Here is a 49,921-nt window from a genome sequence, read left to right as displayed (position 1 = left end):
TCGCGGCCCTGGTTCCGCCAGCGGCGACCGCATCCCCGCCGGCCTCGGCGCCGGTGCCGGTCCCCTCACCCACCGCCGCGCCCGCGTCACCCGAGGCCGCCGATTCCACTGCCATCCGGACAGAGTTCGGCGTGGACCTTGCGGGCGACCCCTCCATCGACGGCCTGCGCAGCCGCTGGCAGCAACTGCGCGCCCAGCACGGGCCGGTGCTCGAGGGCCTGAGGCCCGTCGTCGCCATCCAGGAAGGCGGCGGTTCCGGCCTCGAACTGCGGCTCGTGGCGGGCCCGCTGTCGAACGCCAACGCCGCCGCCCGGCTCTGCGCGACGCTCACCCTCGCAGGGGTCAATTGCAAACCGACCGTTTTCGACGGACAAAGGCTGGCGCTGCGCTGATAGGCGCGCGCGGCCGCCCGTTGGGCGACCTGTTGCATGGACAACCGAAGAGCGGACAGCGGCCCGGCCGTCGAAGTCTGCCGTCAGGGAGGAATCCGCATGGCATCCAGGCCTTTCGCTTGGGAAAAGTCCTATCCGGCCGGCGTGAGCTGGGACGCGCCCCTCAAGATCACGACCCTCGGCAGGCTCGTGGACGAGGCGACGGTCGCCTTCGCCGAGCGTCCCGCCTTCGAGTTCCGCGACCGCTCGATCACCTATCGTGAGCTCGGCGAGCGGGTGGCGGAGTTCGGCGCCGCGCTGCTGCGGGCCGGGCTCGGGGCAGCCGATACGGTCGGCCTCTACCTGCCGAACATGCCGACCCATCCGATCTGCTTCTTCGGTGCCGCCAAGGCGGGCGTCCGTCTGGTGCACCTGTCGCCGCTCGATGCCGAACGGGTGCTGGCCTACAAGCTGAAGGACGCCGGCGCGCGCACGCTGGTCACCTCCAACATCGCGCCGCTCTTCGGGATGGCGCTGAAGCTGCACGAGCAAGGGCTGGTGGACCGGCTGATCGTCGCCGAGGATTCGGCCTTCGGCGAGTCGGGCCTGCCGACCCTGCCGATCCCCGACAAGCCGGGCATCGTCACCTTCGCCGACTTCGTCGCCGGCGCTATTCCGCCCACCACTTGGCCTGAAGTGGACCCGGAAGACGTGGCGCTGCTGCAGTATACCGGCGGCACCACGGGCATGCCCAAGGGCGCCATGCTCAGCCACAAGAACATCACGGCGGCGGTGTCGATCTACGACGCCTGGCAGCCGGCTCTGCCCTCAGGCGATCCGGCCAAGGACAAGGTCATCCTCGTCCTGCCGCTGTTCCACATCTACGCCCTGACCAGCGTCATGCTGCGGCAGATCACCCGTGGCTCCTGCATGCTGCTGCGCATGCGCTTTGACCCGGACCAGACCTTCGACGACTTCGAGAAGCGGCGGGCGACCATCTTCCCGGGCGTGCCGACCATGTGGATCGCGCTGGTCAACCATCCGCGCTTCGCCACGGCTGATCTCTCATCGCTGATCTACGCCGCCTCGGGCGGCGCGCCGCTGCCGGTGGAAATCGCGCGGCGTTTCGAGCAGCGCGCCGGCTTCCGCCTGACCGGCGGCTGGGGCATGACCGAAACCTCGCCGTCCGGCACCAACGTGCCGAACTACGGCGTGCCGAAGCCGGGGACGATAGGCCTGCCGCTGCCGGGCCTCGAGATGGACATCTGCGCCCTCGACGATCCCCACCGCGTGCTGCCGGCGGGCGAGATCGGCGAAATCCGCATCCGCGGTCCCAACGTCACGCGGGGCTACTGGAACAAGCCGGAGGAGACGAAGGCCTCCTATGCCGACGGTTGGTTCCTGACGGGCGACATCGGCTACATGGACGAGGACGGCTTCTTCTTCATCGTCGACCGGAAGAAGGACATGATCATCTCCGGCGGATTCAACGTCTATCCGCAGATGATCGAGCAGGCGGTCTACGAGCATCCGGCCGTCGCGGAGGTGATCGTGCTCGGCGTGCCTGACGCCTACCGCGGCGAGGCGGCGAAAGCCTTCGTCACCCTCAGGGCCGGCGCCCAACCCTTCACGCTGGAGGACCTTCAGGCCTTCCTGAAGGACAAGGTCGGCCGCCACGAGATGCCGCAGGCGCTGGAGTTCCGGGACTCGCTGCCGAAGACCACGGTCGGCAAGCTGTCGCGTGCCGAATTGCGGAACGAAATCCGGGCAGTCTGACGGCGCCCGGGCAATGCGCCTCCCCTATGTTACCGCCCGGCTTGCCCGGGGGGACCTTCCGTGCTGACAGTGGACGGGCGGAGCGGCGGGCTCCGCCGGAGCAGCGAGCCATGGCGACACCGAGCGAGGCGAGACGCGCCACTCTGCTGCTGCTCGTCATGCCGCTGTTCTTCTCGTCCAACCTCGTCATCGCCCGCGCCATGGGCGATTCCGTGCCGCCCTTCACGCTCGCCCTGCTGCGCTGGGGCGTGGCGGTGCTCATCCTGTTGCCCTTCACCATCGACGGGCTCAGGCAGAGCGCGGCGCTGCTGGCCGCCCATTGGCGGCGAATCGTCCTGCTCGGCTTCCTCGGCATGTGGATCTGCGGCGCCGGCGTCTACTGGGCGCTGGGGCTGACCACGGCCACCAACGGCACGCTGATCTACACGACCTCTCCCATCCTGGTGCTGCTCATCGAGCGCATCGCCTACGGCAAGGCCCTGCCCTGGATGCGGCTCGCCGGCGTGCTTGTGGCGGTGACCGGCGTCGCGGTCATCGTGCTGAAAGGCGATCCCACGGCGCTCGCCCGCCTCGACCTCAACCTCGGCGACCTCGGCATCGCGGCGGCGGCGCTGGCCTGGGCCGTCTATTCGCTGGTGCTGCGCAACGACGGCCTGGCAAGGCTTCCCACCATGCCGCTGTTCACCGCCATCGCCATCGCCGGCGTGGCGACGCTGGCGCCGTTCTCCGCGGCCGAACTGGCGATCGAGGGTGGCTCGCCGCGCACCGTGCACGACTGGGCCGGCGTTTTCGGCCTGGCGCTGTTCTCGGCGGTGGGGGCCTTCTCGCTCTATCAGTACGGGGTGAAGATCGTCGGGCCGGCGGTGACGTCGTGCTTCCTCTATCTGCTGCCGGTCTACGGCGTGGGCATGTCGGTGCTGTTCCTCGGCGAGGCGTTGCACCTGCACCATCTCGCCGGCATGGGGCTGGTGCTCGGCGGGCTCGTCGCCGCAACGCTTCCGCAAGATCTCGTCGCCGGGGTCCGGCGATCCCTGAAGAGCAAATTTGCCGTGCCGGAGAGCCGTTCTCCCCCCTCCTCAACGCCGTAATTTGGGCTATAAGGCCGGGCATTGTTTCGGCTTGCTTCACTCACGCTCACTCCGCCCGGAACACCCGCCGATCACCCACGACATGCCGAGCCGCCGCGACCTTCTTGCATCCCTCCTGGCCGCGCCGGCAGCTTTGACGCTGACCCGATCCGCGAATGCCCAAGGCTCGCCACTGCAGGCGGCGGCCGCCGCCGTGGCCGACGGCCAGCCGATCTCGCGCGACGCGCTGCTCGCCTTCGCCCGCGAGGTGTCGCGGGTGCCCTATCAGGCGCCGCGCGCCGACGTGCCGCGCGCGCTGACGCAGCTCACCCTCGACCAGTATCGCCAGATCCGCATGAAGCCCGACCAGAGGGTCTGGGCCGGCGAGAACCGCGGCTTCACCCTCGACCTGCTGCCGACCGGCAACGTCTTCACCAATCCGGTCAGCATCCGCACGGTGGATGGCGGCATCATCCGCGACAAACGCTTTGCCGGCGACCAATATGATTTCGGCCAGGTTCCGCCGCTGCCGGCGGACGCCGCCGTGCCCTACTCCGGCTTCCGCGCCTATACGGCACTGAACGGCGAGGCACCGACCGATGAGGCCCTGATCTTCCAGGGCGCGAGCCTCTTCCGGTCGCTCGCCAAGGGTCAGGTCTTCGGGGTGATGGCGCGCGGTCTGACGCTCAACGTCGCCGAGGCGCAGGGCGAAGAGTATTCAGCGTTCCGCGCCTTCTGGATCGAACGGCCGGGACCCGGCGCCTCCAGCATCGTCGTGCATGCGCTGCTCGATTCGGACAGCGTCACCGGCCTCTACCGCTTCGCCGTCCGGCCCGGCGACGCCACGGTCTGCGACGTCGAGGTGACGCTGTTCCCGCGCGTCGACCTGCAGCATGTCGGCATCGCCCCGATGACCGCCAACTACCTCTTCGCCCCCAACGACCGGACGGGCGTCGACGACGTGCGCGGCGGCGTCCACGACGCGCAGGGCCTGCAGATCTGGAACGGCAACGGCGAATGGATCTGGCGGCCGGTGACCAACCCGGAGACGCTGCAGGTCGCCGCCTTCGTCGACCAGAACCCGCGCGGCTTCGGCCTCCTCCAGCGGGACCGCCGTTTCGAGGCCTTCAACGACCTGGACGCCCGCTTCGAGCGCCGCCCGAGCGTCTGGATCGAGCCGCTGGGCGAATGGGGCCAGGGCCAGGTGCAACTCGTCGAGATCCCGGTCAACGACGAGATGAACCGCAACATCCTCGCCTACTGGCGGCCGCGGACGCCGCTGGCGCGCGGGGCCGAGCACTTCTTCACCTACCGCATGCACTGGTGCTGGTCACCGCCGGAGCGCCCGGCCTTCGCCTTCGTCTCCTCCACCCGGACGGGGCGCGGCCAGGGCGGCGGGCGGCGGCGGCGATTCCTGGTCGACTTCTCCTCCGAGGACTTCGCCGATCCGGCCAAGGCCGCAGGCCTGAGGGCCAATCTCACGAACCAGCGCGGGCGCATCGCCAATGTCGACGGCCGGCTCGTGCCGGAACTGAGGCTCTACCGAGTCGCTTTCGATCTTGACCCGGAGACGGGCAATCAGGTGGAACTCAGGCTCGTGCTCGAGCGCGAGGGACAGGCCCAAAGCGAGACATGGCTCTATCGATGGACGCCCTGACAGACCGGCCCGTGGCCCCGCCCGCCCAGCGGGAGCGCACGGCCATGCCGGCGCAGGCCCCTCTCGCCATGCCGGCCCAGTCGCTGCGGCGGTGGACCGATGCCGAGCGGCGCCCGCTGAAAGCCCCCGGATTGTGGCGCACCCCGTGGTTCTCCCGCCTCGTCGCCTTCGGCGGCATGGCGGTGATCACGGCCGCCGGCGGCTGGCAGATGTACAAGGTGGTCGAGGCCGGCGGCGTGACGCTGCTGGAGTGGGCCTTCCTCGCCTTCTTCGTCGTCAACTTCTCCTGGATCGCGCTGGCCTTCACCACCGGCCTGCTGGGTCTCGCCGACCTGCTGGTCCACGGCCTCAACCGCAAGCCCGACCTGCCTCCGGCGCTCAAGGAGCGGACGGCGGTGGTCATGCCGATCTACAACGAGAGCCCGGCGCGGGTCTTCGGCACGGTCCAGGCGATCGCCGAGGACGTGCTCGCCACCGGCCACGGCGCCTCCTTCGACTTCTTCTTCCTCTCCGACACCACCGACCCGGACATCTGGATCGCCGAGGAGCGGTCATATGTGGCGCTGCGCGAGCGGCTGCCCGACATCGCCATCTATTACCGCCATCGGCCGAAGAACACGGCCCGCAAGGCCGGCAACATCGCCGACTTCGTCACGCAGTGGGGCGGCAACTACGCCCACATGATCGTGCTGGACGCCGACAGCCTGATGACCGGCGAGACGATCGTCGCCCTGGCCGACGCGATGGAGAAGGACCCGGACGCCGGCATCATCCAGACCCTGCCGCGCCTCATCAACCGCAACACGCTCATCGCCCGCCTGCAGCAGTTCGCGGCGCGCGTCTACGGCCCGGTCTGTGCCGCCGGCCTCGCGGTCTGGTCGGGCCGGGACAGCAACTACTGGGGCCACAACGCCATCATCCGCATGGAGGCCTTCGCCTCCTCGGCCGGCCTGCCGGACCTGCCGGGCAAGCCCCCCTTCGGCGGCCACATCCTCAGCCACGACTTCGTCGAGGCCGGCCTCATCCGCCGGCGCGGCTATGCCGTCTACATGCTGACGCGGCTCGACGGCTCCTACGAGGAGAGCCCGCCCTCGCTGATGGACCTCGCCATCCGCGACCGGCGCTGGTGCCAGGGCAACCTGCAGCACAGCCGCGTCATCGGCGCCAAGGGCCTCCACTGGGCGACGCGCCAGCACCTCGCCACCGGCATCATGAGCTATGTGTCGAGCCCGCTCTGGCTCATCCAGCTCCTCATCGGCCTGTTCCTCGCCCTGCAGGCGGCGTTCATCCGACCCGAGTATTTCACCAACCAGTTCACCCTCTTCCCTGCCTGGCCGGTGTTCGACTCCGAGCGCGCCTTCAAGCTCTTCCTCATCACCATGGGGATCTTGCTGGCGCCGAAGGTGTTCGGCTGGTTCGTGACGCTGGTGAACGGCCCTGCCCGGCGCGGCTGCGGCGGCGCCATCATGCTGACGCTCTCGACGCTGCTCGAGATCATCCTCTCGGCGCTCATCGCGCCCGTGATGATGCTGATCCAGGCGAGCTCGGTCTCGTCGATCATGTCCGGCCGCGATACCGGCTGGAAGACGCAGCGCCGCGACGACGGCTCGATTCCCTTCCGGGCGATCGTCGAGCGCCACTGGCGCCACACTGCCCTCGGCGTCATCGCCGCCATCGCCGCCTTCTCGATCTCGCCCTACATCTTTGCCTGGATGTCGCCCACCATCATCGGCCTGTGGCTCGCCATCCCGACCTCCTGGGCTTCGGCCTCGGCGACGATCGGCTGGAGCCTGCGGCGCCTGAGCCTCCTCCTCATCCCGGAGGAATATGCACCGCCCCCCATCGCGGAACGGGCCTTCCACCTCGGCAAGGAGTTTGAGGCCCTGGCGCTGGAGGACGGCAAGGCGCTCGACCTCGTCCATGGCGATGCCGGGTTCCGCGACCTGCACCAGCACATCATCCAGGTGCCGCCGCCGCGGGTGCGCGGCAAGGTGGACACCGACCGCGTCATCGCGGAGGCCAAGCTCACCGATGCCCAGTCCATCGAGGACGCGCGGCAGTGGCTCTCGGGCCGCGAGGCCATGCTCGTCCTGCACGACCGCGCGCTGATCGCGCTGCTCGCCGCCCTGCCCCATGCCCAGCAGGCGGAGCCGGAGCGGGCGGCGCAAAATTAGGCGCTTGCCCCGCGCGCGCCTAATCCGGGGGCATGCGCGAGGGCCTCATGGCCCATGATCCGTGGCCCGATACCGCTCACCGCTGCAGGGGGAATGGCACTGCCCTTGCATGATGATTGGCAGCTCGAACAGCCGCCAATGACGCCGGCTCCCTCGCCTTTCGCACGGGAAACGGATGTCACAGGACTTCAGCGCGGAACAGAAGCGCTTTCTCGAAGGATTTGTCGCAGGAGCGGCCGCCTCCCAGGTGGTTGGCGCAGCTGCGCCCGCCGCGGCGGTGCCGAGCGGCCCTGACGCGCCGCACCTCCTCGCCCAGGACGCCCAGGTGAAGGCCGGGGGCAAGCTCACTGATCCGGAGAAGTGGAAGCGCGACGAACACCCCTTCGACGCCTGGCAGCGGCTGACGACGGAGACGGCGACCGGCAAGCTGCCGGGCCCCGCCGACAACTTCCGCTGGCGCTACTTCGGCCTGTTCAACGTCGCCCCGGCGCAGGACAGTTTCATGCTGCGCATGCGCCTGCCCAACGGCATCCTGAAGGCGCATCAGCTCGCCGGCTGTGCCCGCCTTGCCGAGACCTATGGTGGCGGGTCGCTGGCAGTGACCACCCGCGCCAACCTGCAGATGCGCGAGATCCGGCCGGAGAACGCCAAGCCGCTGCTGGAAGAACTCATGGACCTCGGCATCGTCGCCCGCGGCTCGGGCGCCGACAACATCCGCAACGTGACGGGATCGCCGCTCGCCGGCATCGACCCGCAGGAACTCCTCGACACCCGGCCGCTCGCCCGCGACTGGCACTTCCACATCCTCAACAGCCGCGTACTCTACGGCCTGCCGCGCAAGTTCAACGTCTCCTTCGACGGGGCGGGCCTGTCACCGGCGCTCGAGGAGACCAACGACATCGGGTTCCAGGCGGTGCGGGTGCCGGACGGCGGGGCCGCGCCGGCCGGCATCTGGCTGCGCATCGTCCTCGGCGGTATTTCCGGCCACCGCGACCTCGCCCGGCCTACCGGCGCCTTCTGCCGCCCGGAGGAAGCGACCGCCATCGCCGACGCCATCATCCGCGTCTTCATCGACCATGGCGACCGCACCAACCGCAACCGCGCGCGGCTGAAATACGTGCTGGACGCCTGGGGCTTCGACCGCTTCGTCGCCGCCGTCGAGGAGAAGCTCGGCCGCTCCCTCGTGCGCATCGCCGAACAGTACGTGGCACCGCGGCTCCCGACGGACCGCTACGCCCATGTCGGGGTGCATCCCCAGAAGCAACCGGGCCTCAACTGGGTCGGCGTCGTCATGCCGGTCGGCAAGCTGACGCGCCTCCAGGCGGAGGGGCTCGCGGCCATCGCCGCCGAATGCGGTGACAGCGACGTCAGGCTGACCGTCTGGCAGAACCTGATCCTCTCCGGCGTTGCGGACGCGCGTGTCGCCGAGGTCGAGGCGCGCATCGCCGCGCTCGGGCTCTCGACCACGGTCACGCCGATACGGGCCGGGCTCGTCGCCTGCACCGGCAATGCCGGCTGCAAGTTCGCCGCGGCCGACACCAAGCGGCACGCCATGGAGATCGCGGCCCACGTGGAGGCGCGGGTCGCCATCGACGTGCCGGTGAACATCCACCTGACCGGCTGCCACCATTCCTGCGCCCAGCACTATATCGGCGACATCGGCCTCATCGGGGCGCGCGTACCGGTCAATGCCGATGGCGACACGGTGGAGGGATACGACGTCGCGGTCGGCGGGGGCTTCGCGGAGAATGCCCGCATCGGCCGCATGCTGTGGAAGGGCGTCAAGGCAGAGGACGCGCCCCGTCATGTGGAAGCGCTGCTGAGGGCCTATCTCGCCCATCGCGCGGGGCCCGCGGAAGGGTTCCAGGCCTTCACCATCCGGCAGGAGACCGAAGCGCTCGAAGGCCTGGTGGCGCCCTACCTCTCCCCCCTCAAGGAGGCGGCGGAATGAGCGTCGTGCCCCCACCTGCCGCCTTCTCCCTGATCCCGGAAACCGCGCCCTTCAGCCCGGAGCAGCGGCAATGGCTCTCAGGCTTTTTCGCCGCCGCCCTCGCACCGCTCGTGCCGGCGGGAGGCGCCCTGCCCGCCCCGACGGCAGCCGCGCCGGCGGGAGACCTCGCCTGCAACGACGACGCACCATGGCATGACCCTGCCATGGCTCTCGCCGACCGGATGGCGCTCGCCGACGGCAAGCCCATCGCGCCGCGGCTCATGGCGGCCATGGCGCAGCAGGACTGCGGCCAGTGCGGCTACAACTGCGCGGACTACGCCAACGCCCTGGCGGTCAAGACGGAGGAAAGGCTCAATCTCTGCGTCCCCGGCGGCAAGGAAACGCTCCGCATGCTGAAGGCGCTGGCGGCGGAGATCGGCTCGGCCGCTCCGGCGGGTGCGCCGGAACCCTCCGCATCTGCGCCCGCTCCGGCGGCCCTCCCCGGCAGGTCGCGGGAGGCGCCGGTGGCCGTGCCCTTCCTGTCACGCCGCCGGCTCACTGGCGTCAGGTCGGAGAAGGAGACCTACCACGTCGAGTTCAACCTTGCGGAAGCGGGCCTCGACTACGTCGCGGGCGACGCGCTCGGTGTCTTCCCCACCAACGAACTCGGCCTCGTCGACCAGATCATCGCCATGCTCGGCGCCTCGCCCCTCGCCCCGGTCCGCGGCCGCACGCTGCGCGCCGTGCTCGCCGAGGATGTCTCGCTGTCGCCGGCCCCCGACAGCCTGTTCGAACTCGTGTCCTTCCTCACCGGCGGCGCGCAGCGCGAGAAGGCGCGGGCGCTGGCCCGCGGGGAGGATCCGGACGGTGATGCAGCCCACCTCGACGTCCTCGCCGTACTCGGCAAGTTTCCGGCGGCGCGGCCCCATCCGGAGGCCTTTGTCGAGGCTCTGGAGCCGCTGCAGCCACGGCTGTACTCCATCTCGTCCTCGCCGAAAGCCGTTCCCGGCCGGGTCAGCCTCACCGTCGATGCGGTGCGCTACGTGATCGGCAAGCGGCGCCGGCTCGGCGTCGCCTCCACCTTCCTCGGGGAGCGCGCGGCCGAGGGCGGCCCTGTCCGGGTCTACTTGCAGCGCGCCCACGGCTTCGGGCTGCCGGCGGACCCGTCCCTTCCCGTCATCATGGTCGGGCCCGGCACCGGCGTGGCGCCGTTCCGCGCCTTCCTGCAGGACAGGGCGGCGGATGGTGCGCCCGGGCCGAACTGGCTCTTCTACGGCCACCAGCGGCAGGCGACCGACTTCTTCTACGCCGACGAACTCGCCGCACTGAAGGCCTCCGGCGTGCTGACGCGCCTGTCCCTCGCCTGGTCGCGCGACGGCACCGAAAAGATCTACGTCCAGGACCGCATGCGCGAGACCGGCGCCGAACTCTGGCGCTGGCTGGAGGCCGGCGCCCATTTCTACATCTGCGGCGACGCCAAGCGCATGGCAAAGGACGTGGAGGCGGCCCTCGTCGACGTCGTCGCCACCCATGGCGCCCTCAGCGCAGACGCAGCGGTGGCCTATGTGCAGGCGATGAAGAAGGCGGGGCGCTACCAGGCCGACGTCTACTGAGCGGGAAGGCCCCCGAAACGCCCCCATCGCCTTGACAAGGCGGCATCGACCTGTCACATCGGCCGCAACCAGCCGGCGGCGACGCGGCGGGCATATGCCTGCTGTTCCCAAGGCCCGACCCGTTCACCGACCTTTCGAGGACTTGCCATGGCCAAGGCCGCCACCATCAAGATCAAGCTGATCTCGACCGCCGACACCGGCTACTTCTACACCGCGAAGAAGAACTCGCGGACCATGACCGACAAGCTGACCAAGAAGAAGTACGACCCGGTCGCGCGCAAGCACGTCGAGTTCAAGGAAGCCAAGATCAAGTGATCGGGCGGTCGGCATCGCCGATCGAGGTTTCAGACGGCCCCTTCGGGGCCGTTTTTCGTTTGCGAGGTGATCTGTCGGAGAACAGGCCCACGTCCGCCGGCGGCCGGCCTGCCCCATGCGTTCAGCCGTGCTGGCCGAACTTGGCGTACCAGGTGACGAGGCCGACGAGGACCAGGAGGCCGAGGAAGAACAGGACGGCGACTGTCTGCTGGAGGGGCGTTGCCGGCAGCTTCTTCGGTCCGATATCGTCCTGCTGTGGATCACTCATGGTCCGTCCCGTCTCAGAGCCAGCACCATGGCCGATCGCTGCCACCGCCGGCAAGCACGGCGCGGCGGCGACTGCGGGGATCGATGCGGGTTCGGAAGTTCCCTGTTCGGGCAAGGTGGCCGGCCGGGCCAACGGCAAAGCGGAGAGGCCATCCGCGCCGAACCCGACCGGCCGACCCTACGGTTCCCAGGAGATGCGGCGGACCTGAGTGCACGCAGGGTTTCGATCAGGCCGACGCTGAACTCCCCGAGAGGAGGTCACAGCCTGATCTGCCCCTAACCCTAGTCCCGGGCCGGCAGGTCTTCAACGGTTTCACAGAAGAACTGCCGGTAAACCGTTCCTTAACCTGAAGAAACAAGGTTTACCGTCAGGGTAAACGCTGGCCGCGTCAGGCCGCGTCGAGCACGACCCGGTTGCGGCCGTCGCGCTTGGCGCGATAGAGCGCCTGGTCGGCGCGCTTCAGGATCACATCGGCGTCCACGTCGCTGCCCTGGCGCTGGGCCATGCCGATGGAGACGGTCACATCGATGGCGCGCGCGCCCTTGTTGATGGGAAACGGATCACCGGCGACACGGTTGCGGATGCGCTCGGCGACGATGGAGGCGACGCCCGCATCCGTGTCCGGCATGATCACCACGAACTCCTCGCCGCCGAGACGGCAGACGAGGTCGATGCCGCGCACGCTCTTGCGCAGGCGCTGGGCGAACTCACGCAGCACCTCGTCGCCCGCGTCGTGGCCGTAGGTGTCGTTGACCGCCTTGAAGTAGTCGATGTCGAGAACGAGCACCGAGAGCGGCTTGCCGCGCATGGAGGCCTGTTCGACCAGCGTCCCGAGGTGGCTCTCCATGTAGCGGCGGTTGTGGAGGCCCGTCAGGCCGTCGGTGATGGCCATTTCCATCGACTGCTGGACATTGTCGCGCAGGCGCGCCGTGTAGCGCTTCTTGCGCACCTGGGTGCGCACGCGCGCCGCCATCTCGTTGCGGTCGATCGGGCGCATCAGATAGTCGTTGGCGCCGATGTCGAGGCTGCGCAGGAGCCGCGCCTCGTCCTCGGGCTCGGCCACAACGAGCACCGGCAGGCCGCGGGTGCGGTCGAGGGTTCGCAATTGCGAGCAGAGGCGCAGCGGGTCGAAGTCGGAGAGGCCGAGCGACACCATGACGAGGTCGTAGTCGCCTTCGGCAGCGCGGAACAGCGCCTCCTGCGGCCGGGTCTCGACCTCCACCTGGTGGTGGTTGCGCAGCGCCTGGGCGATTCGCTCGTGGGAGGACGCGCGGTCGTCGACGACGAGAATGCGGCCGTCGAGCCCGCTCTCGGACACCGCCTCGAGCAGCGGGTCGCGCATGCCGATCTCGCGCGACGTCACGGCGCGCATGCGCAGCTCGTCCTGCATCATCTTCAGGCGGACGAGGGAGCGCACGCGGGTGACGAGGGCGAAGTCGTTGACGGGCTTGGTGAGGAAGTCGTCGGCCCCGGCCTCGAGGCCCTTCACCCGGTCGGCCGGCTGGTCCAGCGCGGTGACCATGATGACGGGGATGTGGTGGGTCGCCGGATTGGCCTTCAGGCGGCGGCAGGTCTCGAAGCCGTCCATGCCCGGCATCATCACGTCGAGGAGGACGATGTCGCACTGGGCGCGTTCGCAGATGGAGAGCGCCTCGGGCCCGGAACTCGCCGTGACCACGTCGAAATATTCGGCCGAGAGCCGCGCTTCCAGCAGCTTCACATTGGCGAGGATGTCATCGACGACCAGAACGCGTGCGGTCATGGCAGTGTGTCCCCCTCACGCCGCGCCGAGAAAGTGGCGGACGGTCTCGATGAACTTGTTCACGGAAATGGGCTTCGAGAGATAGGCCTCGCAGCCGCCGGCGCGGATGCGCTCCTCGTCGCCCTTCATGGCGAAGGCGGTGACGGCGATGACCGGAATGTGCCGAATCGTCTCGTCCTCCTTGATCCAGCGCGTGACGTCGAGGCCGGAGACCTCGGGCAGCTGGATGTCCATGAGGATGAGGTCAGGATGGTGCTCGCGGGCGAGCGAGAGGGCTTCCGTCCCGTTGCGGGTCTGGATCGTCCGGTAGCCGTTGGCTTCCAGGAGATCGTGGAAGAGCTTCATGTTGAGCTCGTTGTCTTCCACGATCATGACGGTTTTCGACATCGACCACTCGCATTTCCCGAACGGCCGCGGATGGTTGCCGGACCTTGACGGATAGCCCACAAGCTAGCGCCAAATCCTTTCAAAAGGACAAACCATGACGTTGCGTCCGCATGAACGAAACAGGGCCGCCGCCGAGGACATCGCCGCCCGCGCCCTCGCCTTCCTCGCCGCCGACGAGGAGCGCCTCACCCGTTTCGCGGCGCTGGCCGGCATCGATCTCGGGCAGATCCGCGAGATCGCCGGGCAGCCCGGGTTCCTGGCGGCGGTGATGGAGCACCTGATGGGGGACGAGCCCATGCTGCTCGCCTTCGCCGCGGAGGAAGGAGTGAAGCCGGAGGTCGTCGTCAGGGCCGCCCACGCGCTGGGTGCAGGTCCCTGGGAGCGGGACCACGCCTGATGCCAAAAGTCCCCTTGAAGCGGCACGCCTTCGCGTCCACGGTCCTGCCATGGCCGCCCTCGCCTTCTGCCGCGACTGCCTGACCGAAGCTGCGTCTGGCGCGCTTCGCTGCCGCGCCTGCGGGTCGCCGCGCATCGCCCGCCACGATGAGCTCGGCACCCTGTCGATCGCCCATGTCGACTGTGACGCCTTCTATGCGGCGGTGGAGAAGCGCGACGATCCGAGCCTCGTCGACAAGCCACTCATCATCGGCGGGGGCCGGCGCGGCGTCGTCTCCACCTGCTGCTACGTGGCGCGAATCCACGGCGTCCGCTCGGCCATGCCCATGTTCAAGGCCCTGCAGCTGTGCCCCGAGGCCGTGGTCATCAAGCCGAACATGGAGAAATATGTCGGTGTCGGCAGGCAGGTTCGCCAGGCCATGCGGGCGCTGACCCCGCTGGTGGAGCCGCTGTCGATCGACGAGGCCTTCCTCGACCTCACCGGCACCGAGCGGCTGCACGGGGCGCCGCCCGCCGTGGTGCTGGCCCGCTTCGCCCGGAGCGTCGAGAAGGAGATCGGCATCACCGTGTCGGTCGGGCTCTCCTACAACAAGTTCCTCGCCAAGATCGCCTCCGACATGGACAAGCCGAGGGGCTTTGCCGCCATCGGCCGGGCCGAGGCGCTGGATTTCCTGGGCTCGAAGCCGGTCTCGCTCATCTGGGGCGTCGGGCGTGCAACGCAGGAGGCGCTGGAACGGGAGGGTTTCAGGCTGATCGCCGACCTCAGGCGGCTGGACGAGGGCGACCTGATGCACCGGTTCGGCGCCATGGGGCTGCGGCTGGCCCGGCTCAGCCGCGGCGTCGACGACCGGCGCGTCTCACCCGACGAGGAAACCAAGTCGATCTCGGCCGAGACCACCTTCGACACCGACATCCGCGATGCCAGGACACTGGAGAAGAAGCTGTTCCTGCTCTGCGAGAAGGTCTCGGCACGGGCCAAGGCGCAGGGCTTCGCGGGCACCACCGTGACGCTGAAGCTGAAGACGGCGGACTTCAAGATCCGCACCCGCTCGCGGGCCCTACCCTCTCCGACCCTCCTCGCCGCCCGGCTGTTCGAGGTGGGCCGCGACATGCTGGTGAAGGAGGCCGACGGCACGGCCTACCGGCTCATCGGCATCGGCATGTCCGAACTGACCGATCCGGCCAAGGCCGACCCCGCGGACCTCGTCGATCCCTCCATCGCCCGCTCGGTCAAGGTCGAGGGCGCCGTCGACGCCCTGCGCACCCGCTTCGGCAAGGCGGCAGTGGTGAAAGGGATCACCTTCGACGACTGAAGCCCTCAGGGCCGCGTGCAGGCCGTCTCCGGCTGCCATTCGAGGCTTGCCAGGTCGCCGCGCAGCGAGAACTCGCCGTAATGGATGACGAGCTGGCGCGAGACGCCGTTCTCGTAGAGTTCGAAGGCGATGGAATAGGCCGGGTTGGGGCTGTCGCGGCCGTCCTCGAAATAGCTGATCGTCACCGGCCAGCGGGCGAGTGCCGCGAGCTTCGGGTCGCGGGCGGCCACCTCCACCTCGCCGGCGCCCGGCGCGATGCGCCGGCCGATGATGGCGGTGGCGTTGTAAAGCTTCTCGCCGGTTTCGGCGCCGTCATAGACCTTCACCTCGAGAATGGTGCGGCCCTCGCGGGCGGCCTCGACGAGGCGGATGAGGTGCTCCGTCGGGAAGATCGCGGCGCGGTCGATCTGGCGGGTCAGTTCGCGCGGCCGCCGGACCGCGACGTTCACGGCGTCCGGGCCGCGCGTCGCCGTGCCGTCCGTCTCGGTCTGGGCGGCGCCGTTGTGGCTGGAGCGCGAGGTGAAGCGGAAGCCCGAGCCGTCGCCTTCCTCGAAATGGGCGGTGCGCACGTCCATGACCAGGCGGTTGCCGTTCATGCTGAGCTCGACCACCTGGCGGAACGAGGTGGTGAAGCCCTCGCAGCGATTGCCCGCCGTATCGAAGAGAATGCGCCCGCGGGCCTGGTCGAGGCCGCGGGCGGCCCGGCGGGTGTCGAGGCTGAGGTCGTAGACGGCCCGGTGGGGCGCAAGAACGGCAGGAGCGGCCGCCTGGGCCGAGGCCGAACTTCCGCCGGATCCCGAGAGAACGAGTGCCGCGAAGACGGCGGCAAGGGCGGGGCGGACGGCGGGCATCGGGCGAACTCCTGGCGGCGAACCGGCGGAATCGGCCGCACGGCGGCCCTCGGCATCGCAGCATAGAGAGGCCGGGACAGGGCGACAACGCGGCATGGTCGTGTCGCGCCGCGGCGCCTTGCCCCGGCAGTCTGGTTGGGGCAGGTTCCGCGGCGTCCCTCCCGCCGCCCGAGGTTTTCCGATGTCCACCATTGCCGCCCGCCTTGCCGAACTGGGCATCGTCCTGCCGAACCCGGTGGCGCCGATCGCCAACTACGTGCCCTTCGTACGTTCCGGAACCCTGCTGGTGGTCTCCGGCCAGATCTCCCTGGGACCGGACGGCCTGATGGCCGGCAAGCTCGGCGGCGGCGTCTCCATCGAGGAGGGGCAGAAGGCGGCCCGCCAGTGCGGCCTCAACGTCATCGCGCAGATCCAGTCGGCCGTCGGCAATCTCGACAACGTCATCCGCATCGTCCGCCTCGGCGGCTTCATCAACTGCACGCCGGACTTCCTCGACGCGCCGAAGGTGATGAACGGCGCGTCCGACCTGATGGTCGAGGTGTTCGGCGACAAGGGCCGCCATGCCCGCTCCACCATCGGCGTCGCGGCCCTGCCCGCCAACGCCGCGGTCGAGGTCGAGGCCATGGTCGAGATCGCCTGATGGCGGGCCGCGGCGATCTCGGCTGGCTGACGGCGCGTCCCATCGCCCATCGCGGGCTGCACGGGCTTGCGCCGGGCGTGGTCGAGAATTGCCCGCGGGCCTTCGAGGCCGCCATCGCCGGCCGCTACGCCATCGAATGCGACGTGCAGCCGACCGCGGACGGCGATGCCGTCGTCTTCCACGACGGCACGCTCGACCGCCTGACGCAGGCCGGCGGCCGGGTCGACGCCCTGCCGGCGGCGGCGCTGAAGGCCCTCGCCTTCAAGACGACCGGCGACCGGATGATCACGCTCTCCGAGCTCTTCGCCCTGGTCGCCGGCCGGGTGCCTCTGGTCGTCGAGATCAAGTCGGAGTTCGACGGCAAGCTCGGGCTCACCAGAACGGTCGCGGCGCTCGCCGCCGCCTATGCCGGACCGGTGGCGCTGATGTCCTTCGATCCGGGCCCGATCGCCTGGCTGAAGGAGAATGCGCCGGGTCTCGTGCGCGGCATCGTCGCCGAGTCCCACTATGCCGGCGCGCATTGGGCCCGGCTGCCCGCCGCCATGCGGACCGACCTCGCCGCCCTCGGCCACATGGAGCGGACAGACCCGGACTTCCTCTCCTGGCGGGTTGCGGACCTGCCGAGCGTCGCCACCGAGCGCTACCGCGGCTCGCTGCAGCGGCCGGTCATCTGCTGGACGGTCAGGACGGATGACGAGCGTGTGATCGCCGCCCGTCACGCCGATCAGGTGACCTTCGAGGGCTATCTCGCCTAAGCTCCGGAACATGAGTTCCATGCCCTTCACCCTCCGCGTCGCCACCAGCATCGCGGACATTCCGGCTCAAGTCTGGAACGCTTGCGCGGCGGACGAGGCGGGCCACGTCGACCCCTTCCTCGACCACGCCTTCTTCCTCAGCCTCGAGGAGTCGCGCTCCGCCGTCCGCGAGACCGGCTGGCTCGGCCACCACCTCATCCTCGAGCGTGGCGGCGAGATCGCGGGCGTCATGCCCTGCTACCTGAAGAGCCACTCGCGCGGCGAGTATGTCTTCGACGGGGGCTGGGCCGAGGCCTACGAGCGGGCCGGCGGGCGCTACTACCCGAAACTTCAGGTGAGCGTGCCCTTCACGCCCGCCACCGGCCGGCGGCTGCTGGTGCGCCCCGGGGCCGAAGCCGATCTCGCCCGCACCGCCCTGGTCCAGGGCGCGGCGCAGGTGACGCTGCAGTCGGGGGTCTCGTCGCTGCACGTCACCTTCTGCCGCGAGGACGAATGGGAGCTGATGGCGGCGGCCGGTTATCTCCAGCGCACCGACACCCAGTTCCACTTCGAGAACGAGGCCTACGGGACCTTCGACGACTTCCTCGCCGCCCTGTCCTCGCGCAAGCGCAAGGTGATCCGCCGCGAGCGGCGTGAGGCCCTGGAGGGGCGTGGCATCACCATCCGCTGGCTCACCGGCGCGGAGCTCACGGAGGCGGTCTGGGAGCGGTTCTACGAGTTCTACATGGACACCGGCTCGCGCAAATGGGGCAGGCCCTACCTCACCCGTGCCTTCTATTCACTGATCGGCGAGCGCATGGCCGATCGCATCCTGCTGGTGATGGCGGAACGGGAGGGCCGCTATGTCGCCGGCGCCATCAACTTCATCGGCCGGGAGGTGCTCTATGGTCGCCACTGGGGCGCGGTGGAAGAGCATCCCTTCCTGCATTTCGAGGTCTGCTACTACCAGGCCATCGACTATGCGATCCTCCACGGGCTGAAACGCGTGGAGGCGGGCGCCCAGGGCGAACACAAGCTCGCGCGCGGCTACCGGCCGGCGACGACCCGCTCCGCTCACTTCATCGCCGACCGCGGACTGCGCCGCGCCGTCGACGACTATCTCGCGCGCGAGCGCAGCTATGTGGCCGAGGCGGTCGAGGAGCTGGGCGCGATGACGCCGTTCCGGCGCGGCATCCCCGACGAGCAGGACTGACCGGCAGGTCTCACAGATCGACCCCGCCGAGGCCCTCGGCGATGCTGCCGACGACGCTGCCGACCCCCGAAGCGATGGAGCCGACGGTTTCGACGGCCCCGGATGCGATGGCTCCGCCGGTCTCGAAGGCGCTGCCGGCGAGGGTCCCGGCGGTCTGGGTGACGCTGGCTGCGGCCGAGGCGGTGGCCTGGCCGGCCGAAGTGACGGCGGTACCGACCACGTCGAGCACGTTCGTCGCGAGATCGGCAACGTCGAACCACGAGCCGGATTCCGCCGCCTTCTTCTGCTCTTCCTCCTGCTGCGCCGCGGCGGCCGCGGCCGCAGCGGGATCGGGCATGGTCATGGTGGTCTCCCGAGGGACGGTGGTGACAGGACGAAACTCGCCGGGCCGCGTTTCACCGGGATGGCGCGGGACCCGTCCGAATGTGACGCGGAATCGGCCCGGCTGCCAATGTGAACGCGGGCTAAACCGCGCGATATCGGCGGTTCAGCATGGGAGGACGAGGATGCAAACACGAACCGCCCGAGACGGTTCGCCCAAGGTCCACAAGGAGACACCGCCATGATCCATCGTCGTTCGTTCTTCACCGCCCTCGGTGCCGGCGTCGCCGCCACGGCGCTTGCCGCCGCCGCCGCGCAGGCCGCCCCCCTCGCCACCGTGGCTGGGGACTCTCTCTCCACCGAGACCGTCGCCACCCCGGTCCCTGCCGAGCCGCTCGAGATGCGTCGCCATGCCCGCCGCCGTGTCCGCCGCGTGGTGCGTCGCAGCCGCCGCCGGACCCGCCGCATCGTGCGCCGCGCCCGCCGCCGGAGCTGAGAGCTTCCCGCGCCCGGCGACACGACCTCGGTCGCCGGGCGTCGATCTTCAGAAACAGTCCCCTGACACGTTTGGAAACGAAGCGGCTTGACGTCGCGTCAACCGGCGCAGCACTCTCTTCCCGGATGCGCCAGGACAGCCTTCAGGAGGATTGAGAATGATCCATCGTCGTACCTTCTTCGCAGCGGCCGCAGGAGCCGTCGCGGTTGCCGCCGCCGGCAGTGCCGCCCAGGCGGCTCCCACCGCCACCGCCGCGGCGCCCGTTGCCGCCGCCCAGCCGACGGAGATGCAGTACTACATCATCCGCCGCCGCCGCGTTCGCTACTTCTATCGCCCGCGCCGCCGGGTCTTCTTCGTCCGTCGCCGCTACTATCGCCGCCGCTTCTACTGGTGAGCCGACGCGCGGCTTGACGCCGCGCCCCGTGATTGCGACACCCTCGCGGACCGGTTCGCGAGGGTGTTTCCATGTCAGCCACCGCCTATGATCCCAACAACGTCTTCGCCAAGATCCTGCGCGGAGAGATGCCGGCCCAGAAGGTCTACGAGACCGACAAGGTGCTGGCCTTCATGGACATCATGCCGCGCGCCGATGGCCACGTGCTGGTCATCCCGAAGGCGGCTGCCCGCAACATCCTCGACATCCATGCCGACGACCTCGCCGACCTGGCGCGCGCCGTCCAGTTCGTCGCCAAGGGCGTCAAGCGGGCCATGGCGGCTGACGGCCTGACCATCCAGCAGTTCAACGAGACCGCCGGCGGCCAGGTGGTGTTCCACATCCACGTCCACGTGCTGCCGCGCTGGGACGGCGTTCCGCTGCGGCCCCACACCGGCGCGATGGAGAACCCGGACGTGCTGGCGACCCATGCGGCGACGATTCGCGTGGCGCTCGAGGCCATGCAGGCGGGCGGCTGACTATTTCAGCCCGAGCCAGGTGGCGCCGCCGACGATGACGAGTTCGGCCGCGAGCACGCCGAAGAGAACCGTGCGGCGGCCGATCCAATAGACGGCAATGCCAGCCACGAAAGCGCCGATCCGCCAGCCGAGCGGCAGGGTGGCGAGCGCGCCGCCGGGAAAGAAGGCGAGCTTGGCGACGACGGCGGCCAGCGTCGCCGTCGCGACCGCCCGCACCCAGATCAGGATTTCCGAATTCTCGTCGAGCCCGCGCCCGACGACCAGCGCCATCCAGCGCCAGATCTCGCTCGGCAGGAAGCCGACGAGGATGAGGGCGATGTAGGGGGTGAGGTCGGAGCCGAAGAGGGTCATGCCGCGTCCCTCGCCCGCTTCAGACGCGCGAGCCCATAGGCGAGCGTGCCGCCGCCGAGACCGGCGTAGAGCAGTTCCAGCCCGTCTCCCGCCAGGGCACCGACGAGCAGGCCGAAGAATCCGAGGGCGATGGCGAGCTGGTCGGAGAGGATCCGTGCGGTGGTGAATAGCGACAGCAGGAAGAAAATCGGCGTGAGAAAGAGCAGTCCGGCGGCAAAGGCGTGGGGAATGACACCGGCAAGGCCGTAGCCCACCGCGGTCGCCGTGGTGGCGGAGGCAAGGAGGCCGGTGCCGAGCCCGAGGAAGAAGGGCACCCGCCCCTCCCCGTCGATCTTCGGCAAGAGACGCAGGCTTTCCACCCAGATCGAGATGGCGACGAGGTGGGCGCAGACGATGGCCGTGACCGGGTGGCGGTTCTGCAGCCGCAGGTAGGGAAGCAGCGAGACGACCATGGGAAGGAGGCGCACCGAGGAGAGCCCGACGGTGAGCCCGACCGCCAGCCACGAGGCGCCGGAGCCAAGGCCTCCCACGAGGATGAGATGGGCCGGCCCCGCCCATATCAGTACCGTCGCGAGCATCGCCCAAGCCAGCGGCATGCCGTAGTCGGCACAGACCGACCCGATCCCGATGAAGGTGGCGGCGAGGATCACGGCCGGCAGCGCCGCGGCCGCGCGGAGGCCCTGGCGATAGTAGGCGCCCTGGCTGAGGGGCGGCAGTGGCGGGTTTGCGGCGTGCATCAGACGTGGATCACTCGGCCAGGCGGCGCGCCGTGGCAAGGAGCGATCCTGCATGCGGGGCATTCGCAGGCCCAAAATGACAAGGCCCGGCGCAATCCCTCGGGATCGGCCGGGCCCTGACGGGTCTCGTTCAGAGTCACTCCGCCTTCAGGGGAACCTTCGGGACAGAGCCAGAGGGGCGCCGCGGCTCGGACGGCACGGGCACGCCCCCTCCGCCACCGCCGCCGCCCTTCGGCTTGCGCTTGGGCTTGGCGGGTGAGGACTTCTTGGCCGCCGCGCTCTTGGCGATGCGGCGCACGTCCGGTGCCACCGGCTCGGCGCGCGGCGTGACCGGTCCGGCGGGATAGTCGAAGGAGAGGATGGGGAAGCCCTCCTCGTCCTTGGAGACGATCACGCGGACATGGCCGCCGTTCTTCAGGCGGCCGAAGAGAAGGTCCTCGGCCAGCGGCTTCTTCACATATTCCTGTATGACCCGCGCCATGGGGCGGGCGCCCATCTGCTCGTCGTAGCCGCGCTCGATCAGCCAGTCCTTCGCGTCCGGCGACAGTTCGATCGTCACCTGGCGGTCGGCGAGCTGGGCCTCGAGCTGGAGGACGAACTTCTCCACGACATTGCCGATCACCTCGGTCGAGAGGTGGCCGAAGGCGATGACGGCGTCGAGACGGTTGCGGAATTCCGGCGCGAAGAGCCGGTTGATCGCCTCCGAATCGTCGCCGGTCCGCTTGTTGCGGGTGAAGCCGATCGCGGGCTTGGCGAGGTCGGCGGCGCCCGCATTGGTCGTCATGATCAGGATGACGTTGCGGAAATCGACCTGCTTGCCGTTGTGATCGGTCAGCTTCCCGTGGTCCATGATCTGCAGGAGGATGTTGAAGAGGTCCGGGTGGGCCTTCTCGATCTCGTCCAGCAGCAGGACGCAGTAGGGATTCTGGTCGACGCCGTCGGTCAGGAGGCCGCCCTGGTCGAATCCGACATAGCCGGGAGGCGCGCCGATCAGCCGCGAGACCGTGAGGCGCTCCATGTACTCCGACATGTCGAAGCGCAGCAGCTGGACGCCGAGCACCTGGCTCAGCTGCTTGGCGACCTCGGTCTTGCCGACGCCGGTGGGGCCGGAGAAGAGGTAGTTGCCGATCGGCTTCTCGGGCTCGCGCAGGCCGGCGCGGGCCAGCTTGATGGAGGCGGAGAGCGCCTCGATCGCCTTGTCCTGGCCGTAGACCACGCGCTTCAGCGTCGTCTCGATGTTGCGCAGCACCTCGGCATCGTCCTTGGAGACGGTCTTCGGGGGAATGCGCGCCATGGTGGCGATCGTCGCCTCGATCTCCTTCAGGCCGATCGTCTTTTTGCGCTTGGCCTCGGGCACCAGCATCTGCGCCGCGCCGCTCTCGTCGATCACGTCGATCGCCTTGTCGGGGAGCTTGCGGTCGTGGATGTAACGGGCCGAGAGTTCCACCGCCGCCTTGATGGCCTCGTTGGTGTAGCGCAGCTTGTGATAGGTCTCGAAGGTGGTCTTCAGGCCCTTCAGGATCTCGATGGAATCCTCCACCGTCGGCTCGCTGACGTCGATCTTCTGGAAGCGGCGGACGAGGGCGCGGTCCTTCTCGAAATACTGGCGGTACTCCTTGTAGGTGGTCGAGCCGATGCAGCGCAGCGTGCCCTGGGCGAGCGCCGGCTTGAGAAGGTTCGAGGCGTCCATGGCTCCGCCGGAGGTGGCGCCGGCGCCGATCACCGTGTGGATCTCGTCGATGAACATGATGGCGTTGGGGTGGGCCTCCACCTCCTTGATCACCTGCTTCAGCCGCTCCTCGAAGTCGCCGCGATAGCGGGTACCGGCGAGCAGCGTGCCCATGTCGAGGGAGAAGACGGTCGCCTCCTTCAGCACTTCCGGGACGTCGTTCTCGACGATGCGCTTGGCGAGGCCCTCGGCGATGGCGGTCTTGCCGACGCCGGGGTCGCCGACCAGCAGGGGATTGTTCTTCTGGCGGCGGCAGAGCACCTGGATGGTACGGCTGATCTCACTGTCGCGGCCGATCAGCGGGTCGATGCGGCCCTCGCGCGCCTTCTTGTTGAGGTTGACGCAATAGGTGTCGAGCGCGTCGCCCTTCTTCTTGTCGCCCTCGGAAGCCTTCTCCTTGGCCTCCTCCGGTTCCTCGGCGCCCTTCGGTGCACGGGTCTCGGACAGCCCGGCCCGCTTGGCGATGCCGTGGCTGATGTAGTTGACCGCGTCGTAGCGGGTCATGTCCTGCTCCTGCAGGAAATAGGCCGCGTGGCTCTCGCGCTCGGCGAAGATCGCCACCAGCACGTTGGCGCCCGTCACCTCCTCGCGGCCGGAGGACTGGACGTGGATGACGGCGCGCTGGATGACGCGCTGGAACCCGGCGGTGGGCTTGGAATCCTCCGACCCGTCGGTGATCAGGTTCTCGAGCTCGGAGTCGACGTAGCCGACGAGGCTCTTCTTGAGCTTCTCGAGATCGACGCTGCATGCCTTCATCACCGCCGCGGCGTCCTGGTCATCGACCAGGGCGAGCAGCAGATGCTCGAGAGTCGCATATTCGTGGCGACGCTCGTTGGCGAGCGCGAGTGCCCGATGGAGCGACTGTTCAAGGCTGCGGGAGAATGAAGGCAAGGGAACCTCGTCAACGTTCGCTGTGCGCCGTAGCGCCGAAGAGTGCCGGAAAACCGGCACCCGCAAAACTCATTTCTTTTCCATCACGCATTGCAGCGAATGCTGGTTCTTACGGGCGAAGTCCATGACCTGGGTCACCTTGGTCTCCGCCACCTCGTAGGTGTAGACGCCGCATTCCCCGACGCCGTGCTGGTGCACGTGCAGCATGATGCGCGTGGCGTCGTCGGTGCTCTTGTTGAAGAATTTCTGCAGGATGTGCACGACGAACTCCATGGGGGTGTAGTCGTCGTTGAGCAGCAGAACCCGGTAGAGGCTCGGCCGCTTCGTCTGGGGCCGGGTCTTGGCGATGACGGAGGTGCCGGGCCCCGTGGGGTCCTGGTCGCGCTCGTCCCGCTTGCCGGCCATGACGGTGCCGGCGGTCCACTGTCCCGCCGCCTCGTCCTCGCCCCTCGCCGCTCCTGCGTCCTGTGTCATGGTCCCTGTTTCGTGCCGCATTGACGCCACGCCTGATAGCCGGTTCGATCGATGTCCATTCCGATGGGAAGATGGACGCCTGCACTGCGGGAATCATGCCGAGCCACGCCGCCGGAGGCTAGCCCCAAAATAGGGGCGGACGTGCGGTCTCGCCAGATGTGGTGGACAAAGGCCTCTGCATCCCTGCCGTTCGGCGGGCGCGGCTGCCATGGGGAACGCCAGGTGAACACGAGCGGGTACAGGAACGGCCGGGCACGATGAATGGAGCCGAGATCGCTCTGCGCCTCGTCGGCGCCTTCTACGTGCTGGCCGGGCTGATCGCCGCCCGGCAGATGGTGATGGAGGCTTTCCTCGACAAGGCCCTCGCGGGCCTCACCCTGAAGCCGGTGTCGCGCGCCGACAGGCTGCGCGGCCGGTGGATGCTGGGGATCGCGGCGGGCGTCTTTGGCGGTGGCGTGCTGCTGCTCGCGCTGAGCATCCTCGCCCTCCCCGCCTTCCTCGCCTGCGCGGCCGCGCAGGCCACCTATCTCGGCCATGCGGCGCCGCGGCTGATCGATCCGGAGGACCCGCCCGACCCCGCAGGCCGGCGCCGCACCCGCAACGCCTTTCTCGTCTATCTCTGCGCGACGGGTCTCGTGGCGGCTGCCGCCGCGGAAGGCCATCTGCGCTGGCCGTCGGACGATCCCTGGCCGGCGGCGATCGCCGGCATCGCCCTCGCCGCCTTCGTCGCCTGGCACGTCTCGAAAGCGTCGGAGCCTCTTGGCGAGCGGAGGACCCTCTCCACCAATGCCCTGGAGCCGGAGACGCCGGAGGTGCTGCCCGACAAGGTGCGGCTGATGGTCCGCCCTTTCGTGCTGCCCTTCGCCGACGACGCCACGGGACGTGTCGTGCCGCAGTCCCTCGCCGTCACGACCTTCGGCGAGGCGCTGGTGGCGGAAATTCTCGACTGGGAAGAGGCCTATCTCGCCACCATCCCCCCGCAAAAGCGCACCGGCGGCTTCACCGACCCGGAGGCGGCGGCGCGCCACGAGGCCGAGGGACGCGCCCTGGCAGCGCGGATGGCGGCCGTCCTCGGCGCGCAACGCGTGACCCATGCCCCGGTGGGCACGCCGTTTCCGGAGGCCCCGGAGCGCAGCTACACCCGGCCCGGACGGATCAAGCTGATGGCCGATTACGGCTGCCACCCCCTGTGGTCGATGGACGAGGCCTATTCCGGCAACATCGATCCGGAGGTGCTCGGCCTGTCGCCTGCCCTGGTCGCCGATCTCATGGCCTGGGCGGAGCGGTTCGACGATGCGCTGGACTGGGACAATCCGGGCGTCGTCCGGGACGATGACGGTTTCCTGGCACGGCACGAGCACGAGGGACGCGCCCTCGCCTCCCGGCTGGCGGGCGAGCTGGCAGCCCTGGGACGCGACGTCCAGGTCTATCTCAGGACCCAGGAGCACGGCGTGGTCGAGGTCACGGACGGGAGTTCCCCGCCGTCTCCCGCCTGAGCGTCACGCCGCCTTCTTCGTTTCCGCGATCTTCACGAGGTTGCGCAGGATGACCGCCGTGCCCTTCAACCGGTCCTCGGGCTTCGGCCAGTCGCGGATGAAGACGATCTTCTGGTCGGGGCGAACCTTGGCCAGCGAGCCCTGCTCGCCGATGTAGCGCACGAGACCGGCGGGATTGGCGAATTTGCCGTCCCGGAAGGTCATGACGATGCCGCGCGGACCTGAATCGACCTTCTCGACATTGGCTCTGCGGCAATAGGCCTTGATCACCGCCACCTTGACGAGGTGCTGGACCTCGTCCGGCAAGGGGCCGAAGCGGTCGATCATCTCGGCGGCGAAGGCGTCGATCGCCTCGTCGGTGTCGAGGTCGCCGAGGCGGCGGTAGAGCTGCAGCCGGAGGCCGAGGTCCTCCACATAGGTCTCGGGAATGAGGATGGGCGTGCCCACCGTGATCTGCGGCGACCACTTGTCCTCGACGGTCTCCTCCACGAGGCCCGCCTTCATCATGGTCACCGCCTCCTCCAGCATCTGCTGGTAGAGCTCGTAGCCGACCTCCCTGATGTGACCCGACTGCTCGTCGCCGAGCAGGTTGCCGGCGCCACGGATGTCGAGGTCGTGGGAGGCGAGCTGGAACCCGGCGCCCAGCGTGTCGAGCGACTGGAGAACCTTGAGGCGCCGCTCGGCCTGCGGCGTCACCGGCTTCTTCTCCGGCAGCGTGAAGAGCGCATAGGCGCGGGTCTTGGCCCGGCCGACACGGCCGCGCAGCTGGTAGAGCTGGGCGAGGCCGAACATGTCGGCGCGCCAGACGATCAGCGTGTTGGCGCGGGGGATGTCGAGGCCGGATTCGACGATGGTGGTGGAGAGCAGGATGTCGACCTTGCCGTCGTAGAAGGCGCCGATCCTGTCCTCGAGGTCGCCGGCCGCCATCTGGCCGTGGGCGACGATGAACTTCGCCTCGGGCACGTGCTCGCGCAGGAAGGCCTCCGCCTCGGCCAGGTCCTCGATGCGCGGGCAGACGAAGAAGGCCTGGCCGCCGCGGAAGCGCTCGCGCAGCAGGGCCTCGCGGATGATGAGCGGATCGAAGGGCGTCACGAAGGAGCGCACCGCCAGGCGGTCGACCGGCGGCGTCGCGATGATCGACAGGTCGCGTACACCGGTCATGGCGAGCTGCAGGGTGCGCGGGATCGGCGTCGCGGTCAGGGTCAGCACGTGGACCTCCGCCCGCAGCTCCTTCAGCCGCTCCTTGTGCCCGACGCCGAAGTGCTGCTCCTCGTCGACGATGACGAGGCCGAGATCCTTGAAGGAGATCGCCTTGCCGAGGAGGGCATGGGTGCCGACGACGACGTCGACCGTACCGTCGGCGAGGCCCTTCTTGGCGGCGGCGAGATCGGCGGAGCCGACCATGCGGGAGGCCTGGGCCACCGTCACCGGCAGGCCCTTGAAGCGCTCCGCGAAGGTCTTGTAGTGCTGCCGCGCGAGCAGGGTCGTCGGCACCACCACGGCCACCTGCTTGCCGCTCATGACGGAAGCGAAGGCGGCGCGCAGCGCCACCTCGGTCTTGCCGAAGCCGACATCGCCGCAGATCAGCCGGTCCATCGGTCGGCCCGACCCCATGTCCTCGAGCACGGAATCGATGGCGCCCGCCTGATCGTCGGTCTCGTCGTAGGGGAAGCGGGCGGCGAATTCGTCATAGGCCCCGTCGGGTGCCACGAGCTTCGGCGCCTCGCGCAGGGCGCGGGCCGCTGCGATCTTGATGAGGCCGGCCGCCATTTCGAGGATGCGCTTCTTCAGGCGGGCCTTGCGGGCCTGCCAGGCGCCACCGCCGAGCTTGTCGAGCTGGGCCTCCGCATCCTCGGAGCCGTAGCGCGTCAGGAGTTCGATGTTTTCGACCGGCAGGAACAGCTTGTCGCCGCCCGCATAGTGCAGCTCGACGCAGTCGTGCGGCGCGCCGGCCGCCGTGACCGTCTTCAACCCGACGAAGCGGCCGATGCCGTGGTCGACATGGACGACGAGGTCGCCGGCCGACAGGCTGGTGACGTCCGACAGGAAGTCCTGCGCGCGCTTGCGCCGCTTCTGGGCGCGGACCAGCCGGTCGCCGAGAATGTCCTGCTCGCCGATGACGGCGAAATCCGGCGTCTCGAAACCCTCTTCCACGCCGAGGACCGCCAGCGCGATCTCGTCGCCGCGCAGGGCCTGCGCCGCGGACCAGCTCGCCACCGGGCGCAACGCCTTCAGCCCGTGGTCCTCGAGGATCGGCTGGAGCCGCTCGCGCGAACCCTCGGACCAGGCGGCGACGAGAACGCGCTTCTTGTCCTTGCGCAGCGCCGCCACATGGGCCGTGACAGCATCGAAGACGTTGGCGTTCTCGTCGGCGCGCTCGGCGGCGAAGGAGCGGCCGCGCCGGCCGTCGAGGTCGATCATCACGCCGTCAGAGGCACCGGCGAGCGCGAAGGGCGACAGCCGGACGACCGCCTCGCCGCCGCGCCGGTGCTCCCAATCGGATGGCGAGAGGTACAGCGCGTCCGGCGGCAGCGGCTTGTAGGAGGCGGAGGAATCCTGCTCGAGCGCGGTCTTTCGCGCATCGTAGTAGTCGGCGATCGTGGTCAGGCGCTCGCGGGCCGCCTCCTCGACCTGCGCGTCGAGGACGACGCCGGCATCGGGCAGGTAATCGAACAGGGTGTCGAGACGGTCGTGGAAGAGCGGCAACCAGTGCTCGACGCCGGGGTGGCGGCGGCCCTCGGAGACCGCCTCGTAGAGAGCGTCGCCCTTGGTGGAGCCGCCGAAGGCGCGCACATAGGCGAGCCGGAACTTCGACATGGTCTCGGTGGTGATCTGCATCTCCGCCGTCGGCACGAGGTCGAGGCGGCGCAGGTTGCCGGTCGTGCGCTGGGTCTCCGGGTCAAAGGAGCGGATGGATTCCAGCGTGTCGCCGAAGAAGTCGAGGCGAATGGGCGCGTCGAGCCCCGGCGCGAAGAGATCGAGGATGCCGCCGCGGACGGCATATTCGCCGACCTCGCGCACGGTCGAGGTGCGCAGGTAGCCGTTGATCTCCAGCCACGCCTGGAGGTCGGCCATGGCGATGACGTTCCCCGGGGCCGCCGACAACGACTGCTTGGCGAGCACGGCGCGGGCCGGAACACGCTGCAGCGCGGCGTTGACCGTGGTGAGCACGATGGCGGGGGTCGACCGGCCCGTGGTGCGCGCAAGCCGCGACAGGGTCAGCATCCGCCGCGCCATGACGGCGCCGTTGGGCGAGGCGCGGTCGTAGGGCTGGCAGTCCCAGGCGGGAACGGGAAGGATCTCGATGCCGGGCGCGAAGAAGCCGAGCGCCGTCTCCATGGCCTGCATGCGCGGGCCGTCGCGGCAGATCACCAGCAGCTCGGGCGAGGCCTGGTCGCCCTTGGCGTGGAGCTGTCGTGCGAGGTCGGCGACGACGAGAGCATCGTAGCCCTGCGGAACGCCCGCGAGGGTCAGGCGCCCGCGCGAGGCGACGACGTCGGCGGGAGAACGCTTCGCCATCAGCCGACCCAGGCCCCGCGGCCCTCGGCGTGGAAGGTCTTCAGCGCGCGGAACACGCTCGTGTCGTAGTTGCCGGGCGTCTCGGCCTTGTCGGTCACCCAGGCGAAGAGGTCACGGTCGGGGACCTCGATCAGCCGCTCGAAATCATCGAGCTCGGCCTCGCTGAACTCGCCGATATGGACGTCGGCGAAGCGGCCCATGATCAGGTCCATCTCGCGCGTGCCGCGATGCCACGAGCGGAAGAGGATCTTCCGGCGGCGCGGATCGAGATCGGCGGAGGAACGGGTGGTTCCGGTCATCGATGAAGGCCTCGTTGCGTGTTGCACGGCATCTACGCGCGAGGCCCGTTTCCGGAGCCGGCGCGAATGCAGGGCAGCTAACGGCAAAAGCCGGGCAGGCCCTTTCGGACGAAACCCGGTGCGGTGCACCCCTAGCAAAGGCGGAGAGGGATTTACAAGCCACGCGGACCGCGGGCCTGTCGGCAGCGGACGCCACGGACTAGATTGCCCCCATGCGTCCCACGCGACTCGATCCCCTGTTCGCGCCTCTGACAACCCTGAAGGGCGTCGGCGCCAAGCTCGAAGGCCTCTATGCGAAGCTGCTCGCCAGCGACGGTCCGCCGCGCGTGGTCGACCTCCTCTTCCACCTGCCGAGCGGGCTGATCGACAGGCGGTCGCGGCCGACGCTGGCGGAAGCCGTTCCGGGCGCCATCGTCACGCTCGCCGTGCTGGTGGAGCGCCACCGGCCGGCGCCGCCGGGCAAGTCGCGCGCGCCCTACAAGGTGCTCGTCTCGGACGAGACCGGCGACCTGACGCTCGTCTGGTTCAATGCCCACCGGAGCCGGATCGAGCAGATGTGCCCGGTCGGCGAGACGCGGATCGTCTCGGGGCGGATCGAGCTCTTCGACGGGATGCGCCAGATGGTGCACCCCGACCGGGTGCTGGCGCCGGAACAGGCGGCGACCATGCCGATGATGGAGCCGGTCTATCCGCTGACCGAGGGACTCGGCTCCGGTCACGTGCGGCGCGCCGCAGAAGCTGCCCTCGCCCGCCTGCCCGTCCTGCCGGAATGGCTGGAGCCGCGGCACCTCGCGCGCGAGCGCTGGCCGGACTTCGCCACGGCGCTGAAGCGCATGCACCAGCCCGAAAGCCCTGAGGATTTCGCGCCCGAGGGCCCGGCCCGCTCGCGGCTCGCCTATGACGAGCTCCTCGCCAACCAGCTCGCCCTCGGCCTCGTGCGCGCCAACCTGAAGCGGCCGGCTGGCCGGCGAAACGTCGGCGACGGGTCGCTGCGCGCCCGCATCGGCGGCGCCCTGCCGTTCGCGCTGACGGGGTCGCAGACGACCGCCATCGCCGAGATCGCCGCCGACATGAGCGCGCCGACCCGCATGCTGCGCCTCCTCCAGGGCGACGTCGGCTCCGGCAAGACGGTGGTCGCCCTCATGGCGATGGCCGCAGCGGCAGAAGCTGGCCGGCAATCCGCCCTGATGGCCCCGACCGAACTGCTCGCCCGCCAGCATGCGAAAACGCTGACGCCGCTCGCTGCCGCCGCGGGCCTGAGGGTCGCGATCCTCACCGGCCGGGAAAAGGGCCGCGAGCGCGAGGAGATCCTCGCCGGCCTCGCCTCGGGCGACATCGCCATCGCCGTCGGCACCCACGCCCTTTTCCAGGAGCACGTGCGCTTCCGCGACCTCGGCCTCGCCGTCATCGACGAGCAGCACCGCTTCGGCGTGCAGCAGCGCCTGGCGCTGGCGGCCAAGGGTGAGGCTGTCGACCTCCTCGTCATGACCGCGACGCCGATCCCGCGCACACTGGTGCTGACCTATTTCGGCGACATGGAATCCTCTCAGCTCCGCGAGAAGCCGGCCGGGCGCAAGCCGGTGGACACCCGGGTGATCGGCATGGAGCGGCTCGGCGAGGTGGTGGACGGCATCGGCCGGGCGCTGGAGGCGGGCCGGCAGGTCTACTGGGTCTGCCCGCTGGTCGCCGAGGCGGAGGAGCCGGACGAGAACACGCCCGATCTCGCCGCAGCAGAGGAGCGCTTCGCCCTCCTGCAGCAGCGGTTCGGCGCGGCGGTGGACATGGTTCACGGACAGATGAAGGGCTCCGACAAGGATGCCGCCATGGCGCGGTTTTCTGCCGGGGAGACACGCCTCCTGGTCGCCACCACCGTCATCGAGGTCGGCGTCGACGTGCCCGCCGCCTCCATCATGGTGATTGACCACGCGGAACATTTCGGCCTCGCCCAGCTTCACCAGCTGCGCGGCCGCATCGGCCGCGGGGCGGAGGCCTCGACCTGCATCCTGCTCTACAAGGGGCCGCTCGGCGAGACGGCACGCCGCCGCCTCGACATCATGCGCGAGACGGAAGACGGGTTCCGCATCGCCGAGGAGGACCTGACGCTGCGCGGTGAAGGCGATCTCCTCGGCACCAAGCAGTCGGGCATGCCGGGCTTCCGTCTGGCACGGCTCGAACATCATGCCCCCCTGATGGAAACGGCCCGCAGCGACGCCAGGCTGATGATCGAGACGGACCCGCAACTCGCCTCCAGCCGTGGCGCGGCGCTCCGCGATCTGCTCTACCTGTTCGGTCGCAACGAGGCGATCCGCCTCATCAAGGCCGGCTGACCATGCTTGCCCGCCCCCTTCGCTTTCTCGTCTTCCTCGCGGGCTGCCTGTTCACCGTGATCGGCGTGATCGGCATCATCCTGCCCGGCCTGCCGGGAACGGTCTTCCTGATCCTCGCGGCCTGGTGCTTCGCCCGGTCCTCGCCGCGCTTCGAATGGTGGCTGCTCCACCACCCCCGCCTCGGGCCGCCGGTGCGGACATGGCGCGAGCGCGGCGCCATCGCGCCCCGGATCAAGGTGATCGCCATCGGGTCGATGGCGCTGTCCTGGGGGCTCGTCTGGCTCACAGCCCCGCCGATCGCCATCGCCGTGTCCAGCTTCGCCATCGCCGCGAGCGCCCTCTATGTCGGGACGAGACCCGGCGCATGACCACCCCTCATACCAAGCGCATCGTCTGCGCCGGCATCACCACGCTCGACATCATCTATGGGCTGGACGAGATCCCAACCGTCCCGCTCAAATTCCGCTCGACCCGGATGGTCACTTCCGGCGGCGGTCTCGCCGGAAACGCGGCCACCGCCTGTGCCCGGCTCGGCGCCTCCGTGGCCCTGATCGCGCGGCTCGGCGACGATCCCTTCGCCGGAATGATGATCGAGGAGCTGGAGAGGGACGGCGTCGACTGCGCCCTCGTGCGCCGTTGCCCGGGCCATCGCTCGCCCGTCTCGGCCGTGGTCATCGACCGTCGGGGCGAGCGCCTGGTGGTGAGCTATTCCGACCCGGACATCCCCGCCGACACCGGCTGGATCGACGCTCGCGTCCTCGCCGGTGCCGATGCGACCTATGCCGAGACGCGCTGGATCGAGGCGGCGATGGCGCTGCTGCCGCTGGCGCGGGCGGCGGGCTTGCCCTCGGTGCTGGATGCGGACCGCAAGCCGACCCGTCCCGAGGTGCTGGAGCTCGCGAGCCATGTCGGCTTCTCCGCGCCGGCCCTGCGCGACCTCACCGGCATCGACGACCTTGCCACAGCTCTCGCCCATGCATCCGAAAAGGCTGCCAATGTGTATCTCGTCACGGATGGCGAACGCGGCGCCTGGTACATGGACGGCCGCAGCGTCATGCATGTGCCGGCCTTCCCGGTGACGGCCGTCGACACGCTCGGAGCCGGCGACACGTGGCACGGGGCCCTCGCCGTCGCGCTGGCGGAGGGCCAGCCGCTCGACCGGGCGGTGCGCTTCGCCAACGCGGCGGCGGCCCTGAAGTGCACCGCCTTCGGCGGGCGCAAGGGCATGCCCGACCGGGCGAGCGTCGACGCGCTGCTGGCGGGACGCGGATGACTTGGGGTAAGGTAGAGGCCGTGACGACATCCATCCGCTCCCGCCTCATCGCCGCGCTGGCCGCGCTCTGCCTTGCGGGGTTCCTGACCTCGGCCGAGGCCCGCACGACCGCCGTTCTGATCAAGGGCCTGACCCAGGCGCAGGTCCTCTACCGCTCCGCGACCGTCAGCCTGAGGGGCGGCCGCGCCGAAGAGGCCGAGGCCGCCCTGAAGGCGCTGATCGCGCTCTGGGACGAGACGGCGGCGGCCACCGCGGCCAATCCGCCGCCGGTCGCGGCACGGATCAATCTCTTCGCCGAGGTGATGGAAGGCGGGCGCGCCCGGCTGCGGCGGGCCGCGGAGGTTCTCTCCCAGGGGCGGCAGGACAGCGCGCTCGAGGAACTGGCGCCGCTCAAGCGGGAATGGATCGGCCTTCGCCGCAGCATGGGCCTCTATGGCCTCGTCGAATGCCTCGAGGAATCGAGCGAGGCGGCGGAGGCGCTGATGACACATCGGCGCCAGCCGGCCGACCTGACGCGCGGCGAGACCCGCGGCGACATCATCGCCAAGGCCGCCGTCTACCGGTTCGCCCTGCGCCGCTGCGAGCCCTTCGCCGCGCTGGACCCGGCCGGCAACGGCGAGTTCCGCCGGCAGGCCGAGGCCATCGGCGCCGCCATCGACGTGATCGATTCCGCCCTCAGGCTGCGCGATCCCACCCTGCTCGAACGGGTACTGGGTGACCTCAAGACCTTCGACACGCAACTCTCCCAGCGGTTTGCAGGATAGCTCGCCGCTGGACAGGCCATCCGGCGCCATGCCACCACTTCAACCGATTTGAGCCGCACAGAACGGCAAAGACGGGAGAGACGCATGGCAAAGAGGCTGGCGGGCAAGGTGGCGGTCGTCACCGCGGCAGGTCACGGAATCGGGCGGGCCATCGCCATGGCCTTCGTGGCCGAGGGCGCGAAGGTCATCGCCACCGACATCGACCGGGCGAAGCTCGAGGGGATCGCGAAGGCGAAGAAGCTCCGGCTCGACGTCACATCCACCCGCGCCGTCGAGGCGCTGGCGGCGAAGACCGGCCCCGTCGACATCCTCGTCAACGCCGCCGGCTGGGTGCATCACGGCACCGTCCTCGACACCAGCGAGCAGGACTGGGACCGCTCGTTCGACCTCAACGTCAAGTCGATGCACCGGACGATCCGCGCCTTCCTGCCGGGGATGCTGGAGAAGGGCTCGGGGTCCATCGTCAACATCGCGTCCGGCGCCTCCTCGGTGCGCGGCGTGCTCAACCGCTACGCCTACGGCGCGTCCAAGGCCGCCGTCATTGGCCTGACCAAGTCGGTGGCTATCGACTACATCCGCCGCGGCGTGCGCTCCAACGCCATCTGCCCGGGCACGATCCAGTCCCCTTCCCTCGATGATCGCATCAAGGCGCTGGCGGCCTCCACCGGCCAGTCCGAGGCGGACGCCCGCAAGGCCTTCATCGACCGGCAGCCGATCGGCCGGCTCGGGACGGCCGAGGAGGTGGCGATGCTCGCGGTCTATCTCGCGTCCGACGAGGCCGCCTATACGACGGGGGCCATCCACATCGTCGACGGCGGTTTCTCGCTCTAGGCGTCGAGGGCTCAGCGGAAAAGGGACCGGATGGTGAGCGGGGAGGGGATCGAACCCTCGACCACATGATTAAAAGTCACGTGCTCTACCGCTGAGCTACCCGCCCATCCGGCGGGGGGTTTGGCGGATTGCCGCGGCGAAGTCAATTGCGGGCGACATCGCGACGCGGTGATCTCCCGCGGTCCTCCCCACCGGCATGGAAAAGGGCCCGCATCTTGCGACGCGGGCCCGATTTGGCCGTTACCAGCCGCGGCGATAGGCGCGACGGCGCCAGTAGCGACGGCGATAGCGGCGGTTGCGCCATTCGCGGCGATAGGCGCCGCGGCTGCCCCGACGGAGCACGCGCCCGCGCGGAGTCTGCTCGGACTGCATTTCCACGGGGGCCGCGGCGGTAGCCGGCGCCACGTCGAGCGGAGCGGCATGGGCGGCGCCCGAGAGCCCGCCGGCCGTCGCGACAGCGGCGATGCCAGCGATCGTTCCGAAGAACATGCGTCTGGTTGTCATGGGAGTCTCCTTGATTGGGGTCACGGCTGCGGGGCAGCCATCGCGCCGCGTATGGCGGTAGAACCGGAACGCATGGCGCCGGTAATTGTTCACTCGTCAGGACCGGCGCCGGCCTGTCCGTGCGCCCTGCCCTTTCCATACGGCCCGGTGCCAACCGAGACTTGCGCATGATCCTCCGCCGAATCGTCTTCTTCCTTGCGCTGGCCCTCGGCGTCGTCGCCTCGCAGGTGCCGGAATTTGCCCAGCAGTATCGCCAGCGCCTCGGCGGCGCTGTGGACGAACTCAACCGCATCATTCGCGAGTTCGACGCAGACGCCGCGCGGATGCAGATGAACCGGGACACGGGCCTCGAGAGGCTGCTCGGGAATCCCGACGGCTTCGTACGCCAGCGCGGCGAGCAGATCCGGGCGGATGCGGCGCGCGCGGCGCGGCTCGAGCAGCAGCTGCAGTCCTACGAGAGCGCCGGGCCCTTCTGGCGGCTCGCCACCTTCGCGCGCACCTACGAGCCGGAGATCGCCCGCCGCGCAGTCCAGAACTTCGAGCCGGCGGTGCCCGTCACCTCGGAGGGGCTGGTGATGACCGCCATCGGGTTCATGGTCGGATGGCTCGGCGGACGCGCCGTCATCACGCCGATCCAGCGGCGCCGACGACGGATCCGCACGGAGCGAGCCTAGAGGCTCATTCCGGCGCCATGCGGCGCACGCCGTCCTTGATGAAGACGCGGAACGGCGTGGTGCCGGTGGCGCCGCCCTCGTCCGCCCGCCAGCGGCCGTTGGTGCAGAGGATGCCGCCTGCGGCGGGGACCGCGTCGAACTCCACCCGGTTGCGATAGATCGTGCCGTCCGGTGTCGTGGCGGTAAAGGCCGTGGTGCACTTGCCGTCGGCGACCACGGGGTCGTAGCCGCCGATCATGATGCCGCCGCCCCCGGTGCTGGGGAAAGGGTCGCGCAGAAGCGGCCAGGAGGCATAGTCCTCGGCAGCGCCGGTGCCGCCGACGGCCAGCAGCGTCGCGGCCACGGCCGTCATCATTGTCTTCAGCATGATCGGGTCTCCTCAGGCGGCGCGAAGGCGCGTCGCCTGACGGGAACACCGCGCCCCCGCCTGGTGGATGCAGGGCCGTGCTTGCACCGGGCGCCGGGACGCGGGAACAATGCAGCCCCCTCCCCGGCTGGTGACCCATGTCGCATTCCTGCCCGAAGCACCTCTCCCATCTCCTCGTCGCCCCCGGCAGCGCGGTCGACCTGGACGACATCGATCCGCGCGAGGTGGATTTCCTCGGGGACGAGGACAAGGTCCGCGCCCGCCTGGTGGAGGATGCCGAGGCGATCGACCGGCTGCAGGACCGGCTCTACGCCGAAGGCAAGCGGGCCCTGCTCGTCATTCTCCAGGGCACGGACACCTCCGGCAAGGACGGCACGATCCGCGGCGTCTTCAACGCCACCGGACCGCTCGGCGTCACGGTGACGGCGTTCAAGCGGCCGAGCGAGGAGGAACTCGCCCACGACTTCCTGTGGCGGGTGCACATGGCCGCCCCGCGCCGCGGCACGATCGGCATCTTCAACCGCTCCCATTACGAGGACGTGCTGGTCGGCAGGGTGCGCAACCTCGCGCCGAAGGAGGCGATCGAGGCGCGCTACCGGGCGATCAACGACTTTGAGCGGCTCCTGACCGACAACGGCACGGTGGTGCTGAAGTTCATGCTGCACATCTCCAAGGCCGAGCAGGCCGAGAGGCTGCAGGAGCGGCTGGACGAGCCGGAGAAGAACTGGAAGTTCAACGCCGGCGACCTCGATGACCGCAAGCTGTGGGGCGCCTTCAAGAAGGCCTACGAGACCGCCCTCGCCCGCTGCTCGACCGAGCACGCGCCCTGGCACATCGTGCCGGCGGATCGGAAGTGGGCGCGAAACGCCATCGTAGCGGCCATCGTCCGCGACACGCTGGAGACGATGGACCCGCGCTATCCGAAGATGCCGTGGAAGCCGTCGGATTTCACGATCACCTAGGCCTCGTGGCCAAAGGGCAGCCACAGCTTGACTGCGGCGATCGCGACGAAGCCCAGATAGGACTGCGCGGTCTTGTCGTAGCGTGTGGCGGTGCGCCGCCAGTTCTTGAGCTTGTTGAACAGGCGTTCGATCGGGAATGCCGGCCTGAGCCAATTCCTTACGGATGGCGTCCGCGACGTAGTCCTTAGTGGCCAAGAGCGCCTGGATCCTGTCGGCGATCATGCGCAGCAGCGGCGCAGACCCCTTTACGTCGTGCGCTTCCCCGCCCGTCAAGACGAAGCCCAGCGGACGTCCTTTGGCGTCGCAGCGGGCGTGAAGCTTAGAGGTGAAGCCGCCGCGCGATCGGCCAAGCGCCTCGGTTTGTCAATCAGACGCCGACGCTGTCAGTTGCCCGAGCGGATCGCGACTGATGCCACGCCTGCGCCGATCAGCATCGAGCCGCCAGCCTTATTGATCGCGCCGATCACGCGCTGGTTGCGGACAAGCCCACGGGCGCGGCTGGCAAAGAAGGCGTAGGCGAGCGCATTCGCGAAGGCGATGGCGAGGAAGGTGGCTTGCAGGATGAGAACCTGCGGCCAGAAGGCGAGATGCTGATCGATGAACTGGGGGAAGAAGGCCACGAAGAACAAAATGCCCTTCGGATTGAGGCTGGTGACAAGCCAAGCATGCGCTCCCATGCGCAGAGCGCTTGACGCATCGGTTTTCGGCTCAGCGCTCAAGGTGCCGCCGGCGCGGAACAGCTGGATGCCGAGATAGACGAGGTACGCAGCGCCCACCCACTTCACCACTGTGAACAGGGTTGCGGACGCCATGAGCAATGCGCCGATCCCCAGCACCGACAGAGACATCGCGGTGAAATCGCCCAGCGCGACTCCCACAGCCATCGGCAAGGCCGCCCGCCAGCCCTGACCAAGCGCGTAGGACACGACCAACAGCACGGTCGGCCCCGGTATCAGCACCAATGCGGTCGACGCGGCTACGAAGGCGGTCCAGATCTCAAAGGTCATCGGCAATCCTTATGCAAGGCGCCAGCCATCCATCAGATGGCTCCACTGTCAATCGCCGCGATCGATGGCTTCGTCACCCTGCGCGTAGGTTCGCAGCAGACCTTTGTCCACGAGGCCTAGAAGCTCTCGGGGCTTCAACCCTGCCAGGGAGCGATGTCGCCCCTCGCCCAGCCCTCGCGGACGTCCGCCATGTAGTCGGCGTAGGCCCCGGCGGCGATGGCGGCGCGGGCACCGGCCATCAGCTCCTGGTAATAGGCGAGGTTGATCCAGGTGATCAGCATGGAGCCGAGCATCTCCTCGGTGCGCACGAGGTGATGCAGGTAGGCCCTGGAATAGTCGCGTGCCGCCGGGCAGGACGAGGTTTCGTCGAGGGGCCGCGGGTCCTCGGCATGGCGGGCGTTGCGGAAGTTGACCTTTCCGTACCGGGTGAAGGCCTGGCCATGGCGGCCGTTGCGGGTCGGCATGACGCAGTCGAACATGTCGACGCCGCGGGCGACGGCGGCTAGCAGGTCGTCGGGCGTGCCGACGCCCATCAGGTAGTGCGGCTTCTCGTCCGGCAGGTGCGGCATCACCGCCTCGATCATGGCCAGCATGACCTCCTGCGGCTCGCCGACCGCGAGGCCGCCGATGGAGTAGCCGGGAAAGTCCATGGCGGCGAGGGCACGGGCGCTGGCGATGCGCAGGTCCGGCTGGTCGCCGCCCTGGACGATGCCGAACAGCGCCCTGCCAGCCGGCTGGGCCTCGAAAGTGCGCTTCGAGCGCTCGGCCCAGCGCAGCGACAGCTGCATGGCCTTGTCGATGGCGGCGCGCTCGTTGGGCAGCGCCACGCATTCGTCGAGCTGCATCTGGATGTCGGCGCCGAGCAGGCCCTGGATCTCGACCGAGCGCTCGGGCGTCAGTTCGAAGCGCGAGCCGTCGACATGGCTCGCAAAGGTCACGCCCTGTTCGGTGAGCTTGCGGAGCTTCGCCAGCGACATGACCTGGAAGCCACCGGAATCGGTGAGGATGGGGCCGGTCCAGCCGCCGAAGCGGTGCAGGCCGCCGAGTTTGGCGATCCGCTCGGCGCCCGGGCGGAGCATGAGGTGATAGGTGTTGCCGAGGATCACGTCGGCGCCGAGCGCCTTCACCTGATCCATGTACATGCCCTTGACGGTCGCCTGGGTGCCGACCGGCATGAAGGCCGGCGTGCGGATCGGCCCCCGCGGCGTGGTAACGACGCCCGTGCGCGCGGCGCCGTCGCGGCCGGCGATGGCGAAGGAGAAGCCGGTCATCGCGCATCCTCGCGGAAGAGAAGCGAGCCGTCGCCGTAGGAATAGAACCGGTAGCCGGTGGCGATGGCGCGCGCATAGGCCGCCCTCATGGTGTCGAGCCCGCAGAAGGCGGAGACGAGCATGAAGAGCGTCGAGCGCGGCAGGTGGAAATTGGTCATCAGCACGTCGACGGCGCGGAAGCGGTAGCCTGGCGTGATGAAGATGGAGGTCTCGGCTGCGAAGGGCCGGATGGTGCCGTCATCGGCCGCGGCGCTTTCGAGCAGTCTCAGCGAGGTCGTGCCGACGGCGACGATGCGGCCGCCGCGCGCGCGGACGCCGTTGAGCGCTGCGGCGGTCTCGGCCGTCACCAGCCCGTATTCGGGATGCATGCGGTGGTCGGCCGTGTCGTCGCTCTTCACGGGCAAGAAGGTGCCGGCGCCGACGTGGAGGGTGAGGAAGTGCAATCCGACACCGGCCGTCCTCAGGCGGTCGAGCAGATCGGGCGTGAAGTGGAGCCCGGCGGTGGGGGCAGCGACGGAGCCCTCGTCGCGGGCATAGACGGTCTGGTAGTCGGCGCGGTCCTGCGCGTCCTCCGGCCGCTTCGAGGCGATGTAGGGCGGAAGCGGGATGTGGCCGACGCGGGCGATGGCCTCGTCGAGATAGGCGCCGGCAAATTCGAACTCCAGCACGACGCCGTCGTCGTCCTTGGAGACGACGGTGGCGTGGACGCCGGAGAGAAGGCAGGCCTCGGGCGTCTCGCCGAAGCGGACGAGGTCGCCCGCCTGCAACTTCTTCGCGCCCTTGACGAAGGCGAGCCAGCGGTTGTCCGCGAGGCGCCGGTGGAGGGTGGCGGAGATCGAGGCCACCTGCCCCGCCCGCTCGCGCAGGCCCTCGAGCTGGGCCGGGATGACGCGCGTGTCGTTGAACACGAGGGCATCGCCGGGCCTGAGGATGTCCGGGAGGTCGCGGACGATCCGGTCATCGATCGCCCCTCCGGGAGCGACGACCATCAGCCGCGCCGCGTCGCGCGGGCTCGCAGGCCGGAGCGCGATGCGCTCAGCCGGCAGGTCGAAGTCGAAGAGGTCGACGCGCATGGCGGCGGGCGGCTCCGGCGGAAACGAAAACGGCGCCCGGATCGCTCCGGGCGCCGCGTCCCCTAGCACGGGGGATCAGAGCTTGGCGACGACCTCGCCGTAGGTCGCGGTGTCGTCGGCGGCGATCTTGGCGACGACGATCTTGTCGGGATCACGCACCGGCTCGCCGCGCTTGATGCCGTCGACATTGTCCATGCCGTCCACGACCTTGCCCCAGACGGTGTACTGCTTGTCGAGGAAGCGGGCGTCGTCGAAGCAGATGAAGAACTGCGAGTTCGCCGAGTTCGGGTTCTGGGCGCGGGCCATGGAGGTGATGCCGCGCACGTGGGGCTCGGCGTTGAACTCGGCCTTCAGGTCCGGATACTTCGAGCCGCCGGTGCCGGTGCCGTGCGGACAGCCGGTCTGGGCCATGAAGCCGTCGATGACGCGGTGGAAGACGATGCCGTCATAGAAGCCCTCGCGCACGAGCTTCTTGATGTGGTCGACGTGGCCGGGCGCCAGGTCCGGGCGCATGGCGATGACGACGCGTCCCTTGGTCGTCTCGAGGATCATGGTGTTTTCGGGATCCAGGGCCATCCAGGCCTCCTGTGTTCGGTGAATGCGGAAAAGTCAGCGGATGTCGGCGGCGACGCGGACGCGGACCATGCGGTCCGGCTGGGTCACGGTGCCGTTGGCGGCGGGATTGCCGCGCTTGATCTTGTCCACGGCCTCCATGCCGGAGACGACGTTGCCGAAGACGGTGTACTGGCCGTTGAGGAACGAGCCCTCGGCGAACATGATGAAGAACTGCGAATTGGCCGAGTTCGGGCTCTGCGAACGGGCCATGCCGAGGGTGCCGCGCACGAAGGGCTCGCGGGAGAATTCGGCGGGCACGTTGGGCAGGCTCGAGCCCCCCATGCCGGTGCCCTGGGGATCGCCGGTCTGGGCCATGAAGCCCTCGATGACCCGGTGGAACACGATGCCGTCGTAGAAGCCCTGGCGGGCGAGGGTCTTGATCCGCTCGACGTGCTTCGGCGCGAGGTCGGGGCGCAGGCGGATGATGACCGGCCCGTCCTTCAGCTCGATGACGAGCGTGTTCTCCGGGTCGGCGCCGGCGGGCAGGCGGATCGCCTGGGCGGCGGCAGGGCCTGCGGCGGCGAGGGCCAGCGAACTGGCGAGGAAGGTGCGGCGCTTCACGGGACGTCTCCGGTTGGAACGGGGGTGCGCGGTCAGGCGCGGCGCTGAACCTTGGCGGCGAGCGCCTCGGCCACGGCGGGAGGCACGAAGGAAGTCACGTCGCCTCCCATCAGCGCGATCTGACGGACGAGCGTGGCGGTGATGGGGCGAACCGTGGGCGAGGCCGGCAGAAAGATCGTCTGGACGCCCGGCGCCATGGCGGCGTTCATCCCGGCCATCTGCATCTCGTAGTCGAGGTCGGTGCCGTCGCGCAGGCCGCGGATGAAGAGGGTGGCGCCAACCCGCTGCGCCGCCCAGACCGCGAGGTCGTCGAAGGTGATGGTGCGGAAGGCGCAGTCCTCGGCGGCGGCAATCGGCGCGCAGACGGCATCGAGCAGGGCGAGGCGCTCGTCGGCGGAGAACATCGGCGCCTTGCCGGGGTGAACTCCGACACCCACCACCAGCTCGTCGGCGAGGCGGCAGGCATGGCGGATGACGTCGAGGTGGCCATTGGTGACCGGATCGAACGAACCCGTGTAGAGGGCGATGCGTTTCGTCATGGGCCTCCGCCGCGACAGGACGATGGGAGGCTTAGCGAAGCCGGGAGGCGGGCGCAAGCGAGCGGGGGGCCGGGTCCCCGCGGCGATGGTTGCCTCGCGTCGCGGCACGCGGGAAGAATGGCAGACCGGCACCGCCGCACAGTCCGAGGATCCCATGACCACAGCCACCGAAACCCGCATCACCGACTGGCTCGCCGCCCGCAAGGACGCCATGGTCGATCTCCTGCGCGAGGTGGTCGACATCGATTCCGGCTCATACGACAAGACGGGCGTGGACGCCGTGGGCGCGCGCTTCGAGCGCTTCTTCGAGGAGCACGGCATCTCCGCCTGGCGGGAGCACCACGACGTCTATGGCGACGCGATCCATGCGCTGGTCACCGAACCCGGCTCAAATGAGAAGCCGGTTCTGCTGATGGGACATAGGGATACGGTTTTTCCCAAAGGTGAAGTCTCAAGGCGGCCATTCAGCGTCGAGGGGGGCCGCGCCTATGGGCCGGGCGTCGCCGACATGAAGGCCGGCCTCGTCATGAACGTGTTCGTCGCCGCCGCCTTCAAGGCGCTTGGCGGCATGCCCTGTCCGATCCGCGTGCTGATCACCTCCGACGAGGAGATTGCCTCGCCCTCGTCGCGGCCGATCATCGAGCGCGAGGGCCGCGCCGCCCGCGCCGTCTACAATTCCGAGCCCGGGCGCCCATCGGGCAACGTGACGACGGGGCGCAAGGGCGGCGTCTTCATGCGCTTCGACGTCTACGGGAAAGCGGCTCATTCCGGAGGCAATTTCACCAGTGGCATCAGTGCGATCGGCGAGATTGCTCACAAGATTATTCAGGTTCACTCCCTCACCGATCTCGCAAGGGGGATCACCCTCAACGTCGGCCTCGTGTCGGGCGGCCAGTCGGTCAACACGACGGCGCCCCATGCGGAGGGGCAGATCGACCTGCGCTACATCGACCCGGCGGACCGCGCCTCCACCCTCGCCGCGATCCAGCGGATCATCGACACCCCGACGGTGCCCGGCACGACGGCCAAGCTGGAGATCAAGGGCGAGTTCCTGCCCGTGGTGCAGACACCGGAGGCCAAGGCCATCTTCACCGCCTATCAGGCCGCCGCGCGCGACGCTGGCCTCGCCACCCTCGACGGAGAATTCTCCGGGGGCTGCGCCGATTCCGGTTTCACGGCGAGCGTCGGCACGCCGACCATCTGCGGGGTCGGGCCGGTCGGTGGAAACGCCCACACGGTGGAAGAGTATCTGGAGATCGACAGCATCGTGCCGCGGGCCCAGGCGCTTGCCCTGGCGATCCTCAGGACGCAGGTGGACTGAGAGCCGGCCCTAAAAGCAGTCGCCCGGCACGGGGCCGGGCGATTGACATCGTCGCGCGTCAGAGGGCCGGGCCTCAGCCCTCGCTGGCCTCGCCGCCCTCGGCGTCGGGAAGGTCGCCCTCCTCCTCGCCCTCGTCGGAGATGTGCTCCACCGACACGACCTTCTCGGTCTCGTCGGTGTCGAAGACGATCACGCCCTGGGTGCCGCGGCCGGCGACGCGGATCCCTGCCACCGGGCAGCGGATGAGCTGGCCGCCGTCGGTCACCAGCATGATCTGGTCGCGGTCCTCCACGGGGAAGGAGGCGACGAGGCGGCCGTTGCGCTCGTTCACCACCATGGCGACGATGCCTTTGCCGCCGCGGCCGGTGATGCGGTACTCAAAGGACGAGGTGCGCTTGCCGTAGCCGTTCTCGGAGATGGTGAGAACGACCTGCTCGGCCGCTGACATCTCGGCATAGCGCTCGGAGGCGAGTTCGCCCGAGCCGTTGGCCTCCTCGTCCTCGCCCTGCTCCTCGCCGGCCGCCGCCTCGCCGGCGATGGCGCGACGCATCTTCAGATAGGCCGAGCGCTCCTCGGACGTCGCATCGAAATGGCGCAGGATGGCCATGGAGATGATGCGGTCGTCCTCGGCCAGCGTGATGCCGCGCACACCCATGGAATCGCGGCCCTTGAAGACGCGCACCTCGGGAACGGCGAAGCGGATGCACTGGCCCTTCGCCGTGGTGAGCAGCACGTCGTCGGCCTCAGTGCAGACGCCGACGCCGACGATGCCCTCGCCCTCGTCGAGCTTCATGGCGATCTTGCCGCCGCGGTTCACCTGGACGAAGTCCGAGAGCTTGTTGCGCCGGACGGTGCCGCGGGTGGTGGCGAACATGGCGTCGAGATCGCCCCAGGTCGTCTCGTCCTCGGGCAGCGGCAGGATGGTGGTGATGCGCTCGTCCTGGTCAAGCGGCAGGATGTTGACGAAGGCCTTGCCGCGGGCCTGGGGCGCCGCGAGCGGCAGGCGCCACACCTTCATCTTGTAGACCTGCCCCTTGGAGGAGAAGAACAGGATCGGCGTGTGGGTGTTGGCGACGAAGAGACGGGTGACGAAATCCTCGTCCTTCGTCTGCATGCCCGAGCGGCCCTTGCCGCCGCGGCGCTGCGCCCGGTAGGTCGAGAGCGGCACGCGCTTGACGTAGCCGGCATGGGACACGGTGACGACCATGTCCTCGCGGGCGATGAGGTCCTCGTCCTCGAACTCGCCGATGCCGTCGACGATCTCCGTCTTGCGCGGCGTGGCGAACTCGTTCCGCACCGCCTTCAGCTCGTCCGTGATGATCTGCATGATGCGGACGCGCGAGCGCAGGATGTCGAGATAGTCGAGGATCTCCTCGGAGAGGGTCTTCAGCTCGTCGCCGATCTCGTCACGGCCGAGGGCGGTGAGGCGCCGCAGCGGCAGGTCGAGGATGGCGCGGGCCTGGGTCTCGGAGAGGCGGTAGGTGCCGTCCTCGTTCAGCGGGTGGCGCGGATCGTCGACGAGCCGGATCAGCGGCGCGATGTCGTGCGCATCCCAGTCGCGGCCCATCAGCGCCTCGCGGGCGGTGGCGGGGTCGGCGGAGGTGCGGATGATGCGGATCATCTCGTCGATGTTGGCGACGGCGATGGCGAGGCCGCAGAGGACATGGGCGCGGTCGCGCGCCTTGCCCAGCAGGAACTTGGTGCGCCGGGAGACAACCTCCTCGCGGAAGGCGAGGAAGGTGACGATCAGGTCCTTGAGGTTCATCACCTCCGGACGGCCGCCGTTGAGGGCGACGAAGTTGCAGCCGAAGCTCTGCTGCAGGGCGGTGAAGCGGAAGAGCTGGTTGAGCACCACGTCCGCCACGGCGTCGCGCTTCAGCTCGATGACGATGCGCATGCCCTCGCGGTCGCTCTCGTCCCGGAACTCGGCGATGCCCTCGACGCGCTTCTCGCGCACCAGCTCGGCCAGGCGCTCCAGCATCTGGGCCTTGTTCACCTGATAGGGGATCTCGGTGACGATGATCGCCTCGCGCTCGCGCCGCACCGTTTCCATGGAGGTGCGGGCGCGCATGACCACCGAGCCGCGGCCGGTCAGGTAGGCCTGGCGGATGCCGGTGCGGCCGAGGATGATGCCGGCGGTCGGGAAGTCCGGCCCCGGCACGTAGTCCATCAGCTCCTCGATCTCGATATCCGGCCGCTCGATGGTGGCGATGCAGGCGTCGATGACCTCGCCGAGATTGTGCGGCGGGATGTTGGTCGCCATGCCGACGGCGATGCCGCCGCCGCCATTGACCAGAAGATTGGGGAACTTGGCGGGGAGCACCTTCGGCTCCCGCTCGGAATTGTCGTAGTTGTCCTGGAAGTCGACGGTCTGCTTGTCGAGGTCGGAGACGAGCTGGTCGGCGATCTTCTCGAGGCGGACCTCGGTGTAGCGCATGGCCGCCGGCGGATCGCCGTCCACCGAGCCGAAATTGCCCTGCCCGTCGATGAGCTCGACGCGCATCGAGAAGTCCTGGGCCATGCGGACGAGGGCGTCATAGACGGACTGGTCGCCGTGCGGATGGTATTTACCGATGACGTCGCCGACGACGCGGGCCGACTTGCGGTAGGGCTTGTTCCACTCGTAGCCGTTCTCGTGCATCGAATAGAGGATGCGCCGGTGAACGGGCTTCAGGCCGTCGCGCGCGTCCGGAAGGGCGCGGCTGACGATGACGCTCATCGCATAATCGAGATAGGACCGCCGCATCTCGTCGGTGATTGAGATCGGTCGAATTTCGGTCGGGTCGGAGGGCGTGGCGCCCGCCGGCGTCTTGTCGTCGTCGTCTGCCAAGAGAGCTGTTCCGGTGGGGCGGGCGGAAGACGCCCGCGGGATGCGTTCTTCTAGCCGATTCCGGCGCCGATCTCCAACCCCAAAGGCGGATTCGCCGCGCTGAATTATCTCGGCATTTCAACGTCTTGCCGGAGGTGGTTTCAGGGTTGTGGACGGCGCGGGACACAAACGCCCACAATCGCCGTCCGCGAACAGCGAAACGGAGCGCCGATGACCGTCGAATTCCTCACCAGCGCGCTCGTCACGATGTTCGTGATCGTCGAGCCTTTCGCCCTCGTGCCGATCTTTCTGGCGGTGACGCCGGGCTTCTCGCCGGCCCAGAGGCGGCAGGTCGCCTGGCGCGCCTGCCTCATCGCCTTCCTCATCCTCTCCGCCTGCGCCTTCTTCGGGGACTGGCTGCTGCGCCAGCTCGGCATCTCCCTCCCCGCCTTCCGCATCGCCGGTGGGCTGCTGGTCTTCTGGATCGCCTTCGAGATGGTGTTCGGGCTGCGTGCGAGCCGCAAGGGCGAGACGGCGCGGGAGGCCATCGACAAGGAGCACATCGTCAACGTCGCCGCCTTTCCCATGGCGATCCCGCTGCTGGCGGGACCGGGCGCCATCACCGCGACGCTGCTCCTCGCCGGACAGGCGGCCGGAAGCCCGGCCTTGCTGGCGGCGCTGATCGCGGTCCTTGCGGTGGTGATCCTGGTCTCCTGGGCCTGCCTTACCATGGCGGACGCGGTCAACGCGCTGCTGGGCACGCTTGGCAACGCCGTGGTCTCGCGTCTCCTCGGCATCATCCTCGCGGCGCTGGCGGTGCAGTTCGTGATGGACGGCGTCAGGGCGGCACTGAGGGCCTGACGGGGGCCATCAGCCGCCGAAGACGGTCTGGAACATCAGCCGGCCAGGAAGCAGCGTGAAGAGCCCTGCCCCGGCCCATCCCGCCGCGATGCCGATCATGTGCGCCTTGTGCGCGGTGATGCGGTTCTGCCGCCGCGCCCGGACGCCGAGATAGAGGTTCGCCAGCGTGAAGAGCGACAGGGCGTGGATCGGGCTGAAGGGGCCGATCAGGCGGATCGAATGGATCCAGAAGGACGAGACCGCCGTCACCGTCATCAGCACGACCCAGGCCCAGCCGAGCCAGCGGTGGAGGTCGCCCCGCTTCGGCCGCCAGAACTGGACGGCTGTCAGCGGAATGAGCGACAGCGCCGCAACGGCGTGCAGCTGGATGGCGAAAGGAGCGGCAAGAAGCGGGGCGAGGGTCATGGAGGCTCTCCGACGTTATGAGAATGCTATTTACATTTCCACATGACCATGTCAATTCCTTTCACATCCCTTGTTCATGGAGATACGACATGTCGATCCTTACCAGCACGCCCCTCTGGGTCTGGCCGCTCTTCGCCCTTCTCGTCTTCGTCGGGCTGACCTCCCGCCGCGAACGCTCCCTGCCGATGGCGGTCGTCTTCCTGCTGCCGGCCATCGGGCTCGTGACGCTGCCGACTCTCGCGGCCATGCCCCATCCGGGCGTCGCTCTCGCCGCCTATGGCCTCGCCTATGCCGCGGGTGCGGCGACGGGTTATCGTCTCCAGGGCCGCTGGGTTCTCGCCAAGGGAGATGGCCGGGCACGGCTTGCCGGCGAGAGCCTCACGCTGGCGGGCATGATGACGCTGTTCAGCGCGAAGTTCGTGCACGGCGCGATGGCGGCCATGGCCCCCGCCGCGGTGTCGGGCATCACCTATGTTGCCACCTTCGCGGCCGTCACCGGCGTCGCGGCAGGCCTGTTCGGCGGCCGTGCGTTGAGGACCATCATGGCCCCGGCCACGGCGTGACGAGGCTCAGGGCCGGCTCATCAACGGCAGGATGAGGTCCAGCGCCTCGCGGGCCCGCTCTTCCGCCGCACCGACCCCCATGCGGAAGTGGCCGATCAGCGCCTGGTAGGCGAAGCGGGCCCGCGCGCCCGCCTCCGCCTCCGGGACCCCCACCCCGGCGAACAGCGCCTCCACATAGGCGACGCGGCGATCGTCCGCTTCCGCTACGGCGGCTGCGACAGCCGCGTCCCGGGCCGCCCAGTCGCGCATCGCCATTTCGAGGCGACCGTCGGCCCGCAGCACCGTGGAGAAGAGCGCCTTCAGCCGATCCGCCGGCTCCTGCGCCCGCGCCTCGACCCGGTTGATGATGTCGGTTGTCGCCGAGGTCCGCCAGGCCTCGACCATCATCGCGAGCAGGTCGGCGCGATCGCGGAAATGCCAATAGAAGCTGCCTTTGGTGACGTTGAGGTCGGCTGCGAGCCGCTCGACGCGCACCGCGTCGAGCCCCTTGGCCGCAAGCGTCGTGAGGCCCGCGGCCACCCAGGCCGAGCGATCGAGACTGTCCTTCATGGGCCTCTCCATACGCTGGCGTATTGACCGCGGCAAGAGAGCGTCCTAGCGTATCCATACGCACCCGTATGGATATGTCCCATGACCAGCACCGCTCTCCTCTCCGCCGCCCTCCTCACGGTCGCGGTCAGCATCGTCCATTCCTGGATCGGCGAGAGGCGCCTGATCGGTCCCCTCCTCGCGATCGAACCGCGCGTCGGCGTTCTGAAAAGCGCGTTCCTGCGGCAGGTGCTCCGCCACGCCTGGCACATCACCTCGCTCGCCTGGACCGGGATGGCCGTGGTCCTGGCGGCGCTCGCCGAGGCCCCGCAGGGCGAAGCTGGCCGCATCGCCATCATCGGGATCGGCGTGACCTTCCTGCTCCACGGGGTGGCGATCCTCGCCCTCAGCCGCGCCCGTCACATCGCCTGGCCGGCCTTCCTCGTCATCGGAGCGCTCTGCCTCTTCGCCGCGCGCTAGCGCCCGGCGCGCCCCGTCTGCCACTCCGGCCGCAGGATCGACATGACCGCGAGGCTCGCCCTCTTCCCGTCGGCGCGGACGACGCTCTCGCGCATCACGCCCTCCTCGGTCATGCCCATGCTGCGGTAGAGGGCGCGGGCGACCGGATTGTCGGTGAACACGTCGAGCCAGAAGCGGTGGCAAGGCGTCTCCATGAAGGCGTGGTCGATGAGGGCCGCGAGGAAGGCGCGACCGGTGCCCTGCCCCGGCGCCGCGACCGAAATGCGCTGCAGGGCGATGTTGCCGCTGCGGTCCGTCAGGCCGCGCAAAATGGCGTAGCCGCGCGGCGTGCCGGCCTCGTCCAGCACCAACCAGTAGGCGTAGTCGGGGTCGGCGAGACAGGCCTCGTGGCGCTCGCGGGGCCACTGGCTGATGCGCAGCGCGTTGTGAGGCAGACCCTCCGTCGCCAGCACGAAGGGCAGGTCAGCGGCCGCCGCCCTGCGCAGACGCGCCGT

At 69.1% G+C, this 49,921-nt stretch carries 50 protein-coding genes, 1 tRNA gene and 2 pseudogenes; 28 read left to right on the top strand and 25 right to left on the bottom strand.

Translation table 11 applies throughout. The features are described 5' to 3' along the window. The 8 genes and pseudogenes from ACT6XY_RS08435 to rpmG all read left to right on the top strand — a co-directional run. Positions 1-392 (top strand): annotated as a pseudogene (locus tag ACT6XY_RS08435) (hypothetical protein); the annotation flags it as partial. 99 nt (positions 393-491) lie between these two features. Further along, entirely contained in the window at positions 492-2,147 is a 1,656-nt protein-coding gene (gene pimA, locus ACT6XY_RS08430) for a dicarboxylate--CoA ligase PimA (protein WP_444747888.1), read from the top strand. A gap of 110 nt (positions 2,148-2,257) precedes the next feature. Beyond that, the gene (locus ACT6XY_RS08425) at positions 2,258-3,235 is read left to right on the top strand and encodes a DMT family transporter (protein ID WP_444747887.1); all 978 of its coding nucleotides are present in this window, start codon (positions 2,258-2,260) and stop codon (positions 3,233-3,235) included. 193 nt (positions 3,236-3,428) lie between these two features. Further along, positions 3,429-4,871: a glucan biosynthesis protein gene (locus tag ACT6XY_RS08420; protein WP_444747886.1), complete on the top strand. Its 1,443-nt coding sequence runs from the start codon at positions 3,429-3,431 to the stop codon at positions 4,869-4,871. After that, the gene (gene mdoH, locus ACT6XY_RS08415; RefSeq protein ID WP_444747885.1) at positions 4,847-7,045 is read left to right on the top strand and encodes a glucans biosynthesis glucosyltransferase MdoH; all 2,199 of its coding nucleotides are present in this window, start codon (positions 4,847-4,849) and stop codon (positions 7,043-7,045) included. The genes ACT6XY_RS08420 and mdoH overlap by 25 nt, the downstream gene beginning before the upstream one ends. 175 nt (positions 7,046-7,220) lie before the next feature. Beyond that, the gene (locus tag ACT6XY_RS08410) at positions 7,221-8,996 is read left to right on the top strand and encodes a NirA family protein (RefSeq protein ID WP_444747884.1); all 1,776 of its coding nucleotides are present in this window, start codon (positions 7,221-7,223) and stop codon (positions 8,994-8,996) included. After that, a complete protein-coding gene (locus tag ACT6XY_RS08405; RefSeq protein ID WP_444747883.1) occupies positions 8,993-10,588 on the top strand; it encodes a sulfite reductase subunit alpha in 1,596 nt (531 codons plus the stop codon). Before ACT6XY_RS08410 ends, ACT6XY_RS08405 begins: the two co-directional genes overlap by 4 nt. A gap of 147 nt (positions 10,589-10,735) precedes the next feature. Further along, positions 10,736-10,903 (top strand): 50S ribosomal protein L33, encoded by a 168-nt coding sequence (rpmG, locus tag ACT6XY_RS08400; protein WP_106748247.1) that lies wholly within the window; start codon positions 10,736-10,738, stop codon positions 10,901-10,903. A gap of 121 nt (positions 10,904-11,024) precedes the next feature. Here rpmG and ACT6XY_RS08395 read toward each other — a convergent pair whose 3' ends face one another. The 3 genes from ACT6XY_RS08395 to ACT6XY_RS08385 all read right to left on the bottom strand — a co-directional run bounded on the left by ACT6XY_RS08395 (position 11,025) and on the right by ACT6XY_RS08385 (position 13,320). After that, positions 11,025-11,171, bottom strand: a complete 147-nt coding sequence (locus tag ACT6XY_RS08395; RefSeq protein WP_444747882.1) for a hypothetical protein — start codon at positions 11,169-11,171, stop codon at positions 11,025-11,027. A gap of 388 nt (positions 11,172-11,559) precedes the next feature. Then, the gene (locus ACT6XY_RS08390) at positions 11,560-12,933 is read right to left on the bottom strand and encodes a PleD family two-component system response regulator (RefSeq protein ID WP_444747881.1); all 1,374 of its coding nucleotides are present in this window, start codon (positions 12,931-12,933) and stop codon (positions 11,560-11,562) included. A gap of 15 nt (positions 12,934-12,948) precedes the next feature. Continuing rightward, positions 12,949-13,320, bottom strand: a complete 372-nt coding sequence (locus ACT6XY_RS08385; RefSeq protein WP_106748245.1) for a response regulator — start codon at positions 13,318-13,320, stop codon at positions 12,949-12,951. 94 nt (positions 13,321-13,414) lie between these two features. Between ACT6XY_RS08385 and ACT6XY_RS08380 the strand changes: the two genes are divergently transcribed. Further along, positions 13,415-13,717, top strand: coding sequence for a DUF3572 family protein (locus tag ACT6XY_RS08380; RefSeq protein ID WP_444747880.1), 303 nt, complete (start codon positions 13,415-13,417; stop codon positions 13,715-13,717). Between the two features lie 49 nt (positions 13,718-13,766). Beyond that, the gene (locus ACT6XY_RS08375; RefSeq protein WP_444747879.1) at positions 13,767-15,029 is read left to right on the top strand and encodes a DNA polymerase IV; all 1,263 of its coding nucleotides are present in this window, start codon (positions 13,767-13,769) and stop codon (positions 15,027-15,029) included. A 5-nt stretch (positions 15,030-15,034) separates the two neighbouring features. On the opposite strand, the gene ACT6XY_RS08370 is transcribed toward ACT6XY_RS08375, so the two are convergent. Beyond that, positions 15,035-15,880 (bottom strand): cell envelope integrity EipB family protein, encoded by an 846-nt coding sequence (locus ACT6XY_RS08370; RefSeq protein WP_444747878.1) that lies wholly within the window; start codon positions 15,878-15,880, stop codon positions 15,035-15,037. Positions 15,881-16,061: 181 nt separating this feature from the next. Between ACT6XY_RS08370 and ACT6XY_RS08365 the strand changes: the two genes are divergently transcribed. Genes ACT6XY_RS08365 through ACT6XY_RS08355 form a run of 3 tightly spaced genes read left to right on the top strand, consistent with a single transcriptional unit; the run spans position 16,062 to position 18,467 of the window. Then, positions 16,062-16,520 carry a RidA family protein gene (locus tag ACT6XY_RS08365; protein WP_444747877.1) on the top strand — a complete coding sequence of 153 codons (459 nt, stop codon included), beginning with the start codon at positions 16,062-16,064 and terminating at the stop codon, positions 16,518-16,520. Further along, a complete protein-coding gene (locus ACT6XY_RS08360) occupies positions 16,520-17,275 on the top strand; it encodes a glycerophosphodiester phosphodiesterase family protein (protein ID WP_444747876.1) in 756 nt (251 codons plus the stop codon). The genes ACT6XY_RS08365 and ACT6XY_RS08360 overlap by 1 nt, the downstream gene beginning before the upstream one ends. Before the next feature lie 10 nt (positions 17,276-17,285). Further along, positions 17,286-18,467: a GNAT family N-acetyltransferase gene (locus tag ACT6XY_RS08355; protein ID WP_444747875.1), complete on the top strand. Its 1,182-nt coding sequence runs from the start codon at positions 17,286-17,288 to the stop codon at positions 18,465-18,467. 10 nt (positions 18,468-18,477) lie between these two features. Here ACT6XY_RS08355 and ACT6XY_RS08350 read toward each other — a convergent pair whose 3' ends face one another. Beyond that, entirely contained in the window at positions 18,478-18,810 is a 333-nt protein-coding gene (locus ACT6XY_RS08350; protein ID WP_444747874.1) for a hypothetical protein, read from the bottom strand. 219 nt (positions 18,811-19,029) lie between these two features. On the opposite strand from ACT6XY_RS08350, the gene ACT6XY_RS08345 reads away from it, so the two are divergent. From ACT6XY_RS08345 to ACT6XY_RS08335, 3 genes are all read left to right on the top strand, one after another. Next, positions 19,030-19,284, top strand: coding sequence for a hypothetical protein (locus tag ACT6XY_RS08345; RefSeq protein ID WP_444747873.1), 255 nt, complete (start codon positions 19,030-19,032; stop codon positions 19,282-19,284). Between the two features lie 157 nt (positions 19,285-19,441). Then, positions 19,442-19,678 (top strand): hypothetical protein, encoded by a 237-nt coding sequence (locus ACT6XY_RS08340; RefSeq protein WP_444747872.1) that lies wholly within the window; start codon positions 19,442-19,444, stop codon positions 19,676-19,678. A 71-nt stretch (positions 19,679-19,749) separates the two neighbouring features. Then, the gene (locus ACT6XY_RS08335) at positions 19,750-20,196 is read left to right on the top strand and encodes an HIT family protein (protein WP_444747871.1); all 447 of its coding nucleotides are present in this window, start codon (positions 19,750-19,752) and stop codon (positions 20,194-20,196) included. On the opposite strand, the gene ACT6XY_RS08330 is transcribed toward ACT6XY_RS08335, so the two are convergent. From ACT6XY_RS08330 to clpS, 4 genes are all read right to left on the bottom strand, one after another. Next, positions 20,197-20,547, bottom strand: coding sequence for an AzlD domain-containing protein (locus tag ACT6XY_RS08330; RefSeq protein WP_444747870.1), 351 nt, complete (start codon positions 20,545-20,547; stop codon positions 20,197-20,199). It lies immediately after the preceding gene. Next, positions 20,544-21,284 carry an AzlC family ABC transporter permease gene (locus ACT6XY_RS08325; protein ID WP_444747869.1) on the bottom strand — a complete coding sequence of 247 codons (741 nt, stop codon included), beginning with the start codon at positions 21,282-21,284 and terminating at the stop codon, positions 20,544-20,546. The genes ACT6XY_RS08330 and ACT6XY_RS08325 overlap by 4 nt, the downstream gene beginning before the upstream one ends. Before the next feature lie 136 nt (positions 21,285-21,420). Beyond that, a complete protein-coding gene (gene clpA / locus ACT6XY_RS08320) occupies positions 21,421-23,904 on the bottom strand; it encodes an ATP-dependent Clp protease ATP-binding subunit ClpA (RefSeq protein WP_444747868.1) in 2,484 nt (827 codons plus the stop codon). A 69-nt stretch (positions 23,905-23,973) separates the two neighbouring features. Next, positions 23,974-24,309, bottom strand: a complete 336-nt coding sequence (clpS, locus tag ACT6XY_RS08315; RefSeq protein ID WP_444747889.1) for an ATP-dependent Clp protease adapter ClpS — start codon at positions 24,307-24,309, stop codon at positions 23,974-23,976. Between the two features lie 326 nt (positions 24,310-24,635). Here clpS and ACT6XY_RS08310 point away from each other — a divergent pair, with 326 nt between their 5' ends. Then, complete coding sequence (locus ACT6XY_RS08310; RefSeq protein ID WP_444747867.1) at positions 24,636-25,874, top strand: hypothetical protein; 1,239 nt, start codon at positions 24,636-24,638, stop codon at positions 25,872-25,874. Between the two features lie 3 nt (positions 25,875-25,877). Here ACT6XY_RS08310 and mfd read toward each other — a convergent pair whose 3' ends face one another. Together mfd and ACT6XY_RS08300 are read right to left on the bottom strand one after the other, a co-directional pair. After that, positions 25,878-29,393 (bottom strand): transcription-repair coupling factor, encoded by a 3,516-nt coding sequence (gene mfd / locus ACT6XY_RS08305; RefSeq protein WP_444747866.1) that lies wholly within the window; start codon positions 29,391-29,393, stop codon positions 25,878-25,880. Beyond that, on the bottom strand, positions 29,393-29,692 hold the full coding sequence (locus ACT6XY_RS08300) for an FAD assembly factor SdhE (protein ID WP_444747865.1): 300 nt from the start codon (positions 29,690-29,692) through the stop codon (positions 29,393-29,395). The genes mfd and ACT6XY_RS08300 overlap by 1 nt, the downstream gene beginning before the upstream one ends. A 212-nt stretch (positions 29,693-29,904) precedes the next feature. Here ACT6XY_RS08300 and recG point away from each other — a divergent pair, with 212 nt between their 5' ends. The 5 genes from recG (at position 29,905) to ACT6XY_RS08275 (ending at position 34,887) form a co-directional block, all read left to right on the top strand. Then, a complete protein-coding gene (recG, locus tag ACT6XY_RS08295) occupies positions 29,905-32,019 on the top strand; it encodes an ATP-dependent DNA helicase RecG (protein WP_444747864.1) in 2,115 nt (704 codons plus the stop codon). A 2-nt stretch (positions 32,020-32,021) separates the two neighbouring features. Further along, the gene (locus tag ACT6XY_RS08290; RefSeq protein ID WP_444747863.1) at positions 32,022-32,387 is read left to right on the top strand and encodes a YbaN family protein; all 366 of its coding nucleotides are present in this window, start codon (positions 32,022-32,024) and stop codon (positions 32,385-32,387) included. Then, positions 32,384-33,292: a PfkB family carbohydrate kinase gene (locus ACT6XY_RS08285; RefSeq protein ID WP_444747862.1), complete on the top strand. Its 909-nt coding sequence runs from the start codon at positions 32,384-32,386 to the stop codon at positions 33,290-33,292. Before ACT6XY_RS08290 ends, ACT6XY_RS08285 begins: the two co-directional genes overlap by 4 nt. Positions 33,293-33,312: 20 nt before the next feature. Further along, complete coding sequence (locus tag ACT6XY_RS08280; protein ID WP_444747861.1) at positions 33,313-34,056, top strand: hypothetical protein; 744 nt, start codon at positions 33,313-33,315, stop codon at positions 34,054-34,056. Between the two features lie 84 nt (positions 34,057-34,140). Next, on the top strand, positions 34,141-34,887 hold the full coding sequence (locus tag ACT6XY_RS08275) for an SDR family oxidoreductase (RefSeq protein WP_444747860.1): 747 nt from the start codon (positions 34,141-34,143) through the stop codon (positions 34,885-34,887). A gap of 31 nt (positions 34,888-34,918) precedes the next feature. On the opposite strand, the gene ACT6XY_RS08270 is transcribed toward ACT6XY_RS08275, so the two are convergent. Together ACT6XY_RS08270 and ACT6XY_RS08265 are read right to left on the bottom strand one after the other, a co-directional pair. Continuing rightward, positions 34,919-34,993: transfer RNA gene (locus ACT6XY_RS08270), tRNA-Lys, on the bottom strand. Between the two features lie 134 nt (positions 34,994-35,127). Then, on the bottom strand, positions 35,128-35,391 hold the full coding sequence (locus ACT6XY_RS08265) for a hypothetical protein (protein WP_444747859.1): 264 nt from the start codon (positions 35,389-35,391) through the stop codon (positions 35,128-35,130). A 167-nt stretch (positions 35,392-35,558) separates the two neighbouring features. Here ACT6XY_RS08265 and ACT6XY_RS08260 point away from each other — a divergent pair, with 167 nt between their 5' ends. After that, a complete protein-coding gene (locus tag ACT6XY_RS08260; RefSeq protein WP_444747858.1) occupies positions 35,559-36,065 on the top strand; it encodes a DUF2937 family protein in 507 nt (168 codons plus the stop codon). Positions 36,066-36,069: 4 nt separating this feature from the next. On the opposite strand, the gene ACT6XY_RS08255 is transcribed toward ACT6XY_RS08260, so the two are convergent. Further along, positions 36,070-36,432, bottom strand: coding sequence for a hypothetical protein (locus ACT6XY_RS08255; protein ID WP_444747857.1), 363 nt, complete (start codon positions 36,430-36,432; stop codon positions 36,070-36,072). 137 nt (positions 36,433-36,569) lie between these two features. Between ACT6XY_RS08255 and ACT6XY_RS08250 the strand changes: the two genes are divergently transcribed. Continuing rightward, positions 36,570-37,394 (top strand): polyphosphate kinase 2 family protein, encoded by an 825-nt coding sequence (locus ACT6XY_RS08250; protein WP_444747856.1) that lies wholly within the window; start codon positions 36,570-36,572, stop codon positions 37,392-37,394. 156 nt (positions 37,395-37,550) lie between these two features. On the opposite strand, the pseudogene ACT6XY_RS08245 reads toward ACT6XY_RS08250, so the two are convergent. The 7 genes and pseudogenes from ACT6XY_RS08245 to coaD all read right to left on the bottom strand — a co-directional run. Then, positions 37,551-37,679, bottom strand: a pseudogene (locus ACT6XY_RS08245) (hypothetical protein); the annotation flags it as partial. Positions 37,680-37,777: 98 nt separating this feature from the next. Beyond that, complete coding sequence (locus tag ACT6XY_RS08240; protein WP_444747855.1) at positions 37,778-38,401, bottom strand: LysE family translocator; 624 nt, start codon at positions 38,399-38,401, stop codon at positions 37,778-37,780. 134 nt (positions 38,402-38,535) lie between these two features. Beyond that, entirely contained in the window at positions 38,536-39,672 is a 1,137-nt protein-coding gene (tgt, locus tag ACT6XY_RS08235; RefSeq protein ID WP_444747854.1) for a tRNA guanosine(34) transglycosylase Tgt, read from the bottom strand. After that, positions 39,669-40,745 (bottom strand): tRNA preQ1(34) S-adenosylmethionine ribosyltransferase-isomerase QueA, encoded by a 1,077-nt coding sequence (gene queA / locus ACT6XY_RS08230; protein ID WP_444747853.1) that lies wholly within the window; start codon positions 40,743-40,745, stop codon positions 39,669-39,671. Before queA ends, tgt begins: the two co-directional genes overlap by 4 nt. 75 nt (positions 40,746-40,820) lie before the next feature. Further along, positions 40,821-41,321, bottom strand: coding sequence for a peptidylprolyl isomerase (locus ACT6XY_RS08225; protein WP_444747852.1), 501 nt, complete (start codon positions 41,319-41,321; stop codon positions 40,821-40,823). Between the two features lie 33 nt (positions 41,322-41,354). Further along, the gene (locus ACT6XY_RS08220; RefSeq protein ID WP_444747851.1) at positions 41,355-41,921 is read right to left on the bottom strand and encodes a peptidylprolyl isomerase; all 567 of its coding nucleotides are present in this window, start codon (positions 41,919-41,921) and stop codon (positions 41,355-41,357) included. Between the two features lie 32 nt (positions 41,922-41,953). Beyond that, positions 41,954-42,460, bottom strand: coding sequence for a pantetheine-phosphate adenylyltransferase (gene coaD / locus ACT6XY_RS08215; protein ID WP_444747850.1), 507 nt, complete (start codon positions 42,458-42,460; stop codon positions 41,954-41,956). 154 nt (positions 42,461-42,614) lie between these two features. On the opposite strand from coaD, the gene ACT6XY_RS08210 reads away from it, so the two are divergent. Next, the gene (locus ACT6XY_RS08210; protein ID WP_444747849.1) at positions 42,615-43,781 is read left to right on the top strand and encodes a M20 family metallopeptidase; all 1,167 of its coding nucleotides are present in this window, start codon (positions 42,615-42,617) and stop codon (positions 43,779-43,781) included. A 73-nt stretch (positions 43,782-43,854) separates the two neighbouring features. On the opposite strand, the gene gyrA is transcribed toward ACT6XY_RS08210, so the two are convergent. Then, positions 43,855-46,611 (bottom strand): DNA gyrase subunit A, encoded by a 2,757-nt coding sequence (gyrA, locus tag ACT6XY_RS08205; RefSeq protein WP_444747848.1) that lies wholly within the window; start codon positions 46,609-46,611, stop codon positions 43,855-43,857. Between the two features lie 210 nt (positions 46,612-46,821). Between gyrA and ACT6XY_RS08200 the strand changes: the two genes are divergently transcribed. Next, the gene (locus tag ACT6XY_RS08200; RefSeq protein WP_444747847.1) at positions 46,822-47,451 is read left to right on the top strand and encodes a MarC family protein; all 630 of its coding nucleotides are present in this window, start codon (positions 46,822-46,824) and stop codon (positions 47,449-47,451) included. A 9-nt stretch (positions 47,452-47,460) separates the two neighbouring features. Here the strand turns inward: ACT6XY_RS08200 and ACT6XY_RS08195 are convergent, their stop codons facing one another. Then, the gene (locus ACT6XY_RS08195) at positions 47,461-47,856 is read right to left on the bottom strand and encodes a DUF2306 domain-containing protein (RefSeq protein WP_444747846.1); all 396 of its coding nucleotides are present in this window, start codon (positions 47,854-47,856) and stop codon (positions 47,461-47,463) included. Between the two features lie 89 nt (positions 47,857-47,945). On the opposite strand from ACT6XY_RS08195, the gene ACT6XY_RS08190 reads away from it, so the two are divergent. Continuing rightward, complete coding sequence (locus ACT6XY_RS08190; protein WP_444747845.1) at positions 47,946-48,419, top strand: hypothetical protein; 474 nt, start codon at positions 47,946-47,948, stop codon at positions 48,417-48,419. A 6-nt stretch (positions 48,420-48,425) separates the two neighbouring features. Here the strand turns inward: ACT6XY_RS08190 and ACT6XY_RS08185 are convergent, their stop codons facing one another. Further along, complete coding sequence (locus ACT6XY_RS08185; RefSeq protein WP_444747844.1) at positions 48,426-48,968, bottom strand: TetR/AcrR family transcriptional regulator; 543 nt, start codon at positions 48,966-48,968, stop codon at positions 48,426-48,428. 81 nt (positions 48,969-49,049) lie between these two features. Here ACT6XY_RS08185 and ACT6XY_RS08180 point away from each other — a divergent pair, with 81 nt between their 5' ends. Further along, positions 49,050-49,427 carry a hypothetical protein gene (locus tag ACT6XY_RS08180; RefSeq protein ID WP_444747843.1) on the top strand — a complete coding sequence of 126 codons (378 nt, stop codon included), beginning with the start codon at positions 49,050-49,052 and terminating at the stop codon, positions 49,425-49,427. Here ACT6XY_RS08180 and ACT6XY_RS08175 read toward each other — a convergent pair. Then, positions 49,424-49,921 (bottom strand): GNAT family N-acetyltransferase (locus tag ACT6XY_RS08175; protein WP_444747842.1); only part of this gene is annotated, 498 nt, incomplete at its 5' end. The two genes, ACT6XY_RS08180 and ACT6XY_RS08175, sit on opposite strands and share 4 nt — an antisense overlap.

It is taken from the genome of Phreatobacter sp., from assembly GCF_052440005.1.
Lineage (GTDB): Bacteria > Pseudomonadota > Alphaproteobacteria > Rhizobiales > Phreatobacteraceae > Phreatobacter.
Note: the sequence above shows the minus strand (reverse complement) of the source record. Positions and strands in the feature narration are given on the sequence as shown.

What these genes read in the sequence shown, in the direction of transcription:
- ACT6XY_RS08275 (WP_444747860.1), top strand. Translation starts at nt 34,141, where the DNA reads ATGGCAAAGAGGCTGGCGGGCAAGGTGGCGGTCGTCACCGCGGCAGGT.
- mfd (WP_444747866.1), bottom strand. Translation starts at nt 29,393, where the DNA reads ATGGCGAAGCGTTCTCCCGCCGACGTCGTCGCCTCGCGCGGGCGCCTG.
- ACT6XY_RS08250 (WP_444747856.1), top strand. Translation starts at nt 36,570, where the DNA reads ATGTCGCATTCCTGCCCGAAGCACCTCTCCCATCTCCTCGTCGCCCCC.
- ACT6XY_RS08360 (WP_444747876.1), top strand. Translation starts at nt 16,520, where the DNA reads ATGGCGGGCCGCGGCGATCTCGGCTGGCTGACGGCGCGTCCCATCGCC.
- ACT6XY_RS08365 (WP_444747877.1), top strand. Translation starts at nt 16,062, where the DNA reads ATGTCCACCATTGCCGCCCGCCTTGCCGAACTGGGCATCGTCCTGCCG.
- ACT6XY_RS08325 (WP_444747869.1), bottom strand. Translation starts at nt 21,284, where the DNA reads ATGCACGCCGCAAACCCGCCACTGCCGCCCCTCAGCCAGGGCGCCTAC.
- ACT6XY_RS08375 (WP_444747879.1), top strand. Translation starts at nt 13,767, where the DNA reads ATGGCCGCCCTCGCCTTCTGCCGCGACTGCCTGACCGAAGCTGCGTCT.
- ACT6XY_RS08385 (WP_106748245.1), bottom strand. Translation starts at nt 13,320, where the DNA reads ATGTCGAAAACCGTCATGATCGTGGAAGACAACGAGCTCAACATGAAG.
- ACT6XY_RS08210 (WP_444747849.1), top strand. Translation starts at nt 42,615, where the DNA reads ATGACCACAGCCACCGAAACCCGCATCACCGACTGGCTCGCCGCCCGC.
- ACT6XY_RS08285 (WP_444747862.1), top strand. Translation starts at nt 32,384, where the DNA reads ATGACCACCCCTCATACCAAGCGCATCGTCTGCGCCGGCATCACCACG.
- ACT6XY_RS08195 (WP_444747846.1), bottom strand. Translation starts at nt 47,856, where the DNA reads ATGACCCTCGCCCCGCTTCTTGCCGCTCCTTTCGCCATCCAGCTGCAC.
- ACT6XY_RS08240 (WP_444747855.1), bottom strand. Translation starts at nt 38,401, where the DNA reads ATGACCTTTGAGATCTGGACCGCCTTCGTAGCCGCGTCGACCGCATTG.
- ACT6XY_RS08225 (WP_444747852.1), bottom strand. Translation starts at nt 41,321, where the DNA reads ATGGCCCTGGATCCCGAAAACACCATGATCCTCGAGACGACCAAGGGA.
- pimA (WP_444747888.1), top strand. Translation starts at nt 492, where the DNA reads ATGGCATCCAGGCCTTTCGCTTGGGAAAAGTCCTATCCGGCCGGCGTG.
- ACT6XY_RS08265 (WP_444747859.1), bottom strand. Translation starts at nt 35,391, where the DNA reads ATGACAACCAGACGCATGTTCTTCGGAACGATCGCTGGCATCGCCGCT.
- ACT6XY_RS08200 (WP_444747847.1), top strand. Translation starts at nt 46,822, where the DNA reads ATGACCGTCGAATTCCTCACCAGCGCGCTCGTCACGATGTTCGTGATC.
- queA (WP_444747853.1), bottom strand. Translation starts at nt 40,745, where the DNA reads ATGCGCGTCGACCTCTTCGACTTCGACCTGCCGGCTGAGCGCATCGCG.
- ACT6XY_RS08260 (WP_444747858.1), top strand. Translation starts at nt 35,559, where the DNA reads ATGATCCTCCGCCGAATCGTCTTCTTCCTTGCGCTGGCCCTCGGCGTC.
- ACT6XY_RS08335 (WP_444747871.1), top strand. Translation starts at nt 19,750, where the DNA reads ATGTCAGCCACCGCCTATGATCCCAACAACGTCTTCGCCAAGATCCTG.
- ACT6XY_RS08425 (WP_444747887.1), top strand. Translation starts at nt 2,258, where the DNA reads ATGGCGACACCGAGCGAGGCGAGACGCGCCACTCTGCTGCTGCTCGTC.
- ACT6XY_RS08390 (WP_444747881.1), bottom strand. Translation starts at nt 12,933, where the DNA reads ATGACCGCACGCGTTCTGGTCGTCGATGACATCCTCGCCAATGTGAAG.
- coaD (WP_444747850.1), bottom strand. Translation starts at nt 42,460, where the DNA reads ATGACGAAACGCATCGCCCTCTACACGGGTTCGTTCGATCCGGTCACC.
- ACT6XY_RS08410 (WP_444747884.1), top strand. Translation starts at nt 7,221, where the DNA reads ATGTCACAGGACTTCAGCGCGGAACAGAAGCGCTTTCTCGAAGGATTT.
- clpS (WP_444747889.1), bottom strand. Translation starts at nt 24,309, where the DNA reads ATGGCCGGCAAGCGGGACGAGCGCGACCAGGACCCCACGGGGCCCGGC.
- ACT6XY_RS08300 (WP_444747865.1), bottom strand. Translation starts at nt 29,692, where the DNA reads ATGACCGGAACCACCCGTTCCTCCGCCGATCTCGATCCGCGCCGCCGG.
- ACT6XY_RS08310 (WP_444747867.1), top strand. Translation starts at nt 24,636, where the DNA reads ATGAATGGAGCCGAGATCGCTCTGCGCCTCGTCGGCGCCTTCTACGTG.
- ACT6XY_RS08395 (WP_444747882.1), bottom strand. Translation starts at nt 11,171, where the DNA reads ATGAGTGATCCACAGCAGGACGATATCGGACCGAAGAAGCTGCCGGCA.
- recG (WP_444747864.1), top strand. Translation starts at nt 29,905, where the DNA reads ATGCGTCCCACGCGACTCGATCCCCTGTTCGCGCCTCTGACAACCCTG.
- tgt (WP_444747854.1), bottom strand. Translation starts at nt 39,672, where the DNA reads ATGACCGGCTTCTCCTTCGCCATCGCCGGCCGCGACGGCGCCGCGCGC.
- ACT6XY_RS08350 (WP_444747874.1), bottom strand. Translation starts at nt 18,810, where the DNA reads ATGACCATGCCCGATCCCGCTGCGGCCGCGGCCGCCGCGGCGCAGCAG.
- ACT6XY_RS08185 (WP_444747844.1), bottom strand. Translation starts at nt 48,968, where the DNA reads ATGAAGGACAGTCTCGATCGCTCGGCCTGGGTGGCCGCGGGCCTCACG.
- ACT6XY_RS08380 (WP_444747880.1), top strand. Translation starts at nt 13,415, where the DNA reads ATGACGTTGCGTCCGCATGAACGAAACAGGGCCGCCGCCGAGGACATC.
- ACT6XY_RS08255 (WP_444747857.1), bottom strand. Translation starts at nt 36,432, where the DNA reads ATGCTGAAGACAATGATGACGGCCGTGGCCGCGACGCTGCTGGCCGTC.
- rpmG (WP_106748247.1), top strand. Translation starts at nt 10,736, where the DNA reads ATGGCCAAGGCCGCCACCATCAAGATCAAGCTGATCTCGACCGCCGAC.
- ACT6XY_RS08190 (WP_444747845.1), top strand. Translation starts at nt 47,946, where the DNA reads ATGTCGATCCTTACCAGCACGCCCCTCTGGGTCTGGCCGCTCTTCGCC.
- ACT6XY_RS08340 (WP_444747872.1), top strand. Translation starts at nt 19,442, where the DNA reads ATGATCCATCGTCGTACCTTCTTCGCAGCGGCCGCAGGAGCCGTCGCG.
- mdoH (WP_444747885.1), top strand. Translation starts at nt 4,847, where the DNA reads ATGGCTCTATCGATGGACGCCCTGACAGACCGGCCCGTGGCCCCGCCC.
- ACT6XY_RS08355 (WP_444747875.1), top strand. Translation starts at nt 17,286, where the DNA reads ATGAGTTCCATGCCCTTCACCCTCCGCGTCGCCACCAGCATCGCGGAC.
- ACT6XY_RS08290 (WP_444747863.1), top strand. Translation starts at nt 32,022, where the DNA reads ATGCTTGCCCGCCCCCTTCGCTTTCTCGTCTTCCTCGCGGGCTGCCTG.
- ACT6XY_RS08370 (WP_444747878.1), bottom strand. Translation starts at nt 15,880, where the DNA reads ATGCCCGCCGTCCGCCCCGCCCTTGCCGCCGTCTTCGCGGCACTCGTT.
- ACT6XY_RS08345 (WP_444747873.1), top strand. Translation starts at nt 19,030, where the DNA reads ATGATCCATCGTCGTTCGTTCTTCACCGCCCTCGGTGCCGGCGTCGCC.
- ACT6XY_RS08330 (WP_444747870.1), bottom strand. Translation starts at nt 20,547, where the DNA reads ATGACCCTCTTCGGCTCCGACCTCACCCCCTACATCGCCCTCATCCTC.
- ACT6XY_RS08405 (WP_444747883.1), top strand. Translation starts at nt 8,993, where the DNA reads ATGAGCGTCGTGCCCCCACCTGCCGCCTTCTCCCTGATCCCGGAAACC.
- ACT6XY_RS08180 (WP_444747843.1), top strand. Translation starts at nt 49,050, where the DNA reads ATGACCAGCACCGCTCTCCTCTCCGCCGCCCTCCTCACGGTCGCGGTC.